At 39.1% G+C, this 57,106-nt stretch carries 64 protein-coding genes and 1 other annotated feature (1 of these 65 cut by a window edge); of the genes, 40 read left to right on the forward strand and 24 right to left on the reverse strand.

Annotation, left to right across the window (positions count from 1 at the left end):
- Positions 1-169: 169 nt before the first annotated feature.
- The 4 genes from ACFRAK_RS02380 to ACFRAK_RS02395 all read left to right on the forward strand — a co-directional run bounded on the left by ACFRAK_RS02380 (position 170) and on the right by ACFRAK_RS02395 (position 1,807).
- On the forward strand, positions 170-772 hold the full coding sequence (locus ACFRAK_RS02380; RefSeq protein WP_387600613.1) for a nitroreductase family protein: 603 nt from the start codon (positions 170-172) through the stop codon (positions 770-772).
- A 193-nt stretch (positions 773-965) separates the two neighbouring features.
- A complete protein-coding gene (locus tag ACFRAK_RS02385) occupies positions 966-1,577 on the forward strand; it encodes a flavodoxin domain-containing protein (RefSeq protein ID WP_387600615.1) in 612 nt (203 codons plus the stop codon).
- A complete protein-coding gene (locus ACFRAK_RS02390) occupies positions 1,498-1,665 on the forward strand; it encodes a Fur-regulated basic protein FbpA (protein WP_387600618.1) in 168 nt (55 codons plus the stop codon). Before ACFRAK_RS02385 ends, ACFRAK_RS02390 begins: the two co-directional genes overlap by 80 nt.
- Positions 1,658-1,807: an FbpB family small basic protein gene (locus ACFRAK_RS02395; RefSeq protein WP_394571236.1), complete on the forward strand. Its 150-nt coding sequence runs from the start codon at positions 1,658-1,660 to the stop codon at positions 1,805-1,807. Before ACFRAK_RS02390 ends, ACFRAK_RS02395 begins: the two co-directional genes overlap by 8 nt.
- 782 nt (positions 1,808-2,589) lie before the next feature.
- Here ACFRAK_RS02395 and ACFRAK_RS02400 read toward each other — a convergent pair.
- A complete protein-coding gene (locus ACFRAK_RS02400; protein ID WP_394571237.1) occupies positions 2,590-3,213 on the reverse strand; it encodes a DUF2238 domain-containing protein in 624 nt (207 codons plus the stop codon).
- 36 nt (positions 3,214-3,249) lie between these two features.
- A complete protein-coding gene (locus ACFRAK_RS02405) occupies positions 3,250-4,023 on the reverse strand; it encodes an alpha/beta fold hydrolase (protein WP_387706744.1) in 774 nt (257 codons plus the stop codon).
- A gap of 182 nt (positions 4,024-4,205) precedes the next feature.
- On the opposite strand from ACFRAK_RS02405, the gene ACFRAK_RS02410 reads away from it, so the two are divergent.
- From ACFRAK_RS02410 to ACFRAK_RS02440, 7 genes are all read left to right on the forward strand, one after another.
- The gene (locus tag ACFRAK_RS02410) at positions 4,206-4,379 is read left to right on the forward strand and encodes a hypothetical protein (protein ID WP_387706742.1); all 174 of its coding nucleotides are present in this window, start codon (positions 4,206-4,208) and stop codon (positions 4,377-4,379) included.
- 221 nt (positions 4,380-4,600) lie between these two features.
- Positions 4,601-5,149 (forward strand): peptidoglycan-binding domain-containing protein, encoded by a 549-nt coding sequence (locus tag ACFRAK_RS02415; protein ID WP_394571238.1) that lies wholly within the window; start codon positions 4,601-4,603, stop codon positions 5,147-5,149.
- 738 nt (positions 5,150-5,887) lie between these two features.
- The gene (locus ACFRAK_RS02420) at positions 5,888-7,510 is read left to right on the forward strand and encodes an ABC transporter substrate-binding protein (protein WP_394571240.1); all 1,623 of its coding nucleotides are present in this window, start codon (positions 5,888-5,890) and stop codon (positions 7,508-7,510) included.
- Between the two features lie 2 nt (positions 7,511-7,512).
- Positions 7,513-8,538: an ABC transporter permease gene (locus ACFRAK_RS02425; RefSeq protein WP_483878279.1), complete on the forward strand. Its 1,026-nt coding sequence runs from the start codon at positions 7,513-7,515 to the stop codon at positions 8,536-8,538.
- Positions 8,510-9,376, forward strand: coding sequence for an ABC transporter permease (locus ACFRAK_RS02430; RefSeq protein ID WP_387600636.1), 867 nt, complete (start codon positions 8,510-8,512; stop codon positions 9,374-9,376). The genes ACFRAK_RS02425 and ACFRAK_RS02430 overlap by 29 nt, the downstream gene beginning before the upstream one ends.
- Positions 9,377-9,416: 40 nt before the next feature.
- Entirely contained in the window at positions 9,417-10,337 is a 921-nt protein-coding gene (locus ACFRAK_RS02435) for an ABC transporter ATP-binding protein (protein WP_394571241.1), read from the forward strand.
- Positions 10,327-10,950, forward strand: coding sequence for an ABC transporter ATP-binding protein (locus ACFRAK_RS02440; protein ID WP_394571243.1), 624 nt, complete (start codon positions 10,327-10,329; stop codon positions 10,948-10,950). The genes ACFRAK_RS02435 and ACFRAK_RS02440 overlap by 11 nt, the downstream gene beginning before the upstream one ends.
- A 63-nt stretch (positions 10,951-11,013) precedes the next feature.
- Here ACFRAK_RS02440 and ACFRAK_RS02445 read toward each other — a convergent pair whose 3' ends face one another.
- The 10 genes from ACFRAK_RS02445 to ACFRAK_RS02490 all read right to left on the reverse strand — a co-directional run bounded on the left by ACFRAK_RS02445 (position 11,014) and on the right by ACFRAK_RS02490 (position 18,626).
- On the reverse strand, positions 11,014-11,493 hold the full coding sequence (locus ACFRAK_RS02445; protein WP_387600643.1) for a hypothetical protein: 480 nt from the start codon (positions 11,491-11,493) through the stop codon (positions 11,014-11,016).
- A 284-nt stretch (positions 11,494-11,777) separates the two neighbouring features.
- Entirely contained in the window at positions 11,778-12,602 is an 825-nt protein-coding gene (locus ACFRAK_RS02450; RefSeq protein ID WP_387600646.1) for an urease accessory protein UreD, read from the reverse strand.
- A 1-nt stretch (position 12,603) separates the two neighbouring features.
- A complete protein-coding gene (gene ureG / locus ACFRAK_RS02455; RefSeq protein WP_056524172.1) occupies positions 12,604-13,215 on the reverse strand; it encodes an urease accessory protein UreG in 612 nt (203 codons plus the stop codon).
- A 36-nt stretch (positions 13,216-13,251) separates the two neighbouring features.
- The gene (locus tag ACFRAK_RS02460; protein WP_387600649.1) at positions 13,252-13,938 is read right to left on the reverse strand and encodes an urease accessory protein UreF; all 687 of its coding nucleotides are present in this window, start codon (positions 13,936-13,938) and stop codon (positions 13,252-13,254) included.
- Entirely contained in the window at positions 13,931-14,386 is a 456-nt protein-coding gene (ureE, locus tag ACFRAK_RS02465) for an urease accessory protein UreE (protein WP_387600652.1), read from the reverse strand. Before ureE ends, ACFRAK_RS02460 begins: the two co-directional genes overlap by 8 nt.
- Positions 14,387-14,397: 11 nt before the next feature.
- Positions 14,398-16,113, reverse strand: coding sequence for an urease subunit alpha (gene ureC / locus ACFRAK_RS02470; protein ID WP_387600655.1), 1,716 nt, complete (start codon positions 16,111-16,113; stop codon positions 14,398-14,400).
- On the reverse strand, positions 16,110-16,433 hold the full coding sequence (locus tag ACFRAK_RS02475) for an urease subunit beta (RefSeq protein WP_342614392.1): 324 nt from the start codon (positions 16,431-16,433) through the stop codon (positions 16,110-16,112). Before ACFRAK_RS02475 ends, ureC begins: the two co-directional genes overlap by 4 nt.
- Before the next feature lie 17 nt (positions 16,434-16,450).
- Positions 16,451-16,753 (reverse strand): urease subunit gamma, encoded by a 303-nt coding sequence (locus ACFRAK_RS02480; RefSeq protein ID WP_260286687.1) that lies wholly within the window; start codon positions 16,751-16,753, stop codon positions 16,451-16,453.
- Positions 16,754-17,052: 299 nt separating this feature from the next.
- Entirely contained in the window at positions 17,053-17,373 is a 321-nt protein-coding gene (locus ACFRAK_RS02485) for a DUF3870 domain-containing protein (protein WP_394571245.1), read from the reverse strand.
- 806 nt (positions 17,374-18,179) lie between these two features.
- Positions 18,180-18,626 (reverse strand): hypothetical protein, encoded by a 447-nt coding sequence (locus ACFRAK_RS02490; protein WP_394571246.1) that lies wholly within the window; start codon positions 18,624-18,626, stop codon positions 18,180-18,182.
- Between the two features lie 202 nt (positions 18,627-18,828).
- Here ACFRAK_RS02490 and ACFRAK_RS02495 point away from each other — a divergent pair, with 202 nt between their 5' ends.
- Together ACFRAK_RS02495 and ACFRAK_RS02500 are read left to right on the forward strand one after the other, a co-directional pair.
- Positions 18,829-20,256, forward strand: a complete 1,428-nt coding sequence (locus ACFRAK_RS02495; protein ID WP_387600663.1) for a phospholipase D-like domain-containing protein — start codon at positions 18,829-18,831, stop codon at positions 20,254-20,256.
- 132 nt (positions 20,257-20,388) lie between these two features.
- The gene (locus tag ACFRAK_RS02500; protein ID WP_394571247.1) at positions 20,389-21,240 is read left to right on the forward strand and encodes an MBL fold metallo-hydrolase; all 852 of its coding nucleotides are present in this window, start codon (positions 20,389-20,391) and stop codon (positions 21,238-21,240) included.
- 520 nt (positions 21,241-21,760) lie between these two features.
- On the opposite strand, the gene ACFRAK_RS02505 is transcribed toward ACFRAK_RS02500, so the two are convergent.
- From ACFRAK_RS02505 to kynU, 5 genes are all read right to left on the reverse strand, one after another.
- Positions 21,761-22,393: a LysE family translocator gene (locus ACFRAK_RS02505; protein WP_394571248.1), complete on the reverse strand. Its 633-nt coding sequence runs from the start codon at positions 22,391-22,393 to the stop codon at positions 21,761-21,763.
- A 200-nt stretch (positions 22,394-22,593) separates the two neighbouring features.
- Positions 22,594-23,220, reverse strand: a complete 627-nt coding sequence (kynB, locus tag ACFRAK_RS02510) for an arylformamidase (protein ID WP_387707570.1) — start codon at positions 23,218-23,220, stop codon at positions 22,594-22,596.
- A 40-nt stretch (positions 23,221-23,260) separates the two neighbouring features.
- Entirely contained in the window at positions 23,261-24,106 is an 846-nt protein-coding gene (kynA, locus tag ACFRAK_RS02515; protein ID WP_387601026.1) for a tryptophan 2,3-dioxygenase, read from the reverse strand.
- A gap of 58 nt (positions 24,107-24,164) precedes the next feature.
- Complete coding sequence (locus ACFRAK_RS02520) at positions 24,165-25,586, reverse strand: amino acid permease (RefSeq protein ID WP_387707572.1); 1,422 nt, start codon at positions 25,584-25,586, stop codon at positions 24,165-24,167.
- 88 nt (positions 25,587-25,674) lie between these two features.
- Entirely contained in the window at positions 25,675-26,952 is a 1,278-nt protein-coding gene (gene kynU / locus ACFRAK_RS02525; RefSeq protein WP_394571249.1) for a kynureninase, read from the reverse strand.
- 173 nt (positions 26,953-27,125) lie between these two features.
- Here kynU and ACFRAK_RS02530 point away from each other — a divergent pair, with 173 nt between their 5' ends.
- A complete protein-coding gene (locus ACFRAK_RS02530; RefSeq protein ID WP_387600674.1) occupies positions 27,126-27,740 on the forward strand; it encodes a TetR/AcrR family transcriptional regulator in 615 nt (204 codons plus the stop codon).
- A gap of 265 nt (positions 27,741-28,005) precedes the next feature.
- On the opposite strand, the gene ACFRAK_RS02535 is transcribed toward ACFRAK_RS02530, so the two are convergent.
- Positions 28,006-28,194 carry a hypothetical protein gene (locus ACFRAK_RS02535; RefSeq protein ID WP_394571250.1) on the reverse strand — a complete coding sequence of 63 codons (189 nt, stop codon included), beginning with the start codon at positions 28,192-28,194 and terminating at the stop codon, positions 28,006-28,008.
- A 499-nt stretch (positions 28,195-28,693) separates the two neighbouring features.
- On the opposite strand from ACFRAK_RS02535, the gene ACFRAK_RS02540 reads away from it, so the two are divergent.
- The 6 genes from ACFRAK_RS02540 (at position 28,694) to ACFRAK_RS02565 (ending at position 32,689) form a co-directional block, all read left to right on the forward strand.
- On the forward strand, positions 28,694-29,041 hold the full coding sequence (locus ACFRAK_RS02540) for a lmo0954 family membrane protein (protein ID WP_063232490.1): 348 nt from the start codon (positions 28,694-28,696) through the stop codon (positions 29,039-29,041).
- 19 nt (positions 29,042-29,060) lie between these two features.
- Positions 29,061-29,696 carry a PspA/IM30 family protein gene (locus ACFRAK_RS02545; RefSeq protein WP_394571251.1) on the forward strand — a complete coding sequence of 212 codons (636 nt, stop codon included), beginning with the start codon at positions 29,061-29,063 and terminating at the stop codon, positions 29,694-29,696.
- A 148-nt stretch (positions 29,697-29,844) separates the two neighbouring features.
- Positions 29,845-30,591 carry a cell wall-active antibiotics response protein LiaF gene (gene liaF, locus ACFRAK_RS02550; RefSeq protein WP_387600679.1) on the forward strand — a complete coding sequence of 249 codons (747 nt, stop codon included), beginning with the start codon at positions 29,845-29,847 and terminating at the stop codon, positions 30,589-30,591.
- On the forward strand, positions 30,588-31,634 hold the full coding sequence (locus tag ACFRAK_RS02555; protein ID WP_387600682.1) for a sensor histidine kinase: 1,047 nt from the start codon (positions 30,588-30,590) through the stop codon (positions 31,632-31,634). Before liaF ends, ACFRAK_RS02555 begins: the two co-directional genes overlap by 4 nt.
- Positions 31,627-32,268: a response regulator transcription factor gene (locus tag ACFRAK_RS02560; RefSeq protein ID WP_394571364.1), complete on the forward strand. Its 642-nt coding sequence runs from the start codon at positions 31,627-31,629 to the stop codon at positions 32,266-32,268. Before ACFRAK_RS02555 ends, ACFRAK_RS02560 begins: the two co-directional genes overlap by 8 nt.
- A 97-nt stretch (positions 32,269-32,365) precedes the next feature.
- Entirely contained in the window at positions 32,366-32,689 is a 324-nt protein-coding gene (locus ACFRAK_RS02565) for a hypothetical protein (RefSeq protein WP_387600685.1), read from the forward strand.
- A gap of 60 nt (positions 32,690-32,749) precedes the next feature.
- Here ACFRAK_RS02565 and ACFRAK_RS02570 read toward each other — a convergent pair whose 3' ends face one another.
- Both ACFRAK_RS02570 and ACFRAK_RS02575 read right to left on the reverse strand, forming a co-directional pair.
- Positions 32,750-33,913, reverse strand: a complete 1,164-nt coding sequence (locus ACFRAK_RS02570) for an MFS transporter (RefSeq protein WP_387600688.1) — start codon at positions 33,911-33,913, stop codon at positions 32,750-32,752.
- 451 nt (positions 33,914-34,364) lie between these two features.
- The gene (locus ACFRAK_RS02575) at positions 34,365-35,270 is read right to left on the reverse strand and encodes a helix-turn-helix domain-containing protein (RefSeq protein ID WP_387707019.1); all 906 of its coding nucleotides are present in this window, start codon (positions 35,268-35,270) and stop codon (positions 34,365-34,367) included.
- Positions 35,271-35,438: 168 nt separating this feature from the next.
- Between ACFRAK_RS02575 and ACFRAK_RS02580 the strand changes: the two genes are divergently transcribed.
- The 12 genes from ACFRAK_RS02580 to ACFRAK_RS02635 all read left to right on the forward strand — a co-directional run bounded on the left by ACFRAK_RS02580 (position 35,439) and on the right by ACFRAK_RS02635 (position 44,952).
- Entirely contained in the window at positions 35,439-35,567 is a 129-nt protein-coding gene (locus ACFRAK_RS02580) for a hypothetical protein (RefSeq protein ID WP_387600693.1), read from the forward strand.
- An 89-nt stretch (positions 35,568-35,656) separates the two neighbouring features.
- Positions 35,657-37,048 (forward strand): MFS transporter, encoded by a 1,392-nt coding sequence (locus ACFRAK_RS02585; RefSeq protein WP_387707017.1) that lies wholly within the window; start codon positions 35,657-35,659, stop codon positions 37,046-37,048.
- Positions 37,049-37,119: 71 nt separating this feature from the next.
- Positions 37,120-37,254, forward strand: coding sequence for a hypothetical protein (locus ACFRAK_RS02590; RefSeq protein ID WP_260286708.1), 135 nt, complete (start codon positions 37,120-37,122; stop codon positions 37,252-37,254).
- 54 nt (positions 37,255-37,308) lie between these two features.
- Positions 37,309-37,443 carry a hypothetical protein gene (locus ACFRAK_RS02595; protein ID WP_260286709.1) on the forward strand — a complete coding sequence of 45 codons (135 nt, stop codon included), beginning with the start codon at positions 37,309-37,311 and terminating at the stop codon, positions 37,441-37,443.
- Positions 37,444-37,497: 54 nt separating this feature from the next.
- Positions 37,498-37,632 (forward strand): hypothetical protein, encoded by a 135-nt coding sequence (locus ACFRAK_RS02600; RefSeq protein WP_260286710.1) that lies wholly within the window; start codon positions 37,498-37,500, stop codon positions 37,630-37,632.
- 95 nt (positions 37,633-37,727) lie between these two features.
- Positions 37,728-39,614, forward strand: coding sequence for a B12-binding domain-containing radical SAM protein (locus ACFRAK_RS02605; protein ID WP_394571252.1), 1,887 nt, complete (start codon positions 37,728-37,730; stop codon positions 39,612-39,614).
- Positions 39,615-39,638: 24 nt separating this feature from the next.
- Complete coding sequence (locus ACFRAK_RS02610) at positions 39,639-40,604, forward strand: multinuclear nonheme iron-dependent oxidase (protein WP_260286712.1); 966 nt, start codon at positions 39,639-39,641, stop codon at positions 40,602-40,604.
- Positions 40,589-41,383 (forward strand): hypothetical protein, encoded by a 795-nt coding sequence (locus tag ACFRAK_RS02615; protein ID WP_394571253.1) that lies wholly within the window; start codon positions 40,589-40,591, stop codon positions 41,381-41,383. The genes ACFRAK_RS02610 and ACFRAK_RS02615 overlap by 16 nt, the downstream gene beginning before the upstream one ends.
- The gene (locus tag ACFRAK_RS02620; protein WP_394571254.1) at positions 41,373-42,617 is read left to right on the forward strand and encodes a peptide arginase family protein; all 1,245 of its coding nucleotides are present in this window, start codon (positions 41,373-41,375) and stop codon (positions 42,615-42,617) included. Before ACFRAK_RS02615 ends, ACFRAK_RS02620 begins: the two co-directional genes overlap by 11 nt.
- Complete coding sequence (locus ACFRAK_RS02625) at positions 42,607-43,683, forward strand: metallopeptidase TldD-related protein (RefSeq protein WP_394571255.1); 1,077 nt, start codon at positions 42,607-42,609, stop codon at positions 43,681-43,683. Before ACFRAK_RS02620 ends, ACFRAK_RS02625 begins: the two co-directional genes overlap by 11 nt.
- A gap of 13 nt (positions 43,684-43,696) precedes the next feature.
- Positions 43,697-44,392 carry a cupin-like domain-containing protein gene (locus ACFRAK_RS02630; protein WP_394571256.1) on the forward strand — a complete coding sequence of 232 codons (696 nt, stop codon included), beginning with the start codon at positions 43,697-43,699 and terminating at the stop codon, positions 44,390-44,392.
- A 326-nt stretch (positions 44,393-44,718) separates the two neighbouring features.
- A complete protein-coding gene (locus ACFRAK_RS02635; protein WP_387708010.1) occupies positions 44,719-44,952 on the forward strand; it encodes a hypothetical protein in 234 nt (77 codons plus the stop codon).
- A 417-nt stretch (positions 44,953-45,369) separates the two neighbouring features.
- Here ACFRAK_RS02635 and ACFRAK_RS02640 read toward each other — a convergent pair whose 3' ends face one another.
- The gene (locus ACFRAK_RS02640; protein WP_394571257.1) at positions 45,370-45,780 is read right to left on the reverse strand and encodes an HTH domain-containing protein; all 411 of its coding nucleotides are present in this window, start codon (positions 45,778-45,780) and stop codon (positions 45,370-45,372) included.
- 257 nt (positions 45,781-46,037) lie between these two features.
- Positions 46,038-46,274, forward strand: a binding site (T-box leader).
- Between the two features lie 59 nt (positions 46,275-46,333).
- Between ACFRAK_RS02640 and ACFRAK_RS02645 the strand changes: the two genes are divergently transcribed.
- The 4 genes from ACFRAK_RS02645 to ACFRAK_RS02660 all read left to right on the forward strand — a co-directional run bounded on the left by ACFRAK_RS02645 (position 46,334) and on the right by ACFRAK_RS02660 (position 50,716).
- A complete protein-coding gene (locus tag ACFRAK_RS02645) occupies positions 46,334-47,683 on the forward strand; it encodes an amino acid permease (protein WP_192206248.1) in 1,350 nt (449 codons plus the stop codon).
- Positions 47,684-47,907: 224 nt separating this feature from the next.
- A complete protein-coding gene (locus ACFRAK_RS02650; RefSeq protein WP_387600721.1) occupies positions 47,908-48,564 on the forward strand; it encodes a phosphatase PAP2 family protein in 657 nt (218 codons plus the stop codon).
- 149 nt (positions 48,565-48,713) lie between these two features.
- Positions 48,714-49,919 carry a hypothetical protein gene (locus tag ACFRAK_RS02655; protein ID WP_387600724.1) on the forward strand — a complete coding sequence of 402 codons (1,206 nt, stop codon included), beginning with the start codon at positions 48,714-48,716 and terminating at the stop codon, positions 49,917-49,919.
- Positions 49,920-49,954: 35 nt separating this feature from the next.
- Positions 49,955-50,716, forward strand: coding sequence for an HAAS domain-containing protein (locus ACFRAK_RS02660; protein WP_394571258.1), 762 nt, complete (start codon positions 49,955-49,957; stop codon positions 50,714-50,716).
- Positions 50,717-50,800: 84 nt separating this feature from the next.
- Here ACFRAK_RS02660 and ACFRAK_RS02665 read toward each other — a convergent pair whose 3' ends face one another.
- The 3 genes from ACFRAK_RS02665 to ACFRAK_RS02675 all read right to left on the reverse strand — a co-directional run bounded on the left by ACFRAK_RS02665 (position 50,801) and on the right by ACFRAK_RS02675 (position 54,124).
- Positions 50,801-52,189: an L-cystine transporter gene (locus ACFRAK_RS02665; protein ID WP_192206243.1), complete on the reverse strand. Its 1,389-nt coding sequence runs from the start codon at positions 52,187-52,189 to the stop codon at positions 50,801-50,803.
- Positions 52,190-52,421: 232 nt separating this feature from the next.
- Positions 52,422-53,561: a DUF4179 domain-containing protein gene (locus ACFRAK_RS02670; protein WP_387706223.1), complete on the reverse strand. Its 1,140-nt coding sequence runs from the start codon at positions 53,559-53,561 to the stop codon at positions 52,422-52,424.
- Complete coding sequence (locus tag ACFRAK_RS02675; RefSeq protein WP_260286723.1) at positions 53,558-54,124, reverse strand: sigma-70 family RNA polymerase sigma factor; 567 nt, start codon at positions 54,122-54,124, stop codon at positions 53,558-53,560. The genes ACFRAK_RS02670 and ACFRAK_RS02675 overlap by 4 nt, the downstream gene beginning before the upstream one ends.
- Positions 54,125-54,428: 304 nt before the next feature.
- Here ACFRAK_RS02675 and ACFRAK_RS02680 point away from each other — a divergent pair, with 304 nt between their 5' ends.
- From ACFRAK_RS02680 to ACFRAK_RS02695, 4 genes are all read left to right on the forward strand, one after another.
- Positions 54,429-54,938, forward strand: a complete 510-nt coding sequence (locus tag ACFRAK_RS02680) for a GNAT family N-acetyltransferase (protein ID WP_483878281.1) — start codon at positions 54,429-54,431, stop codon at positions 54,936-54,938.
- A gap of 123 nt (positions 54,939-55,061) precedes the next feature.
- Positions 55,062-55,541 carry a VOC family protein gene (locus tag ACFRAK_RS02685; RefSeq protein ID WP_394571260.1) on the forward strand — a complete coding sequence of 160 codons (480 nt, stop codon included), beginning with the start codon at positions 55,062-55,064 and terminating at the stop codon, positions 55,539-55,541.
- Positions 55,542-55,583: 42 nt separating this feature from the next.
- Positions 55,584-56,438 (forward strand): pentapeptide repeat-containing protein, encoded by an 855-nt coding sequence (locus ACFRAK_RS02690; RefSeq protein WP_394571261.1) that lies wholly within the window; start codon positions 55,584-55,586, stop codon positions 56,436-56,438.
- Between the two features lie 249 nt (positions 56,439-56,687).
- Positions 56,688-57,106, forward strand: the 5' portion of a protein-coding gene (locus ACFRAK_RS02695; protein ID WP_260286727.1) for a MerR family transcriptional regulator. The gene runs 319 nt beyond the window's last position; the window shows 419 of its 738 coding nt (coding positions 1-419); the start codon lies at positions 56,688-56,690; its stop codon lies beyond the right edge, outside the window.

Genomic DNA, 57,106 nt, shown 5'->3' on the forward strand with positions numbered 1-57,106 from the left:
CGGGACAGGTGAGACCCCACAGGCGTTTACGCCGAGGAGGCTCACCGCCCGCCCCGCGGAAAGCGAGCATCTGGAGGGGAAATCAACCACACCGCTTTACTTGGAAAATAGCAACAAAGTAAGCGAAAACAGCCAAAAATTAAAAACATCATAATTTGGAGGAATCAAAATGTCAGCAACCACAACAAATTTAAAAGAAGCCATTATCAATCGCCGTTCCATCCGTAAGGTGAAAAAGAATGAAAATATTACGAAAGAAAGGATGAATGAAGTATTAAAAACGGCTTTACATGCACCAACTTCATTTAATATGCAAAGTGGACGAGTGGTGGTAGTGATGGATCACGAGCATGAAAAGTTCTGGGATATTGTAAAAGAAACACTTCGTTCCCGTGTTCCAGAAGAGAACTTTGCGGCAACAGCAGAACGATTACAAGGATTTCGTGATGGAGCGGGTACTATTCTATTCTTTGAAAATCAAGAAACAATAGAACAAATGCAAGAAAAAGCACCCTCCTATAAAGAACAGTTTCCATATTGGTCCCATCAAGGAAATGCTATGCTTCAGTACGCAATATGGATGACTCTATCGGCGGAAGGTATAGGGGCATCTTTACAACATTATAATCCAATCATCGATGAAGAAGTGATGAAGACTTGGGATCTTCCAGGGAAATGGTCGTTGATAGCTCAAATGCCATTTGGTGAGCCGAATGAACAACCAGGAGAAAAAACGTTCCTGCCTTTCGAAGATATTGTGAAATTTTATTAATTCAAAGATTTAGGGTTGGGATACTAGATTAACCAAGAGCGCGTTTACTCTTAAAGAGTAAAACGCGCTTTTTTTTGAAGAAACGTTCCAGCGGCATTACATATATGGGGAACAAATAATTGAAATTGAGAATCATTTTCAATTATAGTAAACTGTGTAATGAAATTAATTCTTAATTAGGAAGGTGATATAGATGAAGGTATTCATTGGTTATGTCAGTTTATCCGGTAATACCGAGAAAATGGCTATAAACATAAAGAATAGAATGAAGGCTGTTGGCTGTGAGGTATATATGGAAAGATTGGATACTGTTGAAGTTGATGCTTTAAAGGATTTTGATTTGGCCTTTATTGGTTTATATACATGGAGTCTTGAAGATTTACCGTATGAAGCACACGAGTTTTATGAAGAAATTGACCAGGTGGACTTTGCTGGTTTGAAGGTCGCATTCTTTGGTGCCGGCGACTTGACCCATTCGAAACCGTGCGCCGCGATAGATATCCTTTCCGATAAAATGAAGCAATTCGGATTCGATGTATATGATCGAGTATTGAAAATACACCATGAAAGCAATACATACGATCAATTAAGGGAAAGTGAAGATTTTGCAGAGCATGCACTTATATGGGGAAGCAATAGGAAGAAGTGGAGATTCTGCATGTGGGATCGGATGCTAGGCAGCCCGAATTACCGAAAGTCAGAATTTTTGTTAAGGAGGGTCCTTGATGATTACCCAATTAAGTTCAAAGAGAGAAGCAAAAAAAGAGGAGCTTATACAAGAACTTCTGAAATTAGGGATTTTTAAAAAATATAATAAACAACTATACGAGCTTCCGATCGTTGTTTTACAAAAGGAATTCAATCACATGAGAGGTGAATTAAAAAATGTCTAGGAGAAGGAAATCTTATACTGAACTGCTAAAGGAAAACCGCGAACTTCTATTGCATGACAAAATGGAAGTGGAACGCATCTATATAAAAATCGATCAAAAAGCCATCAATGAAAAAAAGAGAAGTAAGCAAGTACAATCATGACTGGTTAGAAATTTGGTTCAGTCAACAAAATAAGGTTTGGATGTTTTTTTGGGGTTTGTAAAATGATTTCCACTACAGGCACTCGCTTTCCACGGGCGGTCCGGGAGCCTCCTCGGCGCCTTTGCGCCTGCGGGGTCTCCCTTGGACACGTTTTTCCCGCAGGAGTCTCGCACTTGCGCTCCAATCAACCTTAAATCGTTTAGTTTTTAAAAACAACAATCTTTACGAAAAGAGCCTAAATAAAAAACTGTAAGCAAACACGATTTATACAGTTTTTCATAGGTTAATGAAACCTTTTATTGGATTGAGGAAATATGCGATACTCCTGCCGAATAACTGGCTTGGCAGACAGTCGGCGGAAAGGGAGCGGATTTCTGATAACAGCTAGAACGTTGATTTCCACTACAGGCACTCGCTTTCCGCGGGCGGTCCGGGAGCCTCCTCGGCGCCTGCGGGGTCTCCCTTGGACACGTTTTTCCCGCAGGAGTCTCGTACCCTCCGTTCCAATCAACTGGATTGTTTTTTAAATAAAAAACTTCAGGCAAACTGACTTTCCTTCGAGTTTGTCTATAGTGGAACCGAAATCTTTTGTTGATTTCGGTTTTTTCTTTTGGGTCTGATATTGAATGCTGTTGATTTCCATAGAACATATGGAGCATCATATTAACGATCAAATTCTAATTTGATATTAAATGGCTTCGTGAAGATCCTGGTTGTAATTCCTTTAAGCCTTTACAGTTTTTGTTAGTAGGTCTGACCCAATATTTCATCTTTTTTTCTTCTTAATTTTTCACTTTTCGTAACAGCTTGTCATGAAGTTTGGACATGGTGAACAATACAAGGATAGAGCCTATTAATGTTAACGACATATCCCATTGTGCGTCCCAAATATCACCTTGTGTTCCTAAAAATTCTTTTGAAGCTTTTCCACCTTTTGAAACAATGGCAGTTATCCATTCGATGATTTCATATAAGGCACCAATGGCAAGCGCAAAACTTAATGTAACAGCAAATAACCACGGTCCTTTTGTTAGAGGGGTTTTACGTATTAATATTTCTCTAATCACAATCGCAAATAAACCTTTCAGGAAATGCCCAAACCGATCATAGTGGTTCCGGCTTAGATCGTAATGATCTTTTAGCCAATTAAATGCAGGGACTTTTGAGTACGTATAATGGCCACCGATGAACATGGTGATTGAAAGAACGGCAATAACGAAATAGGAAAATGTAGTGAGGCGGAATTTATTATATGTAGCAAGTAAATAAATCAGAAACACAACGGCAGGAAATACTTCCATTGTCCATATCAAGTATCCTGCAGGCTTAATGACTGACCAAATAAAAACGGCAGTGACTAGCAATAGAAATAATAAATGAATCAGTATGCTTTTATCTCTTCCCAATTTTTTTCACTCCATTAATTTTATCAGTTGATAGAATCAAACAGTTCGTGTATGGATAAAACGCTTAATGCTTTCATTTAAATCATTAGCCGCTTTTGTAGGGACCTGATGCTTCGTATGTTCAATGAATTTTAATTCCGTATATGGCAATTTTTCATGTAATAAATAAGCGTAATGATGCAATGGTTTATCTTTTTTACCATAGACCAGTAAAATGGGCATGTTGATTTTCTCTAGCTGGTGTGTACAGTTATAATGCAAACTATAATGGTAATACTGCTCGATATTTCGGGCATCTCCCTTCAGGGCGTCATTAAACATATCGTTGAACAACTTTCCTGTATTTGAATTGCTCCATGAAATGGAAAGCGCTAGGATTGGAACGGCGTCTTTATTTGCAAGGGATATTCCTAAAGAAATCTTTTGCTTTAAATATTTATCCCTCACTTCTGACATTCCACCTATTACAATGCCTCCTAGAGCCCTATCGCCACAAGTCAGCAAATATTCCAATACGATGGAGCCTCCGGTCGAATAACCGCATATGATAGCTTTTTTTATTTCCAAATGATCCAACAGATGTTTGATATCTTCTATAATCAGGGGATAAGTTACTGGCAGTCTTGAATACTGACTTCTTCCGTGACCCCTAATATCAAAAGTGATAACTTTGAACTCTTCGGATAATTCCTTCAGCTGGTATTGGAAATTCACACTTGTCAGTACTGGTGGATGAATAAAAACAATAGGAACACCATTTCCCTTAACAGAATAATACAAGCTAATACCGTCCACATCTAACATTGGCATATGAATATTCACCTCATTCTAAGAGTACTTGCATAATATCCCTCCTGAAAGAATTTTCCCTTTAAAACGTATTTTTATAACTAATAGTTTCGGTTACAATCATCTTGAATTTTTTGGGTTTTTTTGAACAAGATATAAGAGTTCAGGAAATGAACAAAAATATATAAAATAAGGTGATTAAGATGAAGGCTAACATGAATAAAGTTTTGCCAGTTGTCGCTTCGGTCGGAGTAGGTATTGCTACTTATCAAATGTTGAGTGGAAATGGCGGGAAAATGAAAAATATGGTGCCGCTTGCCACTAACATGATGGGCATGGGAACTGGGATGCAAGGGCAGAATCAACAACAGCCATAAAATCACTAAAACAAAATGATCCCCTTTAGGGGATCATTTTGTTTTAGCCAAGAAAAGGGACCTCCATCATATAAGCTTAATGCATACCATGGATACCATTTACCATTTTTTATAAATCAAATAATAAAACGCCAATAAAACTACTCCTTACGTTATAATGAATGGGCTCCAAGGAAAGTGCCAGAAACCTGCAGGAGTGATCAAATGAATGGAGGTTATATGTGTTGAAGAAAAAATTATTGGTCATCTTTCCAACTGTTGCCCTGATGTTGGCCCCACTAGGAACGGGAACTTCAATTACCCACGCAGCAACAAAGGAGAAAATCGAAACGAAGGCGGAAACGCGCCCGACCCTCAGGAAAGGCTCACGTTCAAGTTATGTAAGAGACTTACAGCAAAGCCTTAAAGATGTTAAATATAGTGTAGGCGTAGATGGGATTTTCGGTACCCAAACACAAAATGTGGTAAGGGAGTTTCAAGTGGATCATAACTTGAGTTCAGATGGTATCGTCGGTCCGCTGACATGGGCTGCTTTAGATGAGAATAAGGTGGAAAGAAAACAGTTCACGGAAAAAGACGCGATCGCGTTAGGGAAGAAGAAGCTGGGTAACAAGATCGTATTCAGCGGTGATGGCAGATTGCTGAAAGATGGCAAAGGAAAAGCCTATTACAACTATAAAGCAGCTAATAAGGATTGGATCGATCAAGGCGGCACAGGAACGATTGGGTGGTTCCACATTTATAAAGATGGCCGTGTAGTGGAACAATAAAGGATATACATGCAAAGAATGTTCTCACTTTATGTGGGATTTTTTTTTTGTAAGGCATGGATATAATAAGAAGGCTGACTGCATTTGTTTTTGGATATAAATAACAAATAAATATAGAAAAGCAATTTGGTTTATTGGGATGATCATATGAGCCTTAGTGTTCCATTATTGAGATTTGTTTAGTCCCCTATATTCTTTTTACGTCTGGAATCGACTGTTTAAAATCCCGCGTTTCCCTCTCAAAATCTCATTTCTGAACGGTCATTTATGCTAGAAACTATATCAAATTGATTTATTGTTACTAATAAAGTTGTTTAATAATCGAAATAATCGTATACTTGACAAAAAGTCGGTTCCCATTGTTGTTTGGAAATAGTTCTTTACTAATATCTTGCAAAGCGAGTCCTTCAGTAGAAAATCTAATATTAGATAAAGAATAGACGAGTAAGTTTCCTAATCATAATAGGGAATCTTCTCGTCTTATACTATTTTAATATAGTTTAGGCGCCAAAAAATCCGCATTCCTCTTCATTTTAGACAAAATTTTCTAATACCTCCTGTAACAACAACACCTGCTTAGTATGGACATTTGTTTCATATGTATCTTGAATAAAATGCTTTTTACCAAGTTGGTTGTTTACTTTAAATCGGGTGATATATACACCCATGTATTCTTCTTTATTTTATATTTTTGAAGTAGCGAACTTATTTAAGACTATAAATTTGAGGTGGGAACAAATGAGAAAAAGAATGTTTGGAATTATCGTATTAATTACTTTAGTTTCTTCTATTATATTAATGGGTTGCAATCAATTAGAATCCAATCAATCTGATGATTCAAATGGTGACGTTAATCAGAAGAAAAAGGATGAGCTTGTGATGGCATTTGGTTCAGAGCCTGAAGCAGGTTTTGATCCAACGGCCGGATGGGGACGTTATGGCTCACCGCTTTTCCAAAGTACTCTACTAAAAAGAGATAACAAGCTTAACATTGTAAATGATCTTGCAACAAGTTATAAAGTCAATGAAGATGGCAAGGTTTGGACAGTGAACATACGTAAGGATGTGAAATTTTCAGACGGCGAACCATTAACAGCCGACGATGTAGTCTTTACATTTGAAACAGCTACCAACAATGGGTCGGTCGTTGATCTTAATGGTATGGATAAAGTGGAGGCGATCAATGATTACACCGTAAAATTCACGTTAAAAGATCCTCAATCAACATTTGTTAATTCCTTAGTAGGAACAGGAATCGTTCCGAAACATGCTTATAGCGCTGACTATGCGGAAAATCCTATAGGGTCAGGACCTTATCAGCTCGTTCAATGGGACAAAGAGCAACAGCTCATTATAAAGGTTAATCCTGAATATTATGGCAAAAAGTCGTATTTTAAAAAGATTACCTTTCTATTTCTAAACGAGGATGCATCTTTTGCTGCTGCACAAGCAGGGAAGGTCGATCTTGCTTATATACCAGCTGCATTTAGTAACCAGGAAGTGCCTGGAATGAGGTTGGAATCGGTGAAAACAGTTGATAATCGAGGAATCGTCTTTCCATTTGTAAAATCAGGTGACTTTACTGAAGATGGCTTACCAATTGGTAACGATGTAACTGCTGATCCAGCGATTCGTCATGCGATTAATATTGCGGTAGACAGAAAAGCGTTAGTTGATGGAGTCTTAGAGGGGCGTGGTACACCAGCTTATACTTCAGTGGATGGCCTTCCTTGGTGGAACCCGGATACAACCATTAAGGATGCTGATTTTGACGGTGCGCAGAAACTTTTGAAAAAAGCCGGATGGAAGGATACAGATGGAGATGGGATTCTTGAGAAGGATTCTTTGAAAGCTGAGTTCACTCTTTATTACTTGGCGAGTGATGCAATCAGGCAATCTCTTGCAATTTCTGTGGCCGATATGATCAAGCCACTGGGAATCCAGATTAAAGTAGAAGGAGGAAGTTGGGATATTATTGAAAAGAAAATGTATTCAAATGCAGTCCTATTAGGTTGGGGTAGCCATGACCCTCATGAGATGTATAACATTTATAGTAGCAAATTTGCAGGGGTAGACTTTTATAATACCGGATATTATCAAAATAAAACGGTGGATGAATACTTTGATAAAGCCCTTCTTGCTACAAGTGAAACAGAAGCAATCGAGTATTGGAAAAAAGCACAATGGGATGGAACAACGGGCTTAAGTGCAAAGGGTGACGCTCCATGGGCCTGGTTAGTGAATATTGATCATTTGTACTTAGTGAAAGATGGACTTGATATCGGGGATCAAAGAATCCATGTACATGGGCATGGTTGGCCTGCAACAGATAACATAGTTGAATGGAAATGGTCCGACTAATTATGCGTAAACTTAGAGGTGGAAAGCTAGGATTATTTCTATTATTGAAAGGATTAAGAATGGTCACATTATTGATTGCCATTTGTTTAATTTCCTTTCTATTAATAAAAAACTCTCCGATTGATCCAATCCAAGCCTATATCGGAGCCGATATGTTGAAGGTGGGTCCTGAGCAAAGGGAGAAGATAGCCGAATATTGGGGAGTGGACCAACCAGTCATGGTGCAATTCTTGAATTGGGGATCTGCGGTACTTACAGGTGATTTAGGAACTTCAATGATATTTCGCCGCCCGGTAATGGACATTATCGGTGAACGATTCTTAAATTCCCTGGCACTCATGATATCAGCCTGGATATTATCAGGGATAATTGGGTTTTCCATGGGTGTTATAGCGGCCATGAAAAAAGGGACTTGGATCGATCGAATAATAAAATGGTACTGTTTCACTCTTGCTTCAACTCCTACCTTTTGGGTGGGGCTCCTTATCCTTATCGTTTTTGGCGTTTGGCTAAGATGGTTTCCGATTGGAATGGGAGTTCCAGCTGGGGTCCTTGCGGAAAATGTCACAATGATGGATCGAATCATGCACCTTATTCTTCCGGCAATCACGCTTAGTATAGTTGGGGTTGCTAATGTGGCCTTGCATACGCGCCAGAAGCTGATTGATGTTCTTTCTAGTGATTATGTCTTATTTGCTAGGGCGAGAGGTGAACAAGGATTTGTCTTGTTTTGGAGACATGGATTGCGTAATGTTGCTTTGCCGGCGATTACCTTACAATTCGCGGCTTTTAGTGAATTGTTTGGTGGAGCAGTGCTGGCTGAGCAAGTTTTTTCATATCCCGGTTTAGGACAAGCTACGGTAGAAGCTGGGCTTAGGGGAGACGTCCCCCTTTTATTGGGATTGGTTATATGTAGCACAATATTTGTTTTTGTAGGAAATTTACTTGCTGATTTTAGCTATCGTTTATTAGATCCCAGAATGAGGGAGGGGAGAAGTTATGATTCCAGGCCTCAAAAACAAAAATAATGATAATGTTAAACGATTTGCTCTAAATCGAAAGCAGCGGACACTTTATATGATCCTAATCCTACTTGCTTTTTTAGTACTTGTCATAGTAGGTGGTATCTTTATTGATGAGGGGAGAATCGAGACGAATCTTGATGAGCGAAATGATCCCCCATCATTAGCTCATCCCTTTGGTACGGATTGGTTGGGTAGAGATATGTTTACACGTACGGTAATGGGACTTTCCTTAAGTATGGGGGTTGGATTGATTGGAGCGATGGGAAGCGCGTCAATTGCTCTATTCTTGGGAATGGCAGCTGCAACAATGGGAAAAATGGCGGATCGTCTCATTTCATGGCTTATCGACCTATTTCTGAGTGTACCGCATCTCGTAACCCTTATTCTAATCGCTTTTACATTAGGGGGAGGATTTAAAGGGATTGTAATTGGTTTAACTTTAACTCATTGGCCAAGCCTTGCCCGAGTCATCCGGGCAGAGGTCATGCAAGTTCGTTCAGCAGAATATGTTCAGGTTTCTCAGAAAATGGGGAAATCTCGATGGTGGATCGCTTTCCATCATATTCTGCCCCATGTTTTCCCGCAGCTTTTAATTGGGTTCATGCTATTGTTTCCTCATGTTATTTTACATGAGGCAGCTGTTACATTTATAGGTTTGGGATTGTCTCCTCACGAGCCGGCAATTGGAATTATTCTATCAGAATCTATGAAGTATTTATCTTCAGGCATGTGGTGGCTTGCCTTTTTTCCAGGGCTATGTTTATTGATTATCGTGAGAACGTTTGATCAGATAGGAGAAAATATCCGGTTGCACTTGGATCCTAATAGGGCTCACGATTAGTCACCCATATGCTACTTTCGATTTTAAGAGGAGTTAACAAATGCCTATTCTTGAAGTAGAAAATTTATCAGTATCCTTTAAGCAATATAATGGATTTAAAAAGAAAAATCATAAAGTTATATCAAGTTTAAATGTCACTCTTGAGGCAGGTGAGGTTCTTGCCGTTGTAGGAGCAAGTGGATCGGGGAAAAGTCTGCTCGCACATGCCATTCTAGGGATATTGCCAAGAAATGCGAGTATAAGTGGACGGATTAAATATGCAGGAGAGGATCTCACCACTGCTCGGCAAACCGTATTAAGAGGTAAGGAAATTGCCCTTGTACCACAATCGGTAAACTTTCTCGATCCACTGATGCGCGTTGGAAATCAGGTCCGCACATCAGTAAAATCCGGTGATGCTGTATCGGTCCAACGAGAGGTCTTTGAGCGCTATCACCTACTGCCAGAGGTGGAGGATATGTATCCATTTCAACTTTCTGGAGGTATGGCGAGGAGGGCACTTCTATCAACTGCCATGGTAAGCGGGGCAAAGGTGATTATTGCGGATGAGCCTACTCCAGGGCTCGATCCCGATGTCATAATGGAAGCGTTAAATAATTTTAGAGAGGTTGCAGACAATGGTTGTGCAGTGATGCTGATCACTCATGATATTGAATCGACCCTAAATATTGCTGATAAAATTGCTGTATTTTATTCAGGAACTACAGTTGAGATAGCCCCGGCGGAGAACTTTACAGGACAGGGTGAGGAACTGCGTCATCCATATAGTAAGGCTTTGTGGAGAGCGTTACCTCAAAATGATTTTACTCCAATTCCGGGTGCTCAACCTCATCCAAGTTCATTGCCAGCAGGATGTTTATTTGCGCCGCGGTGCGAAATGGCGACCCCCGTATGCCGACAGGAACAACCTGAAATGCGAGGCCTTCGGGGCGGAATGGTGAGGTGTTTTCATGCAACTTGAAGCAAGAGATATCGGATTTCGATATGGAGATGGACCATGGTTGTTCCAAGGAGTCAATTTGACGCTAAAACCAGGGGAAGTCGTGGGTATCAAGGGCCCCAGTGGACAAGGGAAAACAACCTTTTGCCGGATATTGGCGGGTTTTGAAACACCTATTGAGGGAGAGGTACTCTTAAATGGAGCATCATTGCCACTGAACAGATATCATCCTGTTCAAATGGTCCTTCAGCATCCAGAGAAGGCAATCAATCCTAAATGGAAGATGCATAAGATTCTTAATGAAGGATATCAACCTGATAAAGCGTTGTTAGAATTACTGGGGATTGAGCAGGAATGGCTAGCACGCTGGCCTAACGAACTATCTGGAGGAGAGCTGCAACGATTTTGTGTTGCCCGTGCATTGGGGCCTGATACACGTTTTTTAATTGCAGATGAAATGACAACAATGCTTGACGCAATCACACAAGCCCAAATTTGGCAGGCACTCATTGAAATTGCTAAAAAGAGAGAGATGGGAATTATCGTTGTCACCCATGAAACGAGGTTAATGCAAAGACTTTGCCAGCGTGTGCTTGATTTTAATGATTTTAGTGGAGATAAGAATAAGAAATGAACTCTTGACATAGGAAAAGGAGGTCTCTTTGACAGAGACCTCCTTTTCCTATGTCATTTATTGCTAAATATTTTCTTTGTTTTCATTTACTTGTTTCGCTACTTTTTGATGGATTTCTGTTTCAATTGCCTCAATAAGATCTTCTTTAAGCTTTTGCTTTGGCTGAGGATGGAACCATTGGATTTCTCCTTCGTGAATAAAGCCTTTGAATTCCTTTCCCTGCACTTGCAAAGAAAATTGTTGGCGTTCATGTAACCGGTCTTCAAATGCTGGTTTTAATTCAAGGTCTGCAATCTCTTTTGAAATGCCATAGTGTCGCATTAATGAATGTATGGTAGATTCAATTGCTTCTACTTTACTTTCCCCAATCTTTTGTTTCGGATGTGGGTGGAGCCAATAGATCTCATCTTCATGAAAATGTCCCTTGAATTCATCGCCTTGGACCTTAAAAGTGAATCCGTGTCGCTCATGAACACGATTCTCAAACACTGTTTCCACTTCAAAATCTTCAAATTCGGGTTTTGCATTCTTATCTTCAGACATAATGTAACCCCTCTCATGAAAGTTTATAATTGGATTTTTTTCTGGATTTTCGAAAATGTTCTGGAGTTGCAAAATCGGTCCAAATCCTGAGTGGTAATTATCTATTAATTGTCTATTATATAGGTCTTTATTTAAGACTGTCCATATAATATGGAACAGTTCATGAAAAGTCGGTCTTTAATCGCATAATAGGACACTGCAAACTGTTAATGAAGGTACTCGGGATAATTCCATACTCGACATCTGTTCTTTGCCTTTTAAGGAATCAGCATCCAATGAATGTTTTAGTATTTCCGTAATGAGCCTGGTGTACGATTATTCCACTTCTCGCTGATGATCCTATGGCAATGATTCAATATTCGTTCAATGACCTGGGTAGAGTTCGCAAGGATTCGAATGCTAAGGCCGGGCACTGCCAACTTTGAAATTCCAAATTTAAAACTCGTTTCTTCCATTTGAATAGTTTCATACAATTCATCGAGAAGGGCATCGTTCGTATATTCGCTGATTGCGATCATTGACCCAAGATGGGTAAAGCCTTCCATGAAACCTAGACCCGATATCGATTGTTTTTCAGGTATTAATTTAATATGGTCAAACACACCAAGCGCTCCATCCAAAAAAACTTCGGTAATTAATTGAATAGTATTATAGCTGAACTTTTTGCCCCCCGGAGACCAGCCGGGAGTAAGAATATCCGTATAAATGAACGTTGCTCCGCTTTCCATATAAACCACATTTTTTTGCTTATAATGAGCATTTTCATAAGCGATCAGTGGATCTGGAAGGTATTCTAAATAACTACCTTTTTGTAAGGATATGTTGGTTTCCTGATAGGCATGGCTTTTTGGCGTTTTGTATACTTTTGTCGCCGATTGCGTGGTTAAAGTAACTCTGGATCCTTCATCAACTGATATCTCCATCTTGTATCGATCGCCATCTAAATAGCCGCCACCGGGATTTAGAAGGTAATAGCAAACCTGCCCTGAATCATCAAAGTAAATCGGCCGCATAACTTTGAGTGCACCCTGAAAGTACACCCTTTTCGCGACGGTTTTTCCTTTCCGATCTTCTAGTTCCAGAGATAAAGTGCCAGTCCAATCCGTCATATTAATCTAAACCTTTTAATAAAGCATGCTGCTTAATCCAGTCAATTACTTCAGGAAGGCCATCATCATTTTTTAAGTTTGTAAAAACGAATGGTTTGTCGCCACGGAATACTTTTGTATCTTTTGCCATTACTTCGAGACTTGCACCGACATAAGGAGCAAGGTCCGTTTTATTAATGATGAACAAATCTGATTTGATCATACCTTGTCCGCCTTTACGTGGGATTTTTTCCCCTTGTGCAACATCAATAATATAAATAGAGAAGTCCACCAGTTCGGGGCTGAAAGTAGCAGCAAGATTATCTCCGCCACTCTCAACAAAAATAAGTTCAACGTCTGGGTGGCGCTCGATTAATTCATCGATAGCGGCGAAGTTCATGGAAGCATCTTCTCGAATGGCAGTGTGGGGACAGCCGCCCGTTTCTACACCAATGATCCGATCTTCTGGAAGTACTCCATTTTGGATTAAAAATTTCGCGTCTTCTTTTGTGTAAATATCGTTTGTGACAACTGCCATTTTTATTTCATTTTCGAGATGGCGAGTCAACTTTTCTACAAGCATTGTTTTACCTGCTCCAACAGGTCCACCAACGCCGATTCTAATTGGTTCCATTAAAACACGTCCTTTACTACTGATTCTTTCAAAAATCTATGACATGAATATTCGAATGTTAACGCGCTCATGTTTCATTTGAGACAGCTCAATACCTGGTGAAACAATGCCAAAATCGTCTTTCGTCAGTTGCATGATTCTCACCGCTGCCTGTGTTATTTCAGGTATGAAATTGTGAGTGATCGTTTGGCCTGCTGTTTGTCCAAGAGGAATGGCTCGGACTGCATTTTGAACTTGGCTGGTTATGGCAGAATATAAATAATAGAGGAGGGTGTCTTGTTTTGTTACCCCAAGTCCATGAGCTACCATCGTAAATACAATGGCTGGATGGCCAAATGAACTCTTTTTCTTAATTTCCGCCCTGTAATGCGAGAGTATGGGCATATCATAAAGTGATTCAGTGAGTTTAAGCATTCGGTCCCCGATCATTTGCGTCCCTTCCCGTGTTTCCCTCGGCAAGTTCTGGACAGTTATCAGACGATCCAATTTCCAGATTTCTTGAATATCCTCTTTCATTAGGGCTTCATAAACGAGACTCGAGACAAGCCCATCTGTGTAGATGAGCTGCTCATGTAAATACACTTTCAGCCACTGGAAAAATGTCTCCTTGTCTACAACTTGATTTTCTTGTATATAGCTCTCCAAGCCGAAGGAATGACTGAAGGCGCCGGTAGGTAAATTAGAGTCACAAAGCTGAAACAAAGAGAGAATATGATTATTCATGACTATGGCCTATATGACGGAACGCTTGTTTCACTTTTCGTTCCTCCCGTTTAAAAGGAATTCCGAGTTCCAGAAGTAATTCCTCAACCAAGTAGTCATATTGGACCAGCATATCATCCTCTTCAAATTGAGCAGGGAGGTGACGGTTGCCAAGTTGATGGGCGATTGTACCCATTTCTTTTATACTTCGGGGACTGATAACTAGTAAGTCATCTGACAGCACATCTATGACGATCATATTTTTATCGTCCATGTATAATACATCCCCAGCCAAAAGATCTCGAGGCTCTTTTAACCGAATACCAAGTTCATTACCGTGATCCGTCTTGACCCTTTGGATGCGCTTCATTAAATGTGCACTTTCCAAGTATACTTTTTCTATGTGACGCTTTTTAATTTCATTAGTATCCATCTTTTCTAAATTAGTGACGATTTTTTCAATAATCAATACTCTTCACCTCAGAATAGGAAATATCGCTGACCCATCGGAACGGTATCAACCGGATCACATGTCAGGAGCTCACCATTTACTTTCACTTCATATGTTTGCGGATCAACAGTAATATCAGGTGTTTCCCCATTTAATTTCATATCTTTCTTAGTCAGGGTCCGAATTCCGCCAACAGGTAAAATCATTTTTTGTAATCCAAGTTTCTCATGAACACCAGCATCATAGGCAGCTTGAGAAATGAAAGTCACCGAACTTTTTGATAAGGCTTTCCCAAACTGGGCATACATTGGACGATGAATATAAGGTTGCGGAGTTGGGATGGAAGCATTTGCATCACCCATTAACCCGGTAACCGCTAAGCCGTTTTTAAGCACCATTTCTGGCTTCACTCCAAAAAACTTCGGAGACCAAAGGACTAAATCAGCCAATTTTCCAACTTCAATTGAACCTACATGCTCTGAAATCCCGTGTGTAATGGCTGGATTAATAGTGTATTTGGCAATATAGCGTTTAGCCCGGTTGTTGTCGGAATATTTGCTATCTCCTAGCATGGTGCCTCTTTGTTTTTTCATTTTGTCTGCAACTTGCCATGTGCGTAGGACGACTTCTCCTACACGGCCCATTGCTTGGGCATCTGAGCTTACCATGCTAAATACGCCCATATCGTGAAGAATATCTTCTGCTGCAATTGTTTCCCTTCTAATTCTAGAGTCTGCAAATGCAATGTCTTCCGGAACTGAAGGATTTAAATGATGGCAAACCATTACCATGTCAAGGTGTTCGTCGATAGTATTTACGGTATAAGGGAGGGTGGGGTTCGTTGATGATGGCAGAATGTTATGATAACCTGCCGATTTGATTAGATCAGGTGCATGGCCACCGCCTGCCCCTTCGGTGTGGTACATGTGAAGGACTCGGTCTTTTACTGCGGCCATGGTATTTTCCATGAATCCACTTTCATTCAATGTATCTGCGTGCAGGGCAACTTGAATATCATATTCATCTGCTACCCTTAGTGCATAGTCTAGAGAAGAACCTGTGGCTCCCCAGTCTTCATGAACTTTTAATCCGATAACTCCAGCTTTCACTTGCTCGGTTAAAGGTTCAATGGAAGCAGCATGACCTTTACCTGTAAAGCCAATGTTAATAGGGAGGCCTTCTGCAGCTTCAAGCATGCGATGAATATTCCACTCGCCGGGAGTAACCGTAGTAGCCTTGGATCCTGCTGCAGGACCAGTACCGCCGCCGATTAATGTTGTCGTTCCAGACGTCAGTGCGACCTGTACTTGTTCCGGATTGATAAAATGAACGTGGGTATCGATGGCTCCAGCAGTCACAATCAGGCCTTCACCGGCTATGATTTCAGTAGATGCGCCAATGATAATATCCACATTGTCCATAACGAGCGGGTTTCCACTTTTACCAATACCAAAAATTTTGCCATCCCGAATGGCTAGATCGGCTTTACAAATTCCTGTGTAATCCAAGATTACGACGTTTGTTATGATGGTATCTGCAACACCGTCGTCTTTGCGGGTGGCAAGGGGATGCTGGCCCATACCGTCACGAATGACTTTACCGCCACCAAACACCACTTCTTCTCCATATGTAGTGTAATCCTTTTCAATTTGAATAAACAAATCTGTGTCTGCAAGGCGGATAGAGTCCCCTGTAGTCGGTCCGTACATTTCAGCATATTGCTTTCGGGACATTCTAAAACTCATGATTCACCCTCACTTTCTAATTTGCCGTCTACTTTATTATTGAACCCATATACACGACGCTCTCCTGCAAAATTAATAAGTTGTATTTCTTTTTCATCTCCGGGTTCAAAACGAACAGCTGCTCCAGCAGGGACATTCAATCTCTTACCGTAAGCTTCTTTTCTATTAAAACGGAGTGCTTCATTTACTTCGTAAAAATGAAAGTGTGACCCGACTTGAACAGGGCGGTCTCCTGTATTTGTAACAGAAATGGAAAAAACAGCGCTTCCTTCATTACAAATAATCTCTTCTTCTTTTAAAATGTATTCTCCAGGCAGCATATAGTCATCTCTCCTTTTTATCTTATAGGGCTGTGGACAGTCACTAACTTCGTTCCATCTGGAAAAGTTGCTTCAACCTGAATATCATCAATCATTTCAGGTATTCCATCCATGACATCATCTTGCGTCAAAATGGTAGCCCCGTATTCCATAAGTTCAGCAACAGTTTTCCCGTCCCTTGCGCCTTCCAATACCTCATAAGTGATGAGCGCACAAGCTTCAGGGTGATTTAATTTCAATCCCCTATCTTTCCGGCGCCTTGCAAGGTCTGCTGCCACCACTATCATAAGCTTGTCAATTTCCCGCGGCAATAAATGCATAGTTGAATCCTCCTGTTGTATTTTCAAACAATAAAAAACTCCCATTCGGAGAAAGGAGAGAAAATAAATACCCTTATTCATTTTCTCCAAACTCCCTGTAGATAATCCCCACTAAAGGAGTTTAACATACAAAGTTTTTAAGATGAAGTTTAACGCAATGCGAAACGAACTAAATAAAGTAGGACTTCATAGAAGGTTTAAAGGTGGTAATGATTTCTTTCCAAAAGGAGAGTAATAAGGATACAGTCATTGACACATGTGGTTTTATTCCTGAGATACATCAAAAGGCAAGCAGTTCCTCATTGTTTAAGAAAGTCTCCATATCGTTGTTCGACAGCTTGCAAAGCCACAATAATAACTTGTCGGGATGGAGATTCATGATATTGACGAATTGTTTCAATTAATGGATTGACTCCTTGGGATAAATCATATCCTATCATTGATCTTTTAAAAAAGTCCCAAGGCAACTTTGCGATGAAAGTGACATCTGCATTTTCTATGATATGTGTTACTTCATTAATCTCAAGAACAATCCCTACACGTTTGTGAATGTCCAACATTGATAGTGCTTTAGGAACTTTGGCGTAGCCTGTAACTAAAATCGTTTTTGCATCATCCATTTCGTATCATCCTTTTTCACCAAAATTTCAGTTTGAATATCATTCCATTGACCTAAAGGCCTCTATACTAGGAGATGATCGTTTCAACTAACATTTAAGAATCCTATTTAAAGGGAATCTATTTTTATTAAAAAGGTTTAATGAAAATGCGTTATACATAGAGAACTGGCCTGCAGTGTGGTTTAGTGGGATATATGTTTTCTATGCTTACGGTGGGGTCGGGAGTATTGATAAATTCTTTGCAGGGGAAAAAAGGGTTACCGAAAGTTTATTCTGCAGTGTTCCACAAGTAGACGATCATACAAGAAAAGCTATGCTCCGTCAAATGAAAGACAAATTACTTTTGCATTTCTTAATAATAAGTCTCATAGAAAAGAAGTCTTTATTTCATGTTAAGTTCTTCTTATCTTGTTCTGGGGTTATTCACAGTAAAGCTTGTTCCCATTTCTCCTTTTATTTAACTAATTTGTTTAGTTGGTTTATATGTGAAAGCGGTCAAACCCCCATTTAGTTTTACGTCCGCATGTAGAAGTTAACTAAATGGGACAGATTATTAAATTACATGGTTGGTATAGTAATACAAGGTTTTTCGTAAATAAAATATACAAGAAATGTGCTACAAACAGCTCGGTACATAAAAAAAGTAACCCTTTTCTTCCATACCATCCGGCCAGATGTATGTAGGAAAAGGGTTACTTTCATGATTGAGTAGCTACTGACTTACACAACAAAAAAACATGGAAAGAGCACCGATTGGTTTCTTTGATCATTTCCAGAGTTTCATGAAACGAAGCTTTGGTAAATAATTAGATTTTCGTTAATTTCCCGCCGGCTTCCAGTTTGAATAATCTCATTCCTTTATAAGATACAATCGAAGGGATCATACAAAGCAAGGCCATAGGTAAACAATAAAGAAGATAGAAATGCCCGCCGTTTTCAAGCAAGGGAATAAAGGCTAAAGCTACAAAAAGTAAAGTGAAAAAAATGATCGTGAAAATCCCGAAAGATTGATGATAGAATGCATGAATTTCGCTTCTTCGTTCCTCTTGGTTGGGTAAGGTCCTTACTGCTTTGTGCGTTCGAAGGAATAGGTACAAGGAGAACATTAGAAATAAAGCGGAAAATGGTAAAGCGATCGCAAATAATGAAACGTCAAGAATGGAAAGATAAAAGCTGGATAAAAAGAATACTTCTGATACCCCTAATGCAAAACAATAATTGAAGATACTTATTTTACCAGGTTGTTTAAGCATGAAATCCCTCCTTCTATATCATATTATGCAACGGCTTTCATGTTCACCACTTTGTCACATTTAAAAAGAAAAAAAGTCCACCTAGAAATCAAGCAAAGTGGGTTAGTGGCATCGCTCGATAACATCAAGCATGCAGATGGTGAATAGAGTCTTCGCATATTACAAATAATAATAAAATATCGCTTGAAGGGGGGAGTGCTCAATGACTGTAAAAACGGCAATAATAGGATTTCTGATCGTTCTTCTATTATATTTCCTTTATGTAGTGGTTACTGCAGTGGTTCTTTTCCCCAAAGCAGAAAAAAAGGAAAATAGGCCGATTAAACATGTGAGTGCATATATGGGTGAGAAGGAATCCACCGTGGATCGTGTCCTGCTTCTCGAAGACGGCTATGAGTCGGGACTCGCTCGGATGCGAATGATCCAGGAAGCCCAGCATTCAATCAATATTGCCTACTATGCTTTTGGAAAAGGCAAATCAACCGAACTTATTATTGGAGCCTTGATCGAAGCGGCTGACAGAGGTGTCAAAGTCCGAATTCTTTTGGATGGAATATCTCATGGACTCAGAGGTCAATTAAGCAGTGCCCGTTATGCCTTGGCCTCGCACGAAAACATTGAATTAAGATATTACGAAACAGTTAAGCCATTTAAGCCGTGGACCTGGCATAATCGCCTTCATGACAAAATCATCATTGTAGATGGGAAGTTGGGCATCATCGGTGGGAGAAATATCGCCGATAAGTATTTAGCCAGCAAGCCGCCGAGGAATTTTGTCTATGACAGGGATGTACTCATTTTCAATGCTAAAGAGGAAAAAGATAGTGTAATCGTTGAAATGAAGGTCTATATGAACGAATTATGGAACCATCCGTATACGAGCGATGTCTTTTCAAACCTTTCGAAAAGGCAAACGGAAAAAGGGAAACGTGAAAGAGATGCATTGGTGAAACAATACAGCGCAGCTTTGCAAACTGAAGCCGATTTCGTTCATCCATCCGTCGATTGGAGCAAGGCTACAACACCTACTAAAAAAGTGTCCTTCATTCATAATCCAATCGAACGTTTCAATAAATACCCTTTTGTGTGGAGATCTTTATTGGATATTGCGGCGAATGCCAATCAATCGGTAATTATTCAAAGTCCCTATATTGTTCCCGCGGATGCCTTGAAGGAATATGTACCGAAGAAGCTGGATTCAAAGGCTGATTGGACGATACTTACCAACTCTACGGCATCAACCCCGAATGCGATCGCTTTTTCCGGATACTTGGCGCGTAGGGATAGTATCGTTGAAACGGGGGCAAGGCTTTATGAATATTCAAAGCCTTATTCTTTGCATGGTAAATCGGTTGTCTATGATCAACGATTAAGTGCAGTGGGTTCCTACAATTTGGATTCTCGATCTGCCTTTTTAAATACAGAATCGATGGTGATCATCGATAGTGAAGCATTTGCAGCGCAGCTGACAGGGGCCATCGAGTCGAAAATGTCGAATAGTACACTCATTGCGGACAATAAAAAATATATAGAACTGCCTGAAGATCAGAAAAAGGAAGAGTCTTTTTTTAAAGCCACCTTTTTAAATGCCCTCTCGAAAATTACGGTATATTTGAATAGGTTCATTTAAATGATGACGAAAAGACAGCAATCTGAGTGATTGTTGTCTTTTTAACCTTTCGCGGAGTTTATCTTATGAATGCATATGTAATTTGCTATACTTGAGCAAGCTAATCACAACTATCGTAAGGAGAACAGAAACATGCAAACATTACAGCACCTATCGAAACATATTGCCTATCTGACGCCTGTTCAGGAAACCGATCGCCCGGTACTTGCCGCCGTTACGGGAAACAAGAAAACGCTCATCATCGATGCCGGTAACTCTGTCCGGCATGCACAGCACTTTAAGGACGAATTGCTTCGGCATGATATAAGCGGGAATTTCCTCGTTCTAACCCATTCACACTGGGACCATGTATTCGGGCTGGAGAATATCAAGATTCCGGTGATTTGTCAGGAAAAAACATACACGAACATGAAAGATATGCAGCAGCTTTCATGGGAAGACCAAGCCCTTGATCAACGGGTCGAAGAAGGGACGGAGATTCCCTTTTGTGCAGATGCAATCAAATTGGAACATGGGACGAATAGAGAGATTACCTTCCCGCTGCCTGATATCATCTTTGAAAAAACGATGACGATCGATCTCGGCAATATAACCTGTATCATTGAACATGTTGGCGGCGACCATGCCAAAGATTCCTGCATCATTTATGTACAAGAAGAAAAAACACTATTTCTGGGAGATTGCCTTTATGCCAATCTTTATGCTGAAAAGTGGAATTATACGGCTGAACAGGCTTCGCTTCTCATTAAGAAAATTGAAGCCTATGATGCCGAAACATATATCCTCTCCCATCATGCTCGGCCTTGCTCGAGACAGGAGATGGAGGCGGAGTTAAATCTAATGAAAGAATGTGCCAGAACCGTGGTCAAGCATCGGGGAAACCGAGATTTAATGGAGCAGGAATTGGCTAAAGAATTAAAGCGGGATTTAACCGAGGACGAGCTCGAAACGGTTAGATTTTTCGTGAATGGCTATGTTGAGTGATGTAAGGAATAAAAAACACAACAAGATAAACACTTTAATAAAGGTTTGGGTGGGGTATGGGTTCGGTATTATGGGGCTCATACCCTTTAATTTGCCCTTACAAAAAATCGATAATAATCATTAACAGTACTGTAACAATAAGAATGGATAGGAAACCTGAGATAATTGTCCCTGCCTTTGCTCCTCTATCATCGGGATGAATATGACCAATGATAAAGGAGGGGATGAAAAATATATAGCCGAATAGAACATTGTATAATGAATGCCTGAATCTCCATTTGACAAGAAGCTATGTCCGATAGTAATAAAATACTATCTCCAAAACAAGGCTTATCACTAATTTGAAAGGTAAACAATACTCCGATTAAACATAGCGCAAAAGAAAGTGAACCAAAACCGATATCCTTTGTTTTCCGAACTTCATTAGTTGGCATGCCATTTTCTCCTTGTAGTATCATAACTCATAAAAACTGCACCTCCAATTGTTAGATGTTGGCTAACGATTAGGGTGCAGTTCAAATTAATTATGAGCTTTTTCCAAGGCTAGCTTTATCCCGAAACCGATCAAGACCGTCCCGGTTATACCCTCGAAAATCGCTTGGGTTCTAGGCTTTTTCATAAAAGCACTGATCTGGTTCAACAGATAGATATAAAAAACAAACCACAACGCAGTTAACACGGTATACGTTATGCCCATGATCAGGAACGGTAAAAACGTATCATTTCCCGGATTCACGAACTGAGGCAGAAACGTTAAAAAGAAGACAGCCACTTTAGGGTTCAGCAGGTTGGTAAGGAACCCTTGCTTAAAGCAGGACTGGTTTCCGTACTTACTTTTGACGGGCGTTTCCGCTGCTGCGGCCACTTGCTTATTCCTTAATCCCCATAGGGTCTTGAAGCCTAGATATACCAAGTAAACGGCACCGACATATTTGAAGATGGAAAATAGTAAAGCGGATTTCACAATGATTGCTGAAAGTCCGAACACGGCAGCTGATGTATGGATAAGCAGGGCACAGCATGTGCCGAACATCGTTTTAAAACCTCCCGACGTCCCCACGGTAACGGTATTCCTTGTGGCTATTGCTGTATCTGGACCAGGTAAGATGATGAGAAGGATGCACATGATGATGAACAAATAAAAGTTTTCCATATTCGGACCTCCACTCTTAGTGATGAATTCTGAAAATTATAACATAGATGTACTTGGTTTAGGGGAAAAATTTGATGGTCATGATTATCCCAGGATAATGGATGAGAGGGGAAAGCGCCTTGAAATAAATACGGTGTTTAATGAAACAAAAAACAAGCCAGATCATTTATTGATCTGGCTGTTTTTTTTGAAAAATTTTGTTAAGGTAACTTTTTCAACACAGCACGTACCGGACTTCCATCTGCTTCAACTAATGGAAGAGGGAGGGCAGCCAACTCATAATTACCCGTTCCTATACCGTCTAGTACAAGACCTTCCAAAATGTGAATTCCATGACCGGCAAGTTCATGATGTGCAGATAGTTCTTTACTATCCAAAGGATCTACTGATGGTAAATCAAGGCCAATAAGACGAACGCCGCGTTCTGAAAGATATGCCGCTAATTCTGGTTGGATATGAGGAATGGTTTGTGGAAACACACTCCGATTCTTCCAAGCGTCCGTCCGAATTAATAGACGGGTGACGCCTTGCAGGTCTATACTGGATAATTCATTGACACCGATGCTTGTTTTGTTAGGTAAATGGATAACCCGGGCACTTCCCATATATAAATCGAGATCCAAATCAATTACTCTTTTTCCATCGTCATCAAAATGAAAAGGAGCATCAATATGGGTACCGGTGTGGATACTCATATTGATTTGACCTACATTGACAGATCCACTTTCTTCTTTACTCCAATTGACTTTGTATGAAAAAGGTGTATCTCCAGGCCAAACTGCAACGTTTTCATCCAGACGTTGTGAAATATCAATCCATGTCCCCATGTACCTTACCTCCATCTCTTCTGGCTGTATCTTGAATATCCTATAGCTTCGTTCTTAGACTCCATAGTTCCGGGAAGAAGTGTTGATCGAGCGCTCTTTTTAAATACGTTACACCTGATGATCCGCCAGTACCTTGTTTATTACCAATAATTCTTTCCACTGTGGTCATATGATTAAAACGCCATAATTGCTGTTGATGGCCAATGTCCACTAACTTCTCGCCCAGCTCATATAAGTCCCAATATTGCTCAACATCGCGGTAAACTGTCAGCCACGCCTCTTCTACACTGGCATTTGGTTCATATCTTTGTGACCAATCCCTGCTGGTGGCTTCTTGATCAATAGGTAATCCGCGCGCCACAAGTGCATTGATCGCCGCGTCATAAATACTTGGTTCATGAAGGGCCTGCTGCATTTGTTCGTATAAATCTGTTTGGTGCTGATAGACTGATAGTGTATGGACATTTTTGTTCCCTAATGCAAATTCAATCAAACGATTCTGATAAGATTGGAATCCGGAAGATTGTCCCAGTTTATCCCTGAACTCCATGTATTCAGCCGGCGTCAAAGTTGAAAGGACATTCCAGGACTGGATCAATTGCTGCTGGATCCTCGAAACGCGCGAAAGCATTTTAAACGAAGGTTCCAACTTGTTTTGACGGATGGACTCAGTTGCTGCTGTCAACTCATGCAATATGAGCTTCATCCATAGCTCACTCGCTTGATGGATAATGATGAATAGCATTTCATCATGATGATCGGAACATCTATGTTGACTAGTTAAAATCTTATCAAGATGGAGATAATCTCCGTAAGACATCGCTTTTTGAAAATCGGTTTGAATTTCTTTCTCTAGACCAGTTATTGTTTGTTCATTGTTATCCATATTCTTCATTCCGCAATCTCCTCACTTTTCCAAATGCAAAACTATTTATTCCGTCATTCTATTCTATCTTCTTTTTCAGAGGTTCTTCCATTACATTATGGTTAATATTTCTTCTTTTTGAAACAAAATAAGCAACAGTTAAAAATAGTAACCAAGGTATCCCGAATTGAAGCATGATCTTGAAATCTGTAAACCATGTTGTAATTATTAAGCTGAATAGAAGAACGGCGCCCAGTATCGTTAAATAGGGAAAACCGATCATCCTTACCGGTAATTTGCGTCCGCCGGTTTTCTCCCATTTAACCCTGAAAAACAAATGGGAAATGAAGATCATGAGCCATGTGAACATGGCACCGAACATGGAGATCCCCATCATGAATGCATAGGATGAACCAGGAAGTAACGCATGAACGCCTGCCGCAATGAAAATCCCTGTTGTAGAGACAGCAAGTGCTTTTCCCGGAACGCCCCTTTTGTTTAGCTTTCCTAAAAAGCTAGGTGCATGTTTTCCGCGAGCCAATGAAAACATCATACGTGTTGAAGCATAGAGCTGGGCATTCATGGCAGATACGGCAGCCGTTAAAATAATAAAGTTCATGATCCCGGATGCACCAGGAATGTTCAAGATTTCCATTACTTTGACGAATGGACTTTCCTCGATCCCGGCCGTTTTCCACGGTACGATCATCAACATGATGCCGATTGTCAGCACATAGAAGGTGGATAAACGGAACACGGTCGCTTTTAAGGCTTTTGGAACCGCTGCATCCGGATCTTTTGCTTCTCCTGATGTAACCGCTATCATTTCGGTTCCAAGAAAGCTGAATAAAGAAATAAATACGGCTACCCACATTCCCCAACCGCCAAATGGGAAAAAACCGCCTTCATTTACAAAGTTCTCAGGTCCTATATGCGGCTGATCGGAAGAACCGAATAGTACATACGATCCAAGAAGGATAAAACCAACAATGGCACTTATTTTAATGAAGGAGAACCAATACTCAAATGTAGCGAATGTATTCACGCTAGTAGCATTTACATAAATCAGGGCACCTGCAAACACCAAAATCCATACGATTCCCGGAACGGTCGGAAACCAATACTTCATATACACGCTGACTGCACTTACCTCAACCCCAACAGCCAAAACATTGGCAATCCAATAAGAATAGCGGACAAGATAGCCAGCCATAGGAGTCATGTACTTTTCAGCAATGGCCCCAAAAGATCCGGAAGTGGGATGGGCAACCGTCATTTCGGCTAAACAGCCCATCAACAGTAAAACAATGAACGCCCCGAGAGCATAGCTGAGCAATACACTTGGCCCTGCCGCTTGAATGGCAAGCCCGCTGCCAAGGAATAACCCTGTCCCGATGGCACAGCCCATAGCGATCATGGAAAGCTGATTTGTTTCCAGCTCACGTTTTAATCCTTTTTCTGGCTCATCTTTAAAGTTCAATTGAGTATTTTTGTTCTCCATAGTTCATCCCCTATTTATCAAAAAGATTTTATCCTGCCCACATTAACTGACCATTTGAGGGATGGGCCCCATCTGTCGGAATTCCATGTTATGCGACCACTTCACGCTCATTCTTGAATTTTTCATATTGTTTTTCTGACATGATTTTCTTGAGTATTTGTACAACTTCCCAAACTTCTGCGTAGGAAGTATATAGTGCAACCGGAGCGAGACGAATGATGTTAGGTGCTCGGAAATCGGGAATGACACCGTTCTCTTTCAATGCCTTGCATATCCGTGCAGCTTCTTTATGCTCAAGGCTTACATGGCCTCCGCGGCGCTTATCTTCTCTAGGAGTTCCAATGAAAAATCCCATGTCTGCCAATTCGGATTGTACTAAATCCATTAAATATTGATTGATTTTCAGGGATTTTTCGCGAATATTCTCGATTCCCGCTTCAATAAAAATGTCCAAAGACCCAATCAAAGGTGCACAACTTAACACATGAGGGGTGCCGATTTGATACGCGCCTGCTGATTCAGCTGGTGTTAACGTATGCTCCATATCGAATTGTTTATCTTTTTTGGAGCTGAACCATCCAGCCAATCCAGGCATCGTTCCAAAATGTTTTCGATTTACATATAAACCGCCGACACCGCCAGGGCCGCCATTTAAATGTTTATAATTGCACCAATACGCAAAATCCACATCCCATTCGCTGAATGAATGCGGAATCGCACCGATAGAATGACATCCGTCAAATCCGATTACTATTCCTCTTTTATGAGCTTCAGCAGTTAATCGTTTCATATCCAATATTTGACCGCTGCGATACAGGACTGTAGGCAAGATGATCAAAGCGATGTCATCGGTCATTGCTTCGATGATGTCATCCTCTTCAAGAAATCTGCCATCCGAGCTTTTGACGCGGATGAGATCTGTTTCCGGATCGTATCCATGTGTACGCAGCTGACTTTGAAGGGCATAAATATCAGTCGGAAAGGTTAATTCATCTGCCAAAATTTTTATGCGCGTACCTTCAGGCTTATAAAAAGTGGCAACAAGCTGATGCAGATTTACAGTTGTGGAGCCGGTTACGATAACTTCTTCTGGAGAAGCCCCGACCAATGGGGCCATCTTCGCGCCCAATTTCTCAGCCATGAAAAACCAAGGGTGATTTCCTTGCGTCCATCCATCGATCCCATGTTCCTTCCAATCTTCCAAAGATTCCAAAAGAGTGCGCTCAGCCCTTTTCGAAAGAAGCCCCAATGAATTTCCATCCATGTAGATGGAACCCGGCTTTAAATAAAACTCTTCTCGAAATCCTTTAAGAGTATCTTTCTCATCCATTTGTTTAGCGTGATCCAATGTGTATTCAGAAACCATAATCATCCTCCTATATTAGTATTCTAAATAATTCTAGGAGAATCGTACCAAAGAATATGACACGGTGTCAATAAGTTAATTCAGAAAATTATAAACATTAAATCGATCTTTCCAACAAATGTTTTTTATTTTATGGAAATCCTTTATGCTAGAAGATAAGGGGAGGAATAAGCATGGAGAATGGCAAAGTAGGGGATAAGCGGCATTTACGCTCGATCATGACACGGCAAAAGTTATTAGAAGCTGCAAAGGAAACATTTCTTGAAGAAGGTTATCAAGCTGCGCTTATTTCCCAAATGATCAAAAGGGCAAACATCGGATACGGAACGGCCTATGTTCATTTTAAAGGGAAAGAGGATCTGTTGATTGTATTAATGGAAAATGTAATGGAGCAATTTTATGAAATTGCCGAGACCTCTTTCTTTCCAAAATCAAAAGACGAAGCAAAACATATCATAAACAGACAAGCTAATGCTTTTTTGAAAATGGCAGAAGCTGAACGCAATATGATGCAAGTTTTCGAACAGGCCATTGGGTTCTCAACCATTATTTCAGATAAATGGAAAGCGATCCGCATGAAGTTCATTCAGCGAATTTCAAAGGACGTCGCATATGCACAGCAAAATGGGCTGGCAAGAACTGAACTAAACCATGAGCTTGTGGCAAGAGGATGGTTTTTCACGAATGAAATGTATCTGTGGGAAATCGTCCGAAACGAACATCAAAGTTCTGTCGACGAAATTGCTCAAACCATCACCTCAGTATACGTCGAAGGCTTGTATTTGTAATGATAATAGCAGTTCACCAATCTTCCGGTTATATCGGAAGATTTTTTTATTCAAGGCTTTACAGCATAAAGCATTTATAGCGAGTAAAGCGGCGGAATTCACGAGTAAAACAGCAAAACTCACGAGTAAAACAGCAAAACTCACGAGTAAAACGGCGGAATTCACGAGTAAAACAGCAAAACTCACGAGTAAACTGCCCAAACTCACGAGTAAACGCCAAATTCACGAGTAAAACAGCAGAATTCACGAGTAAAACAGCCCAAACTCACGAGTAAACGCCAAATTCACGAGTAAACGCCAAATTCACGAGTAAAACGGCGGAATTCACGAGTAAAACAGCAAAACTCACGAGTAAAGCGGCGGAACTCACGAGTAAAACAGCAAAATTCACGAGTAAAACCGCAGAATCCACGAGTAAAACAGCCAAACTCACGAGTAAAACAGCAAAACTCACGAGTAAACGCCAAACTCACGAGTAAACGCCAAACTCACGAGTAAACTGTCCAAACTCACGAGTAAAACAGCAAAACTCACGAGTAAACGCCAAACTCATGAGTAAAACCGCAGAATTCACGAGTAAACGCCAAACTCATGAGTAAAACCGCAGAATTCACGAGTAAAACAGCAAAACTTACGAGTAAAGCCGCAGAACTCACGAGTAAACTGCCCAAACTCACGAGTAAAACCGCAGAATTCACGAGTAAACGCCAAATCCACGAGTAAAACCGCAGAACTCACGAGTAAACGCCAAACTCACGAGTAAATCAGCCAAACTTACGAGTAAACTGCCCAAATTCACGTGTAAACCGCCAAAACACACTAATTAAACACCCTCATTAGCATCGGACTTACGGCGTCTACGCCTTAAGTCTTACTAGAAAATATAGCTAAGGCTCATTATACGAACTTGTAAAAGCAGATAAGATATAAACATAGAAAGGAGGACGAAAACAATGAAGAAATTTGGTTTGTTTATTGTAGGACTGATCGCGCTTTTCCTGTTACTGGCGAACGTTGGTCCACTGATCAGCCTGGCGATTTGCTTGGCGATCCTATACTTTGGATTCAAGCAGTTCATGAAGTCCGAATCGACAGGGGCGAAGATTGCGTGGGGATCAGTCTCCATTATCGTGCTGATCGTTTCTATTTCCCATATCCCGGCAATATTGGGACTGGTGGCAGCTTATGTTCTTTACCTGGTTTATAAAAAATGGAATGAAAATGATGAAAGTGCATCATCTAAAGAAAATGACCCATTCTCAAATTTTGAAAGAGAGTGGAAAGAGTTGAATAAGAACTAATAGAAGGGATGTAATTGGTATGGGTAATTTATTTTCAAGAATGAAACAAACGATTTCAGCGGATTTTCACGACTTGTTGGATAAAAAGGAGCAAAAAAATCCAATCGGAATGTTAAATCAATATTTGCGTCAATGTGAGCAGGAGACAGAAAAGGTCGGTAAGCTGCTTGAACGTCAATATCTTCTGAAAGAAGAGTTTGTGCGTGAATATAATCAAGCGCAAAATCTGGCTGAAAAACGTAAGCATCAGGCTGAGATTGCCAAGCAGTCGGGAGAAACGGATTTAATGGAGTTTGCTGTAAAGGAAAGCCTGCACTATGATGAGCGAGCGCTAAGCTTGAAGGAGGCGCATAAAAGTGCAGAGGTTCAGTTGGCTGAACTGGAGCGGAAATATGAAGAAATGAAGCATAAGCTGAAGGATATGCATCTAAAGCGTCTGGAGCTCATGGGCAGGGAAAATATTGCCCGGGCAAACAACCGGATCAATCGGGTTTTGGATGGGGGCAGATCCGAAGCCAAACCGGTGGCGATGTTTGAAGAAATGGAGCATTATATCGATCGCATCGAGGACCAGGTCCATGCTGATTATAATCGGCATACGATTGATTCCAGGATTGCCCAGCTTGAAAAAGAATTGGAACAAAAAGAAGCGTAAAGGTTTTTTATGGCATCGCTGTTACCCCCTGACCTTTTGGAATGGAGGGCGGGGGAAAACAGGCTGTCAGAACATGATAATTTCATGGTATTCTTAAAAGGCACGGGTTCCTGTGCCTTTTAAGAATATCATGAGGGGAGGCGAACCGATGCTGAACAAGATGAAGACGGATTATATGGGATGGATACTTCTCATCGGAGTCGTCCTGATTTTTTTAGAGATTGCATTTACGGGTGGAGGTCTCCTTTTTTCCCTCGCTTTTTCAATAGGATGCATCTATGTAGGCAGGAAATTCACAAAACGGACCATCGGGAAAGTCCTATTTTTTATAGGGGTGATTTCCCTTATAATCAATGTCTTGAATATGTTCGTCTTTAAATTCTTCCTGATGGCGATCCTCATTTATTTTTTGTTTTTATATTATCAGTCCAAAAAGAATCCTGATTGGGTCAGTCCCATTTTAACCAATGACGATTCAGACGAAGAAAAGATCAATAAGGAACGATTGCTAAAAACCGATTACCTGTTTAAAAATAAGTTTTTCGGTCATCAACAGACGGCCGAGCATGTATATGAATGGAATTCCGTGAATGTTCAGGGCGGGGTCGGTGATACGGTTATCGATTTAAGCAAAACGATTTTACCGAAAGGCGACGCTGTCATTTCCATCAGGAATATCATTGGCAATATCACTGTTCTCGTCCCATATGGCATCGAAATCAGGGTCCATCATTCTGTCATTGCAGGCAGGGCGCGGATTTTTGAAAATAAGCCTGAATCCAGGGTCTTTAATCAAATTTATTCCTACCAAACGGAAGGGTTCAATGAAACGGATCACAAGGTCCATATCATCACTTCAATCTTAGTTGGGGATTTAGAGGTGAAGCGGATATGAGTATACTGACACGGCAGATATTGACCGCCCTTGGTGTTGCTTTCGTTCTGTCCCTTGCCTTGCCGGCTGCGGTTTTCTTCATCTTTCCTTTATCAGACTGGAGCTTATTGTGGGGGAAAGTGGTCATGGGCTTACCCTTCGTCATATTCCTGCCAAGTCTGGTCATGACGGTAGGGCTGATATATGGAGCCGTTTCGGGAATGTTTTGGAAGAGGCAGCTCGAAAGGGTGGATGAAGGGCTGCATTTACTTGAACAGGGCCGCTTACCTTCGCAAGAGGAGACGTATCCGGTCCAAGAGATGGCTAAAATGGCGGAACGGATGCAACTGATCCATAAGCAAATCAATGAGCAGACAAAATTATCACAAAAAATGGCCAATGAAAAGGCCATAGATCAGGAGAAACAGATCCAGGAAATCGTTTCCCAGGAACGAAACCGTTTAGCGCGGGAACTGCATGATTCGGTGAGCCAGCAATTGTTTGCCGCTTCGATGTTCATGTCGGCGATCACCGAGTCACAATCAGATATGGAAAAAGCGGAAATGAAACAATTCAAGGTAGTGGAAGAAATGATCCATCAATCCCAGCTTGAGATGAGGGCGTTATTGCTTCACTTGAGGCCTGTTGCATTAAAGGGGAAATCTTTACATGAAGGAATGAAGGAGCTTCTTTTGGAATTGGCCCAAAAAGTGACGATGGATATAAATTGGAAGATGGAGCCTGTCACTCTGGATAAGGGGATTGAGGACCATCTGTTTCGGATTTTACAAGAATCGATTTCCAATACACTGAGGCATGCAAAAGCGAACTCGCTTGAAGTGCTTTTGATCGTTCGTGATGGGATGATCATTTTACGGATAACGGATGACGGCATCGGTTTTAATGTCGAGGATTCGAAAACGGGATCATATGGTCTGCAAAACATGCATGAACGGGCTGTTGAATTAGGCGGAACGATGCAACTTGTAAGCGTTCCGAATAAAGGAACGAAACTTGAAGTGAAAATCCCATTATTAAATGCTGGAGGTGATCATGATGATTAAAGTATTATTTGTCGATGACCATGAAATGGTAAGGATAGGGGTATCGGCTTATTTATCTGCACAGTCGGATATCGAAGTGATCGGGGAAGCGGACAATGGCTTGAAAGCTGTCGAACTGGCAATGGAATTGCGTCCGGATATCATTTTGATGGATTTGGTGATGCCGGAAATGGACGGCATAGAAGCGACGAAACGAATTATTGAAAAATGGCCTGAAGCAAAGATCATCATTGTGACAAGCTTCCTGGATGATGAAAAAGTGTACCCGGCATTGGAAGCCGGAGCGACGAGCTATATGTTGAAAACATCAAAGGCCAGCGAGATTGCGAGAGCCGTCCGTTCCACTTTCGAGGGACAAAGCGTACTTGAACCTGAAGTGACGGGAAAAATGATGGAGAAGCTGCGTCGCCCAAAGAATACCGAGCTTCATGATCAATTGACAAACCGTGAAATGGAAATCTTGCTGCTGATGACACAAGGGAAAACGAATCAGGAAATTGCGGATGAACTTTACATAGCCCTGAAAACAGCCAAAGTGCATGTCAGCAATATATTAAGTAAGCTTGCCGTACAGGACCGCACGCAAGCAGTGATTTACGCATTTAAACATTCGCTCGTTCAAGAAGAGCAGTAAAGAGGGTCTATTAACCAATAGAGGAAAGTTTGTTATATTTAGGGAACTATCCCATCCTGTAAAGTTTTTTCAAGGTTGCTGATGCGGCCTTTTTTTTATGGATAACGGGAAAAAGGCAGGTGAAATGATGTTAAGCGTGATCTTAGAATTATTTCGTATAATCACCATCATTTTCGTTATTGGAATGATAATGGGGTTCATCATTCATTCAATCTATGCGATTTTTGGTATAACCGTAGAGAATACCACGGGAGGATGGGTTGTTGCTTTGGCAATTTTACCATTACTTTATGTATTCTATAAAAACCGGCTTCAATTGTTCTATAAAAATGACGGACAAGTAAAACTCTCAAACAGGACAACCACTATACTGCTTTGCTTCTCTGTGCTAATGTTAACGGTTGCCCCATTATTTCGCTAACGGAATGCAAAAAGAGCATGTTTTGATCAAAACATGCTCTTTTTTATACGATTTTTTTGATTATATAGCTTCATCTGCGGTATCGAGCCTCTTGCCGTAGATCCGATAAAGAACCAAAGCGAATACCATTCCAATAAAGGAGATGGAGGAGATGAACAGGTAAAGGGTCTTGCCGCCGTAAGCCCCATATATGGCTCCGCCTATATAAGAAGCAATGATTCCCGAAACCCCGAAGAATAGCAGCGCCAGTACGGTCTGGCCTGTGGCACGCCATTCCACCGGAACGATCCGATACAGATATTGGATGGCCGCCGAGTAGAAAATCGGGAAAGTCAATAGCTGCATGACTTGCAAATAAGCTAATAGATGTGGATCGGTAATCCACGCAGAGACGAAATAACGGATAAAGAAAAACGCTGCTGCAAACGAAATGATGATGATTTCCTTACCCTTGCGAAGCCACCAGAAGCTTAGGGCGAACACAACGATTTCACTTCCCGCCGCTAAGAACCAGGTCAAGCCTACAAGCTTGGCGCTTCCTCCAAGTTCCCGGATATACACCCCGAGGAAAGTATCGTTCATCCTTGCTGGAACAGCACAAATAAAGACCAATAACAGAAAGAGAAGCGTCTCTTTATTGCCGAAAAAATGCTTAAGGCTGCTAAAGGTGACAGGTTTCCCTGAAACGGGTGCATCAGGCATCATCCAGCTGATAATGAAACTGATCAAACCAATGCCTGCAAAAAGGAAGGCAAGGCTGTTCGCCCCGAAATATGACATAACATAGCCGGTGATCAGCGATATGACCGCATAACCCAATGCACCATATGTCCGGATGGAGCCGTAGCTGATCCCGGATTTCTCTGCCATCGTAAAATTGAGGCTTTCCGTCAAGGGATCGATCGGCATCAAAAAGAAATATAGCAGCATGGCAAACAGGATGAGCTGAAGATAACTGCTTGAATCATAGAGGAAATAACCGATTATGCTCGAGAAAAAGATGAGTAACAACAGGACTTTTCGTATCGTCCTTGTTTTGTCGCTGATCATTCCCCATAAAGGCTGGGTGATGAGGGTGACAAAACCTCCTGTACCGACGATGAATCCGATTTGGGCAGGACGCAAACCTTGATCAGCCAGATAGACTGGGAGAAACGGAATGAAAATGGCAAGCAGTCCAAAATATAAAAAGTTAAAACCCTTTAATAATCGTATTGCTTTCATAAAAAATATGATACCTCACGTGTTCTATAGATTGATTTCAACCTTGTTATTGTAACATTGATGACAGAATTTGAAAAAATAGTTTTAATTTTAAAGATGAAAATAGAATGATAGAGTGGGTTTCAAAGAGATTCTTGACCCATGAGGGTAGATGCCTTTCAAAATTCATGACATCGAGGAATATAGATAGGGACCCCTTATGCTATCCCTTGCTTTCCAGCTTGAATAAGCTAGGTTTCTTTTATTAGTCTATTCATGACACCGATTTTGGAAAAGGTAGTGATTGGGGTTTTTTTATTACGGGTTAATTATTTTTGTGTACTGATTGAAAATATAAATAACCGTCTTCCTTAACTCTCGTGCTTAATTAAATCCAAGACGAACACATTCCCTAACGAAATTGATTTGAATGCAACCAAAAAAGTACAGCATGTTTTGCTAAGTGAATTCTTCAATCTTTATACACTTTAAGTGATTTCTTTATCTCATACAGTCTTTCCTGAACGACTTTCTCAAATTCGTAATTCTGCTGCAATAAGAATATATTCCTTGCCTCTTCATACCCCTTTGTGGCACTTTCCATGTTGTTCAGTGACTGCAAGGATAAGGCGCGCTGATATAAAACTTCTCCCAACAGGTACATGGATTCTTCCCGGATTAAAATTTGAATAGCATCAGAGCAAATTTTTATGGATTCATAATATTGTGCGTCCTTATGTAAGGATTTTGTCAATCCGTATTGAATCCGGACTTTAATTCTATAATTCATTGAGGTTTTTGGAAGTTGTTGAAGTTGCTTAAGGGCATCTTCATAAGAGGCAATAGACTGTTTATATTCAGTAATTTCGTTATAAATAATGGCTTTGCTATTCAATATTTCTATTTTTTGAGCAGAAAAAATATGAAAATGAGTAGATAAGTCTAGTGCTTGATCTAAAAAGTCCAGGGATTTCAATATATCATTATCACAATAATATGCTACGATCCCCAAATGCCAGAGGATGAATTGTTTATTGATAGGTGACTGGAAATCTGCATGGTATTGTTCTGCTTCGAGAATCCGTTTTACCTGCCGATACTCTCTATTTCTAATAGAAACCCTCACTTGAGATTTCACTTCCTCACTATATTCCATTCGGTCTGAATAAGTTTCTAAAAGTATATCCTCAATGCTGATACCTAAACGTAATGAGAGCTCATATAAAGTAGTCGCTAATGGAATGACTTTCCCCTTCTCTATGTTGCTTAGCTGTGCTTGAGTAATGATTCCCTCTGCCATGACTTTTTGTGTTATGCCTGACCTTTTTCTTAAAGTGTAGAGTACATTTCCGAGCTTAAAAGGAATATTTGAATCCATTTTATCAACTCCTAAAAATATAAATACTTTTATATTTTTTTATGTATTTCATTGGAAATACATAAAAAATATCGAAAAAAATACTCTGTAGCAGCCATACAAGAAAAATGTACCATATTTGGATGGTTTATACTAGTTGTATCGATCAATATCAGGAGGTTAGGGGATATGAAAAAATTATTAGTATCTGGGTTCTCCATTCTATTTACGATAGCGATGGTTGTACAATTCGATTCAAGCGTCAATTTAGCTGTAGATGATCGGCCTATAATAAATGATCTGCCGAATCAGCATTAAGGTTTAAATACCAATATCAAACGATATTAAAAAGGGAAGATACCCCAAAGGCGAATTTAAATAAAATAAATAAAAAAAGGATCATTTATATGAAAATAAATAAAGATCAATTATTGATTATAACCATTTCTTCATGTGTTATAGCTAGTGTGATGTCTACGTCCATGTTGACGATTGCGTTCCCTAATCTTGTAGATTTTTTTAATATTTCTTATTCCACACTTCAAATTAGAAATATTCTATTCTTTTCTTTTTTCGCATTTCTCATTCCGCTTTTTGGTAAAGTGGCGGATATATTAGGGGCAAGAAAATTGTTGATATTTGGCCTATCGCTATTTATCGCATCTACCATACTTAGTGGAACCACAAACAATTGGAATTTGTTTTTGGTCTATCAGACGCTACAGGCAATTGCAGATGCAATGGTAGTACCTGCACAGGTGTTATTGATTAGGCAAAGTTTTAAGGATAATAAATTAGGTTGGGCTTTTGGCTGGTTTTCCGGAGTTTTAGCGGCTGCCTCACTTATTGGACCAGCTGCTGGAGGTTTGGTAATAAAATATTTCTCTTGGCAAATGATATTTGGAGTATTGATTATCATAAGTTGCATATCCTTAATTCTTGTATTAATGGTAACTCCCAAATCAAAAAAAAGAATCACGGCAAACCTTCATTTACCTTTAAAAAACAGTTTGGCCTTACTAGTTATGGTAATCAGTTTTCAATTCATTTTCAACGATGGAATTAGTATAGTGGGACGGTCACTTTCTATTGCGGTTACGATATTGAGTTTGATTTTATTTATATTTTATGAACGGGCAAACTACGGAAATACTTCTCTGCTTCCAAGAAAGGCAATAAAAAACACCATTTTTATCTCTTCAATTATTAGAATATTCGTTCTTTTTACCATCACAAATGTAATTGTGCTTTACATACCAAGTTACATGAGGGATATACACAATATTCAACCAGATATTGTTGGCTATATTATTATGGCAGATTCGATACTGGCCGTTTTGTTATCTGGGTATGCAGGTAAACTTGCAGATTTAAAAGACAATAGAAACCTTTTACTTCTATCTATTTCGATTTCCATAATTGGAATGGTAAACCTTACTATGACAATGTTTAATGGCAGCTTAATTTTCTTTATATTTGCATTTCTCCTTTTTGGATTGGCAGGTGTCATTTCCATGCCCACGCAAAATAAAATTGCTATGATGTCCGTTCCTGAGGAAGAAACAGGGGTTTATATGGGTTTGTTCCAGATGGTACAGTTTGGAACTGGGGCTTTCGCGGCGGGAGTATTCAACACTTTATTGGATTATGGCACTGACCAAGGTGACTTTTCCAAAGTTGGTTTTTCATACGTGTTATTCATTTGTATAGGATTATATTTGGTGGCTATTGGAACAGTCATTTATGATAAAAGGCTTCTAAAGAGCAATATAAAATTGTCTTTGAAAGAAGAAATATGATTCCCGTTTAGCTGATAGTGAAATATACCAAGAAGAGACAGCTTTGAATTGATTTAAAGGAGGTGAAACATATGACTAAGCAAGTGGAAAATACACAAGCGGAAAAGCTAGTGGAAAACCTTGAAGTAATCGAAGCTAAAGAGCTGGAAGTGGGTAGTGCATTTCATGCATTCCGTTTCAATGCAGTGACGGACGCAGAAAAATAGATTAGAGCCAAGAGTTACAGGCAATCCATTGCAAATGTTAAGGAGGTGAAACATATGACTAAGCAAGTGGAAAATACACAGGCGGAAAAGCTAGTGGAAAACCTTGAAGTAATCGAAGCTAAAGAGCTGGAAGTGGGCAGTGCATTTCATGCATTCCGTTTCAGTACAGTGTCGGACGCAGAAAAATAGATTAGAGCAGAGTTACAGGCACAATCCATTGCAAATGGTAAGGAGGTGGAACATATGACTAAGCAAGTGGAAAATACACAAGCGGAAAAGCTAGTGGAAAACCTTGAAGTAATCGAAGCTAAAGAGCTGGAAGTGGGTAGTGCGTTTCATGCATTCCGTTTCAGTGCAGTGACGGACGCAGAAAAATAAGTTAGATCCTAAATCCATAATGGTGATTCAAAGAGAGTGTTAGCTTTTAAAAAACTAGCACTCTCTTTGAATAAATTAAAGGAGAATTTCTTTAAATGGAAAATTCAGATGCAATGATAGTTTTTCCTCCTCTAACTGAAGCCAGGCTCTTTCCATATCTAAGTTTACCTATGATTACTAGTTTTTTGAGGAACAAGGGAATGAGTGTAAGTCAAATTGATTTAAATATTGAATTATGCCATACCCTCTTTAGTGAAGATTGTTTAGCTGAATATGTGAGCATCAATGAAAACGGAAGTAAAGACTTAAAATTGATCTATAAAGTCGAAATGGCTAAATACTTATACAAAGAACAAAAGCAACTTTACAATAATGTATTCATTGAGAAAAGATCTTCTGATTCATTGAAGTATGACGTTCGGTTGGTGAGACAAGGCATAGAACTATTACTATTAAATTCGTTTTTAAAACTTGAGATTACCTCATTGGAGGAAATCCTTGAATTGGTAAGGAATTTTAGTTGGAAAAAAAGTGATATTGCAACAAAGGTTTTATACGAAAATATCAAAGAAAAAATTCTTAACGATAAGCCCAAAATCTTCGCGATTTCTATTGCATATTATAGCCAAATATTACCTTCCCTTTTAATATGCAAGTGGATTAGAGAACTTTCCCCTAATACTCACATTATTCTGGGTGGACAACAAATCATGATTCGTCAATCATCTTTCTTAAGCCTAAATGGATTAAATCAATTTGTGGATTCATTAGGAATATCAGCAGGTGAAGAAACATTATTCATGTTAGACAGATATTTGAAAAACGATTGCCAAATCGGGAAGGTGCCGGATATTGTTTGGCTTAATGAGAAAAATGGTGAAAATATTCCATCTAAGTCTGCATATAGGATCACCGACGCCTTACCACCTGACTTTTCTGATTTACCGTACAAAAACTATTTAGATGAAGAAGTGCATATGTCTTTGATTACATGTGTAGGGTGTTACTGGGGACGATGTACTTTTTGTTCATATGGTAATAGATCCAGAAAAGAAAAAAGTTATCAGCAAAAAACGGCAAGGCAAGTAGCAAACGAGTGCGAGGATATCATTTACAAATACGGGGTTAATAGAATTAATTTCATAGATGAGAATACTAATTTGAGGCTTGTCGTCAATGCAGTCAAAATACTTAAATCCAGAGGATATGAAATTAATTTCAGTACACGAAACCGTCTTGAGAATGTGTTGTTAGACGCTGAATTTTGTTTTGAGCTAAGTAATTTAGGTTGTATTTTAATGTCTGTTGGCTATGAAACCAATTCTCAAAGGATTTTAGATTCCTTGGATAAGGGAGTGCAATCTAGTAATTATCAACAGATAATAGATAACTTACATAATGCCAATATTACGCTGCGAATGTCCATAATTGGTGGCTTACCTGGTGAAACCGAGGATGAAATTAAATGTTCTGAGGAATTTTTACTTAAAAATCAAGATAAGATTGGCATCGACGTCATGCAAATGCTCGTTTTAGAACCAGGTACCTATATTTATGAAGATACAAATAATCCTGATATCCATATTCAATCAAGCAAGAATCTAAGAGGAAACAAATTACTCAATTATGGGATGGGTAGAATGGGAGCTACATTTCAATACTCTGACGGAAAAACGTTTGAAGAAAAGCTGAATAGATTCTTGCAATTGCACAAAAATGTCAACCCCCAAAAGAATGATGAGCTACCTCCTGATAAATACAAAACGGTAGGACAGGATATCACTTCAAATACCTTATTGATAAACCCATGGACTAAAATCATTAAGTTAGATAGGACGTATATCATGGATTTTGTATGGCAAAGAGTCTTCTTAGTGCCAGAATCCATAGAAGTATTCGGAAACACACTGATAATTAGCAAGGCTGACGATAAAAAGTACCTTGAGTATTTTGTCGAAAAAGGTGTGATTAAGCTTAAATAAAATAACTTATGGGAGGAATGACAAATGAGCACAGTCTATCAGAAAATAAAATTTCCAAATGTAAAGGAAAAACTGGGGCTTGGTTTAGGCATGGATTTACCTTGGGGGGAAGATATAGGTTTTTCCAGCAAAGGGGACCATGACGACATCACGCCTAAGATGAAAGGTTTTTTTCAGAATTATAAAGACGAGTTTAATTATATTTTCTTTGCTTTTCAACCGAAAAATAGAAGTGTTTTAAAAGCCGAGGACTACTTTGATGCCTATGATAGATTATTTGAAGCCAATCCACATCTAAAGGCGAGAGCATTCCATCAAACGATTTTAAATATGGGGGCTACCGAGTATTACAAAAAAACAGAAATCATAGAATTCACAAATAAGATTATAGAAAGATATGACATAAGATGGATCGTAGAGGATCTTGGCCTGTGGTCAATAAAAGGGAAAACCGTCCCTTTCCCTTTACCACCATATATGACACCAGCAGGATTGGAAGCTTGTATTAAGAACATCAACGAATACCAATCTGAACTGGCTGTTCCAGTTTCAGTTGAATTTCCTGGATTCACTGAAGGTACTAACTTCTTTATTGGGGAAATAAATGGATTTGATTATTTCAGAACATTGGTCGAAGAGACAAACTCCCCTATCACTATAGATATTGGTCATATCCTTAGTTATCAATGGCTGTTAGGGAATACAAATGAAAAGATGTTCAATGGTTTAGAAAAATTGCCTTTTGAGAACTGTTTTGAATTGCATCTTTCAGGTTGCCAAATTATTAAAGGGAAATTCAGAGATTTGCATCATGGAGTTTTAATGGATGAACAAATTCAGCTTTTAGATTATTTGCTTCCTTTATGCCCTAATTTAAAAGCCATTACATATGAAGACCCTAAATATACAGATGAAGGAATATTAATTCCGAAGTCACAGAAAAATTATCAAAGAATGAAGGAGGCAGTTGAAAAATGGCAAATGATTTAAAACCAAAGAATTATTCACTAGACGAGTTACTGTACAATTTATTATATGATTACCAATATAGAAATAACTTTTTAAATGATGAGTTTAATGAATTGAATTTATCAGCTGATAATTTAAATCACATAAAAACAATAGATAAAGAAGAGCTTGTAGCAACGGCTACAACGATTGTAAGAAATTTAATGAGTGGAAATATTGAACATAAAGGTGGCTTAAGAACTTCTTTTCCCGGTGTTTTTCAGGCTTTAGAAATCCTTGAAACCGATATAACGCTGTTAATGCATAAGTTCCTGGCGTCCAAACATTTCGAGTGCTACATGGAATTGCCCTATGCAGGGGAGGGTACTTGTATCGAGGAAGCGTTTTACAATTATTTGTCTGAAAACGAAGAATTTATCCTTGCGGCTGATAATAATCATTTACTATTAAAACACGAATTTTTAAATGCCATTTTATCTATACTAACAGTCAATAAACACCCATTTTTCAGAATAGATAGTGACCTGGTTAAAAATAATGGCCATATTTACTATGCGTACCAAACATACTCCAAAGAAATATCCGAGGCACTAAGTGGAAAAAAAGTAGCTAGTGATTCCGAAAAGGTTATATGGCTATATGCAGCGACCGAAAAAAATTTAATTAGGGGTCCTATTCATCCAAGTGTATTAGAAATGGTAGAAATAGGAGATACAAGGGAAATAAACCGCCAACAAAAGTTCAATCAGGACCAAATAGACTGGATTCTAAACTTAGGGCTAATCAAGAATGATGGATAAAATATATGTATATGAGGAACATAGTGAAGTATTTTCATATTGGGTCAATGAAATTCCTAGGAATAGTACCTTGGTTTATTTTGATCAACACTTAGATTTAAAGTTCATAGAAAATTCAAAAATGAAAAGAATCAGTCAGTTCATTAAAGAGGGTCTATGTATTGATGAATTGAAAAAAGATATTCCTTGTAGGGAAGATGGAAGATATTCTTATGGGATCGATGACTTTTTGTACGCCGCAATCCAAGAGGGCCTTTTTCGGAAAATAATATGGGTATATCCTCGTATGTTAGGAGAAAAAGGGTTTAGTGAATTACTTTGGGAGCTATTATCCCTTGTACCCAACCATGGAAAAGAATTCATATCAAGCTTTAGAAACGGAAAAAATTCTGCTTCTGTACAATTAAATAATATCGAGTTACATGTCACAACTATTGAATATCTAGGCGAATTCATAATTAATGAACAGGTTATTGTAGATATCGATTTGGATTATTTTTATGATCCCAAGACTAATGATTTATCGAATGATATAGACGAAACCTTACATGTATTGAACAATCTTGGCCTCTTTAATCAAGTGAAGACAATGTCCTATTCTATCAAAAGTGGGTTTCTACCTGAAAGTTTCAGGTGGATAGGGAAATATATAGCAGGACAAATGGGGAGGGAGATTGCATATTCCAAGGAAGATAAGTTTTCTCCGAAGGTAACGATGGAGAAAATTTCATCGAATAAAAAGTTGAGTCTAGCAGAAATAGACGAATTAAACTTTGAATTGAGGCCATTAGGAGCAATAGGTTGGAAATTGAAATCGATTCTCTATACCCAGTCTGGTGAAATTGAACGTGCTAAGAATTGCTATCAAAAAGCGATTGAAAAAGGTGATGATTCATATTGGGCTGCCTATGTTTTAGGCATTCACTTTTTCAAGGATAGGAATTATGAAGAGGCTTTAAATTGGTTTGATAAAACTGGAAATATAGTCGATACCATCGAGGCACATGGCCTAATATTAAGTTTAATTTGTTGCCTTCGTTTGGAGCTGTATCAAAAAGGATATGATTTATCCAAAGAGTGCATCGAATTATTACCTATGAGAATAGAGGGGTATATATTGGGTGAAGTATTCGCAGCAAAACTAGGAATGAAATTAATGGATTTTGATGGCAAGATCCATGACGATCCTTCGCAATTAGTAATTAGTCGGGCTGATACGAAACATGAACAATGAATATGTAATATCATATGATTCAACCGTTGAAGGGGTTGTTTCACCAAGGTGCGATGATAATGAAAAGAATAAGTTTCTTCAAGAAGAATTAAATCATTGTTTAAAATTCATTGAACGTGATAGCTATGATCACTTAAGACATTGGAAGTCTTTTAAACTCCGTATTGGATTAAGCAGTTATGAATTAAAGTATTCCATCCTTATAAGGATCTTAATAGAGACTTCAACATCTATTATTCCAGTATTATGGCAAACAAGAACTAATAATTCACCATCTACTGAATTAATGGATCATTTTGATGTTATTTTAGCGGAAGTAGAGGCTGCTTTATATGGTCAGCAACTTGAACGCAAGATTGAAACACAAATTGTGCTTGAGCCATGGACTGGATCTCATTATGTACACGAATGTTTTGGTCATACTTTAGAAGCAGATAATTACCTAGAGTATTTAAAGCCAAATGGAATAACGATGGGATACAAATGGTCAGAATATAAAATCAACGTATTCGATGACCCGACCATTCCTGGGCAAAATGGCAGTTATTTATTGGATGCGGAACAGAATGAAACATTTAGGACTCACTTAATAAAGGATGGGATAACCGTAGGTTTGATGCATAATGCAGAAACCTGTAAGCTCCTAGGCTTACAATCTTCATGTAATGCAAGAAGCGTTGGCATATCTTCACTTGCGATGCCCAGAATGTCAACAACTTATTTGGATTCTGGCAATATGGAAGTACAGGAGATCATTTCAGGAATCGACAACGGTGTATATTGCAGGGGTTCCTGGGGTGGGGGATCACTTGGTTTGAATTTTGTAATCCGGCCATCATATGGTTTGGTCATTAAAAATGGGAAAATAACTAATAAAATACTTAGAAGATTTGATATTAAAGGAAACAAACTTGATTCAGCTAAAGCTATTAAGTCCCTTAGCAATAAACTGCATTTCTTTAATCCGGTTTTCGGGTGTAATAAGAATGGTGAAAATAATCTTAGCGTCACCCAAGGTTCACCCCATATTCATTTTGAAAATCTAACACTTTATCCCGTACTTTGAAAGGATGAGCGAATTGATAGATAAGATACACTATAAACAATTATCACTAACGGATTTCGAAGAAAATTATGCGGGTAAAAAGCCACTGATAATAACTGGATTAGTAGATTTATGGCCTTCTAGGGACTGGGATACAGACTATCTACAGTCTACTTATGGAGAAAGGGAAATCATCATAAGGAAATCAGGATACGATAAAGAAAAAAAATTTTACAAATCAAAACTTGGTAAATTCATCGGTATTTTAAATGATAACCCCGAAAAATTGTATTGTGACTGGCCCTTTTCCATCATGGGCAATGATGATTTAGAGAGTTATTTTGAAACTCCATCTCTATTCGACCATAATACAATCAGGACCAAAAATAACAAGAAATTAAAATGGATTTTCCTGGGTTCGGTTGGAACAGGAACCCCAATACACCAGGATTTTGAGAAATCACATAATTGGAATGCAGTAGTATTTGGCCAAAAAAAATGGATTTTTTTCAGTCCTGATGATACTGAGTATGTGAAAGAATTTAAGCATGATGTATTCGATTTGGATTTAAAGGAGGATCCAAATTTCAAATATTCCAAGCCCTACATTGTGGAACAGTTTTCTGGAGAATTAATGTACACACCTAAAAATTGGTGGCATGCCGTGCGAAATATCGAAACCTCTTTCTCAGTTAGTGAGAATTTTTGGTATAAAGATGAAAAGGAATAAACCTTTATTCCTTTTAGTGTACAGGTTAAAAACTCGTATTGACTAAATTTAGCGGCTTACAAACATTCTGTAGATTTTAGTGATGCCGCCATATCTAATGAAATCGGGAAATCAGCCATAGGGCTGTTTTTCTTTTTACCTTCTGAATCCTTGTTGCCCTTAGTAAGCCTTCGCCCTCTTTGCTTCAAAAAACCTCCATACGAATTTATCAATTCCGTCATTACTTAAGAAAGGACGTTTGCCAGAGAATAGTCAATCTCACTTTAAAAAGATGGATGTAAATGATAGAATTAACACTTATTGTTAATTGAAGAGGGTGGTATTTCATGGATCAAGACACAAAAGTGATTCAAGAATTGCAGGAATTGAAGCAAAAAGTCGGTCATCTTGAAGACTTATTAACGCAGCAACAGAATAAAAAGGAAAAAGCAGGACCATTTCGAATCTTTCTGGACGCAGTAGTCTCATTGTTATTTGGATTAATTATTGTAGGACCGGTTATAGTGATTGTCGTTGGGGTCCTGATGGTGGCGGCATCATGGTTAGGGATGGAGTTTTAAACGTTTAGGAGAGCCTGGGCTTTTATGAATAGATAGTGGGGATTATTGATGACGGATTGGAAGAAGGCCACGGTTTTGCTCTAATTATAGATAGGGAAGGTATTAAGCTTAATTATGGCCATCCTGTCTGCGTTCGCCAAGAAACGGAAAAAGAACCACTCATCCCCACAAGACAGTAGTGGTTCTTCTTCTGACCAAGATGAAATCGTTTAGAAAAATGATTGCTTACTCTTGCAGTTATCACCCTCATGTATCGAGCAAGGGGTCTTATTGGTTTATGTCAGGATAATTACCTGAATATTCAGACACCGAAAAGGAAAGTTGAAGAATGGTTGCTGAAACGTTCTGTTATCCCTGGAAATGCTCCGTTGCATAAATTAAAGTCAGACCCGGGTAAGTGTTTCATAAATAAAATAATCATCTTTTAAAGATATAATGCAAAAAAAGGACTGTTACTGCAAGGTTGTATCTTTTTTCAATGGACAGAGAATCATTTTCTTTCATGAATTCTTCGATATCTTCACACTCAAGAGTAGAGAATAAGGAAATCGTCTCTATTGGTATACCAAATTCTTTGTTCAGTGCTTGAGTTATAGCAGAGACCCTTTCATTTGCATCGGATGAAGGCACGCCTATGACTAATAGGCCCACTAAATCTATTAGGTCCATCATTTCTGTTTGAGTTACCGTGGATTGAATATTTTCACCATTTGCAAAATCTAGAATGACTTGCTCAGATATTCCTGTAATTTTACTTAATGATGCCGCAGGCATTTTATAATCATTTAGAAGAGTTCTTAATAACTCTTTAGGTTCATGACCAATCATCTTGAATAACCCTCTTTCACTTTTAACTCTATTATACTTTTAAGAAACAGAATCATTAAACCGTGAAACAGCAATTTCCCTGTAGAGCATCAACTTTATTTCAAATAGTATTCTACTGATTTCATAGTACTGGCTCAAAGCGATATCCCATGATTTGCTTCTTTGAAAATATTATCCTGAGAAAGTTATTGACAAATTTACTTTGAGTCAGTATAGTATTGGATATTATTAAAAATATTCAGATATAATTTAATTTTTAAAACGCAATGATCAGGAGTAGTAAAAGCACATTATTCGGTAAAGAGAGCTGCGGGTTGGTGCAACGCAGTCCAATGATACTTTGAACTTGCCTGGGAGTGGTAAAGTGAAAGATAGGAATGATTCCATTCTTTTGTTTTAACGATTGACCTTCGTTACAAGGTTTTAAAGCAGGGTTCTAGAAAAGAGCCAATAAGAGTGGTACCGCGGTAAGCATAAGGCATATCGTCTCTTTCTTCATTTGATCATGAAGGAAGAGACGATATGCTTTTTTTGATTTTTGGGAGGTAAGGATATGGAAACGGACAAACGGAATTTACAGAGGACAATGACTTCAAGGCATATTACGATGATGGCATTAGGCGGTGCCATCGGGGCAGGTTTATTTAAAGGAAGCAGTTCAGCCATTGATATGGCCGGCCCTTCCGTAATCATTGCGTACTTGATAGGTGGGATCATCCTATTATTCATCATGCAAGGTTTAGCTGAAATGGCGGTCCGCAATAGCGGTGCACGCACATTCAGGGATTTGGTCCAATCGATTTTAGGAAAGTATCCTGCCTATTTCCTGGATTGGATCTATTGGAAAATGTGGGTATTGAATATCGCGGCTGAATCAGTGGTTGCGGCGATCTTCCTTCAATATTGGCTGCCTGGATACCCAATCTGGATACTGGCATTAGCTGTTTCGGTTTTAGTTACTGCGGTTAACTTACTTTCGGTAAAGGTTTTTGCGGAAACGGAGTACTGGCTTGCTTTAATTAAAATAACTGTAATCATTGTGTTCATCATGGCTGGATTATTGTTGCTGCTCGTTACTTTTGGTGATCATACAGCCGTCGGTTTTTCTAACTTGACTGAACATGGCGGTTTCTTTCCGAATGGATCGACAGGCTTGATCACGGCGATGCTGGTAGTCATCTATTCATATGGCGGTACGGAAATCATCGGGGTCACATTAGCTGAAACGAAAAATCCTGAAAAAGTGGTACCAAAAGCCGTTCGCAGTACATTAATCAGGATCATTTCCTTCTATATCATTCCTTTTTTCATCATCGTTAGCTTAATTCCTTGGAACGAAGTAAACGGGGTGCAGGAAAGTCCGTTTGTTATGGTCTTTCAAATGATTGGGATTCCTGGTGCCGACCATATTATGAACGCCGTTGTTCTATTAGCGATCATTTCCTCGATGAACTCCGGGTTATATGGTTCATCCCGCGTTCTATATACACAAGCCGTGGATGGTCGCATTCCGAAAATCTTTTCCCGGTTATCCAAGAAGAAAGTACCTGTTCCCGCAATCTTAATGTGTACTTCCGCTTTATATGGAGGTGTACTGATTTCCTTATTTGCTGGAAGCAAGACATTCGAGTTCCTAATGGGTTCGCTGGGATATACCGTATTATTCATCTGGTTGATCATTGCTTTCGCCCATTTGAAATCACGTAAACAACAGTCCGGAAAAACAAGTGCCTATTCGGTAAAATGGTTCCCGTACACGACTTGGGCTGCGATCATCGCGTTAATAACGATCCTGATCGGAATCATTTTCACGACATCCATAATCGTTACGATCATTACACTTTGCATCTACATCTTCATTTCCTTGACGTTTGTATGGAAAAAACGCCATAACAAAATTTAGAGAAAGCGGGGATATCGCTTTTGCCTTCTCGCATATAAGTTTCAAGCCATGGTAGCATGCCATGGCTTTCGTTATGTATTCTTGGTCACATCTAAAAGTAAGAGATATCCATTTTACTAGTTCATGGGAATCATTAACTTGAGCAATTAAAGAGTTAATCTAGTGAAAAATGTTGTATAATAATCTTTGGAAAAAAACCAATTTATTGAAAGCCGGAGCGAGCAATGAAAAACAATTCCATTCTATCATTTCACCCGTTATATTATCTATTACTTTTGGTGATCACTAGTTCCATCTATTCAATCATCAACCAATCTTCAGGTCATGCTGTCGATGTTACGACTATAATAGATGGGGAGATTCCCTTTATTAAAGAATTTGTCGTGCCTTATTTACTTTGGTATCCGTATATTTATGGATTGCTGATTTACTACTGTTTTGTTGACCGAAAGCACTATTTCGTAGGATTAGGCAGTTTAATATCGGGGAAACTTCTCTGTTTTCTTGTATATTGCCTTTGGCAATCGACAGTCCCGCGTCCAGAAGTAGTGGGGAACGATGTCTTTGCCCATTTAATGAGGATCGTCTATAGTCATGATCAACCTGTCAACTGTCTTCCCAGCATTCATGTACTGACTACATTCATCATGATGATCGTCGCCCATAAGCGGAAAGAACAGCATAAATGGGAGTATGCCAGTGTCACTGCATTCGGAACATTGATAATCCTCTCGACGCTATTTACGAAACAGCATGCTGTATTGGATGTACTCGCAGGGATACTTCTTGCATGCGGGGTATATGCAGCCGTCCAGTATATGTTCCAAGCACTAGCGGCTTATCAGGCCAATCATTTCGCAGCGAGGCAAATTAAAAAATGACCACAGGAAATAGCCACTGTAAGAATATTAGCTCCCATGAGCTGATATGTTACAGTGGCTTTTTGTGTATTAAAAAATTGGATATTTATGTTAAATTATATATGATATGATGTTTTTAATCGAATTGAAACAATGGAGGGAGGAAAAGAATGCCTCATTATCTTAATCGAATGGCTGAAGACTTGGTTAAAGTGAAGTTGGAAAATTATTGGCCGGGTTTTGAACTTGCTGCTTATGCATTATATGATAAGAGAAATGTTTATCTATTCAATCATCCCAAATTCAGTAACGATCCACAATGTACATATCATACTTTAAAGTGGGATGTACGGTTAACTGGCGACACAATTATTTTGTATGAAGAATATCCCACTGCAATTGTTAATATGGATTCGTATGAGCATTATGAAGATTTGTATTCAATAGTGGTTCACGAATTATTTCACGGCTATCAATATATTAAAGATGAAAAACGGTTTCCTGATGAAATGATGGGAATCACATATCCGTTGTCAAAAGAAAATGTGGAATTGCGAAATCGGGAAAGAGCAAATCTTTATCATGCGTTGTTGGAAAATAACGTAATGAAGAAGAAACAATACCTTGCTGCTTTCATTGCCCTAAGGGAAAAAAGAGCCGCCAGTATTGAAGAGTACTTAATGTATGAAAATTTGATTGAAACCATCGAGGGACCTGCGTGGTATGTCGAATTAAGGGCTTACTACGAAAAAAGCCCGCTTGATTACGATTCAGTTTTAAAAAAGTATGCACAACCACTAATTAACAAATTTGAATCTACTTCTAGTATTAGAAAAAGTTGTTATAGTTCCGGTTTGTTTATGTGTTTGTTACTTGAGGAGCTTTCACCAGGCTGGATGGAAAGTTTTTTTGATAGAGAAGAAACATTATATGACCTATTAAAACAGCATACCGGTGACTATATCGAAGATTCAATAGGTGTTGTTAAGGTAAGTACTGAAACGGAGGAAGCAGTTAATTTTGCTTTAGAAAAGAGAAAAAGTGAATTTGAAGAATTTTATCAACATGCAGGAATTCATCTATATATTGAAGGGGAAATAACTGCCAAAACCTTTGATCCTATGAATATCATTGCCTTTGAAGATAGACTTTTACATAAAAGCTTTTTAAAAGTAAGAATCAACAATCAAGACTTTCTTTTTCAACAGCCTGTAATTGCCCATGTTGGTAATGGAATTAAAAACATAAATAAATTACATCTGATATTAGGGAAAAGCCCCATTGAAAACAGTGATTCGCTTACAATTGATGGTGTTGGAGAAATAAAGGGAAGGTATAAGAAACAAGAAAATATCTGGCATTTACTTATTGATTAAAATGGACATTAAAAAATAAGTAGGGGAATGTAAAGGTGCTTGATGTAAACAAAGCGTTATCCAGGGAAAGTCAACTCTTTTTAGAAGACCTCAGATTATATCTTTTTTCAAGTGGAAAGAAAACGGCTGAAATCGAGGATATCATCGAAGAGTTGGAGGTCCATCTTTTCGAAGCGGAGAGGAATGAAAAAAGTGTAGGACATATCATAGGCAGAAGTCCAAAAGGGTATATGAAACTTCTTTCTGATGAAATGCCAGTTGATTTTAAGGGATGGCTGAAATATATAGTGATGATTTTAATCGGGGCATTTTCCTATTGGATTATTGCAAAAGCTATAAATGGTGGGATTGAATTTTCATTGTGGGAAATCCTTGGTTATCCTTTGGCGGGAATCCTTTCAATATTCGTTTATATGTTATCTTTTAGGTATATGGCTAGTCATAAATTATCCAAGGTCAAGCAAGGTGCACTCCTATATGGACTAGGCATAATCTCGATTGCGTTATTTGCCAGTTTAATTTTGTTTAGTGAGATTTATGGCACAACGTTTATTGAATTTGAAAACACAGGTAATATTATTGCTGTAATTCTAGCCATTTCAATATTCATCCTCATATCCTTATGGAGCAAATCCTGGGTTTCCATCATCATTCCGATCCTCCTTTTTGCACCTGAAGTTTTATTGAAACAGACCCATTACCAAGGGGATGTTAATTTGATACTGAGCAGTTTAATAACGATGCTGGGTATCCTCCTTTATTGTGGGTATACGATCAGGAAAACCAAAAGCAATTGAAGTGTTTTACCTGCAGGTTCCAATGTACAGGCAAATAAAAAAGCACCATACTTCCCATGACAGGAAGTCCGATGCTTTTTTATTTTACATTTCAGCTTCTATTTTCAAAGATGATTCTTCGCTGAACTGTTCCTTATCCAGGTCGCCCGTTATTTTACTGGTCAGAATACCGGAAGTCATGCTTCCGCTGACATTCACGGCCGTTCTTCCCATATCGATCAATGGTTCGACGGAAATCAACAGTCCGGCCAAGGCGATTGGCAAGTTCATTGCAGATAATACCAGGATGGCTGCGAAGGTTGCTCCTCCGCCTACACCTGCAACCCCGAAAGAGCTAATGGCCACGATGGCAATCAACATGGCTATAAATGAAGGGTCCAGTGGGTTGATTCCAACCGTTGGAGCGATCATGACCGCTAACATGGCTGGATAGATTCCGGCACAGCCGTTTTGACCGATCGACAAGCCGAAGGATCCGGCAAAGTTGGCAATACCTTCCGACACCCCTAGCTGTTTCTGTGTTTGGATGTTCAATGGAAGAGCTCCTGCACTTGTTCTTGAAGTGAAGGCAAACGATAATACCGGGAAAGCTTTTCTTAAATATACGATTGGGTTCAATCCTGCAAGCATCAGCAATAGCAAATGGATGAGGAACATGACGATCAGGGCGACATAAGAGGCTCCCACGAATTTCCCCAATTTCAGGATGGCATCCAAATCACTCGTAGCTACCGTCTTCGTCATGATCGCCAAGATTCCGTAAGGCGTTAATCGCAGGATCAATGTTACGACACGCATGATGATGCTGTGCAATGTATCTACTATTTTAGCAAAAAATTCAGCATGTTCAGGCTGCTTGCGTTTGACTCCTAAATAGGCAATCCCAAGGAATGCAGCAAAAATTACAACGGAAATGGTTGATGTCGGACGTGCTCCCGTTAAATCAAGGAACGGATTGGACGGAATCAATTCAAGGATTTGCTGTGGCATCGTTTTATCCTGAATCGTACCGTAAGTTTCCGAGATTTGATCCCCGCGGCTTAACTCCGCTTCCCCTTGCTCAATTTGAACGGCTTCCAAATTGAATACAGTTGCCGAGGTGATCCCAACAGCTGCTGCAATCGCCGTCGTTCCAAGCAGGATTCCGATGATCAGCACACTGATCTTTCCTATATTGCTAGTCAATTTCAATCTTGTGAATGCGGATAAGATCGAAATGAAGACAAGCGGCATGACGATCATTTGCAGGAACTTGACATAGCCCGAACCTACAATGTTAAACCAATCGACCGATTTAACGATCGCTTCTGACTGGGGTTCATAGAAATACTGCAAAAGAAGTCCGAATACAATCCCTAAACCAAGTCCAGTAAAGACCCTTTTTGTAAAGGAAACATGCTTCTTATTCATGTAAAATAAAACGCCTAAAAGAACGAGCATTATGGCAAGATTTAAAAACACATAACCAATCATATATATTCCTCCTAATTCCGATTAACCAAATAAGAATAATAAATATCTGAAGACTATGATACATCATCCGTTGATTTTTTACCAGAAGAAAATAATTTATTTTTGACTTTTCAACTAATTCATGTATCTATCCTTATTCATGGACTGAATAAGGAGTCACAAAAAAGAGGTATACATGAACCTTTCCCAATCTGGGATCAAGGGTTCAGTATACCTCTTGTAGGTGAAATTGTTATTTTTTCAAATCAATCACGATATCATCCAATACCAACTCTTTGGGAGCAATTCCCGGTTTTGTTGGGAAGGATGACACCTTTTCTTCACCATCTTCCGTTATGGTTACTTCTCCGTGGTTCTCTGAAGTGTAATTACGTAATGTTATATGTGGTGTTGCAATCAATTGCGTAGCATCCGGAACGATTTTTTCGAATGTTTTGCTGAAGTTCAAATTATAAGAATCGATACCGCTTCCTCCGTTTTCTTGACCATCGTATACATTCCCTAAGTCATCTTTAATGGTCAACTCCACATAGGCATCATCCCACTTGTTTTTGATTGATTCGGACACTTCTTGATGATAATCAACCACAAAGGACATTGGCGAGATCGATAGTTTTTCGACGGATACTTTTACTCCATGTTGATTCACACTTTTATTGATGACCTTCTCGTTGCTTTCTGTTGCCTTTAGAGAGAAAGCGAAGTTCCAATTTCCTTTTATCTCTTTATCCATGTCGGTAATACTGATGCTGTTTATATCCCAATCTATATTTACCTTATCTTCTTTAAGATTTTCTAAGTCACTAACTGTCAATAAGCCTACATATTTTTTATCAGCCACTTTTGAAATTCCATCCGATCCCCCTTGGGCTTTCATTTCCTTTATATTCGGGCTGGGAATGAAGAATGATCCGTCACCCAAATCTTCTTCGCTTTCAATAGTGTAAGTGATGGTTACTGTTTTTCCGTCATAAATGGCGTCATTTATCGTGAAAGTAAGGCCATTGCTTTCTTCGGTAAAGCCAATTTTGTTAGAGTAGGCCTTATAATCACTATAAAGACCCTTTCCATTATTCTTGATATTATCGGGGAGACCTGAGTTTTCATTACTAAAATAGCTGAAAATATCTCCTATCAAAGGAATGCTTTTAGCAGAAGCGGTAAACGAGAATCCAATCGTTGCGGTGGATAACCCGAATATAATGGAAGCAGCCAGAACATTCTTTTGCCAACGTTTCATTTTTTTCTTCTTGTGTATTGATTTTTTTAGGGTTCTTTTGACTTTAGCTTTTTCTAGTTCAGTGACTTCCATTTCCTTAAATTCAGTTTCGTCTATGTCTATATCATTCAATAATTCATAAATATCCTTCATACGACACTGCCTCCTAACTTAAGATTCATAGCTTTTTGATTTAGCTTCTTTTTTCCCCTATAAATTCGATTATCAATTGATGCTTTGGTCAACCCGAGTTTTATCGATATATCCTCATTTTTTAAACCAAGAAAGTACTTCATGATAAAAATATCCCGATCTACAGGTTCTAAAAGGTCAATTAACTGAAGTAGTTCTTTTCTGTCTTCGAGTATAATCAGTTCGTCTTCAGCGGATTTTTCTGGATCTGCTTCTGTGTAACCTGATGTAAGCTCCATTTTCTTCAGGGCTTTTCGGTAATAATCAATCGCCTTAAACTTAGCGATCGCACAGATCCATTTTCTGAAATCTGTTGTATCCCCATGGAACTTTTTTGAATTGTGCCAGATAGAAAGAAAAATATCATTAATGCATTCTTCCATGACACCGTCGTTCCCAAGAGGTGAGAGAACCTTATAGGTGACCCCCTTGATTAGTGGTAAATAGGTATCCACTATAAATTCCAATGCGTCTTCTTCTTGGCGTTGCAACCGCTCGATAAAATTTATATCAGTAGACTTCATGACATGATTCCCCTTGTTTTTTTGTAAAAGCTTTTACACTTAATACAACGTGAGTAAATAGATTTATTCTCAACTATTTTGAATTTTTATTGTCAGTATGCGACAGTGTTGTCCATATAAACGGCTTGTTGGCGAAATCGAACGATAAAAATAGATTCTTTAACTAAAACACTTGATTGCTGCTAAAGACTGTTAAATGAAAAAATATTCGATATATATTTATGATGAAGGATAATCCCTTGGTTTTCTTGAATGATATATTAGGTCGCGTATGCATGGCTTTTTTTGAAAGGATGAAGGAATGATGGATATATACATTCACAGGCTAAATGAACAGGATGCACAAGCGTTATTTGCATTTGAATGCAATAATAGAAGATTTTTCGAGCAAACGGTGCCCGGCCGGGGAGACGACTATTATAGTTTTGGAACGTTTGAGATCAGGCACAAGGAATTATTAAAAGAACAAGAAGATGCCATCTCCTCTTTTTATTTAATTAAGGATGGTTCAGGTATAATCGTCGGCCGGATTAACCTTGTGGATATCGATCCCATTAAGGGTACGGCTCATGTCGGTTACAGAATCGGTGAAGCGTTTACGCAAATGGGGATAGCGAATGAAGCTTTAAAGCTTTTGGTTAATCTGGCGCCGGAATTGAATGTGACTCAAATACAAGCCAAAACGACAAGCGACAACATTGCCTCCCAAAAGGTTTTAGTGAAAAACGGTTTTGAACGGATCTCGATTAATGAGGAAATTAGTGCGGATTCCGGTCAAAAGCTAATATTCTACCATTATGGTAGAAACCTTTAGATCCATTTTCTTCTATATAATAGACCGTATAAATTGTAAAGGATATAAGAGATGAAGAAATAATCCCGAGATATTTTCGCTGCAAAAGATTTCATTATTTAAAAAGAGAAAGGATAATATAATATGATAGAAGGTTTATATGAAGCCCATCTACCCGTCAAGGACCTGGCCATCTCTATGGATTTTTATAAGAAAATAGGCTTGAAACTAGCCTGGAGGGATGAAGAAACTGCCTTCTTTTGGATAGAGGAAAACAAAAGCTGGGTCGGATTATGGGAAGGGAAAGAATATCAAACTCCATACCACCCTTCACTAAGGCATATCGCATTTCGGGTATCCTATGATAATATGAAAAATGCATTAACCTGGCTCCAATCCCTGAAAATTGAAGTCGTCCCTTTTGGAAAAAGGAAGTCGATTGAACCTTTTGTGCGCCCGCACCAAGGTAACGCTTCCGTCTATTTCAATGATCCGGATGGAAATAGCCTCGAACTCATGTGTTCGATAAAAGTCCCTGATGCATATAAGCATATGACCGAAAAACTTTCACTTGAAGAATGGGAAGAACTAAATTCTATAGAAGAAAACAAAAAAATCAACTAGCATGAAACGATTGGTTTTATTTAATAGAAGGAAGTGTAAGGATTGTTTAATCAATTAACGAATCACGATAGTATTCTTAACCAATTACGTGCAGACTGTGAGAATTGTTTTGGTTTGTGCTGTGTAGCTTTGCCTTATGCAAAATCTGCTGATTTTGCATTTGATAAAGATGGAGGTACACCATGTTCAAACCTTCAATCGGATTATCGTTGCGGCATCCATGAAAATCTCAGAGCAAAAGGATTTAGGGGCTGTACGGTATATGAATGCTTCGGTGCGGGGCAAAAGGTATCTCAACTCACATATGCTGGAAACGATTGGAGAGACAACCCAGCGTCAGCAAAGGAAATGTTCGATGTGTTTCCTATTATGCAACAACTTCATGAAATGCTTTGTTACTTAAATGAAGCACTGAGTTTAGAAGATGCGAAACCTCTTTATCAAGATTTGCAGGCTGCTTTTGAAGAAACGGAATATCTCACTAAGCAAAGTCCAAAGTTTATCATGGACCTGAATGTACCAGCTCATAGAGCGATCGTTAATGATTTGCTTCTGCGCACAAGTGAACTCGTACGTGCAAAGTCATCATTTAATAAAAATAAAAATCAGAAAAAACAGAACAAAATAGGTAGGGGAAGTGACCTTATCGGTGCAAAGTTGAGAGGCGCTGACCTTAGGGGAGCGAACTTAAGAGGAGCTTTACTTATCGCATCCGACCTCAGAGAAGCTGACATGAGAGTGACGGATCTTATCGGTGCAGACTTTAGGGACGCTGATTTAAGCGGTGCCGATCTCACTGGGAGTTTCTTCATCACACAAGCACAGATTAACTCGGCTAAAGGCGATACAAAGACAAAATTGCCGCGCACATTAAGCATTCCCGATCATTGGAGATAGAAGGAAAGCCAAGATCAGAGCTAACATTCATGCAGAGTATACGCCCCATGAATGAAAATTGTTTAATTCACGAGTAATGGGAAAATTTTATACATAGATTTAGCTTTAATCCTAAAATTCTACTAACATGCGATTCTTCATTAGGAAGGATCGTCTTTTGTAATTGGGCGGAAAATTTTCATTTTTCCATTTGACTCTGACGTTGCGTAATACCTTAAAGTAAATGATATCGAAGGGAGGTAAGAAGCAGTGGCAATGAAAGTGAAAAAGCTGGCCGATTTAGTTGGCATTAGTGTGCGGACACTGCATTATTATGATGAAATCGGGTTATTATCGCCGGAGGAAATAACCGAATCAGGTTATCGCCTATATTCGAACGATAATCTTGAGATGTTGCAGCAAATCCTGTTCTTCAGGGAACTTGGCATGCCGTTAAAGGAAATAAAACAAATGATAAGCAGCTCTTCGTTTGATAAACAAGATGCGTTAATGCAACATCAAAAAATGTTACTGGAGAAACGCAGTCAGCTCGATAAATTAATTAAGACGGTTGAAAAATCGATTAAGCATATGAAAGGGGAAATTCAAATGACGAATAAAGAAAAATTTGAAGGTTTTGATTTCAGTCAGAATCCATATGAAGAAGAAGCCCGCAAGCTTTGGGGGGA

The sequence above is a fragment of the Peribacillus sp. NPDC056705 genome (assembly GCF_043656335.1).

Bases quoted from the DNA above. Each gene is read 5' to 3' on its own strand.
- ACFRAK_RS02650 (WP_387600721.1), top strand. From the start codon at position 47,908: ATGAAAAACAATTCCATTCTATCATTTCACCCGTTATATTATCTATTA.
- ACFRAK_RS02435 (WP_394571241.1), top strand. From the start codon at position 9,417: ATGCCTATTCTTGAAGTAGAAAATTTATCAGTATCCTTTAAGCAATAT.
- kynU (WP_394571249.1), bottom strand. From the start codon at position 26,952: ATGGTTTCTGAATACACATTGGATCACGCTAAACAAATGGATGAGAAA.
- ACFRAK_RS02685 (WP_394571260.1), top strand. From the start codon at position 55,062: ATGATAGAAGGTTTATATGAAGCCCATCTACCCGTCAAGGACCTGGCC.
- ACFRAK_RS02640 (WP_394571257.1), bottom strand. From the start codon at position 45,780: ATGATTGGTCATGAACCTAAAGAGTTATTAAGAACTCTTCTAAATGAT.
- ACFRAK_RS02675 (WP_260286723.1), bottom strand. From the start codon at position 54,124: ATGAAGTCTACTGATATAAATTTTATCGAGCGGTTGCAACGCCAAGAA.
- ACFRAK_RS02595 (WP_260286709.1), top strand. From the start codon at position 37,309: ATGACTAAGCAAGTGGAAAATACACAGGCGGAAAAGCTAGTGGAAAAC.
- ACFRAK_RS02380 (WP_387600613.1), top strand. From the start codon at position 170: ATGTCAGCAACCACAACAAATTTAAAAGAAGCCATTATCAATCGCCGT.
- ACFRAK_RS02610 (WP_260286712.1), top strand. From the start codon at position 39,639: ATGAGCACAGTCTATCAGAAAATAAAATTTCCAAATGTAAAGGAAAAA.
- ACFRAK_RS02600 (WP_260286710.1), top strand. From the start codon at position 37,498: ATGACTAAGCAAGTGGAAAATACACAAGCGGAAAAGCTAGTGGAAAAC.
- ACFRAK_RS02425 (WP_483878279.1), top strand. From the start codon at position 7,513: ATGCGTAAACTTAGAGGTGGAAAGCTAGGATTATTTCTATTATTGAAA.
- ACFRAK_RS02625 (WP_394571255.1), top strand. From the start codon at position 42,607: ATGAACAATGAATATGTAATATCATATGATTCAACCGTTGAAGGGGTT.
- ACFRAK_RS02530 (WP_387600674.1), top strand. From the start codon at position 27,126: ATGGAGAATGGCAAAGTAGGGGATAAGCGGCATTTACGCTCGATCATG.
- ACFRAK_RS02390 (WP_387600618.1), top strand. From the start codon at position 1,498: ATGATTACCCAATTAAGTTCAAAGAGAGAAGCAAAAAAAGAGGAGCTT.
- ACFRAK_RS02490 (WP_394571246.1), bottom strand. From the start codon at position 18,626: ATGCTTAAACAACCTGGTAAAATAAGTATCTTCAATTATTGTTTTGCA.
- ACFRAK_RS02615 (WP_394571253.1), top strand. From the start codon at position 40,589: ATGGCAAATGATTTAAAACCAAAGAATTATTCACTAGACGAGTTACTG.
- ACFRAK_RS02495 (WP_387600663.1), top strand. From the start codon at position 18,829: ATGACTGTAAAAACGGCAATAATAGGATTTCTGATCGTTCTTCTATTA.
- kynA (WP_387601026.1), bottom strand. From the start codon at position 24,106: ATGGATAACAATGAACAAACAATAACTGGTCTAGAGAAAGAAATTCAA.
- ACFRAK_RS02585 (WP_387707017.1), top strand. From the start codon at position 35,657: ATGAAAATAAATAAAGATCAATTATTGATTATAACCATTTCTTCATGT.
- ACFRAK_RS02545 (WP_394571251.1), top strand. From the start codon at position 29,061: ATGGGTAATTTATTTTCAAGAATGAAACAAACGATTTCAGCGGATTTT.
- ureG (WP_056524172.1), bottom strand. From the start codon at position 13,215: ATGGAACCAATTAGAATCGGCGTTGGTGGACCTGTTGGAGCAGGTAAA.
- ACFRAK_RS02540 (WP_063232490.1), top strand. From the start codon at position 28,694: ATGAAGAAATTTGGTTTGTTTATTGTAGGACTGATCGCGCTTTTCCTG.
- ACFRAK_RS02620 (WP_394571254.1), top strand. From the start codon at position 41,373: ATGATGGATAAAATATATGTATATGAGGAACATAGTGAAGTATTTTCA.
- ACFRAK_RS02440 (WP_394571243.1), top strand. From the start codon at position 10,327: ATGCAACTTGAAGCAAGAGATATCGGATTTCGATATGGAGATGGACCA.
- ACFRAK_RS02430 (WP_387600636.1), top strand. From the start codon at position 8,510: ATGATTCCAGGCCTCAAAAACAAAAATAATGATAATGTTAAACGATTT.
- ACFRAK_RS02565 (WP_387600685.1), top strand. From the start codon at position 32,366: ATGGATAACGGGAAAAAGGCAGGTGAAATGATGTTAAGCGTGATCTTA.
- ACFRAK_RS02580 (WP_387600693.1), top strand. From the start codon at position 35,439: ATGAAAAAATTATTAGTATCTGGGTTCTCCATTCTATTTACGATAGCG.
- ACFRAK_RS02445 (WP_387600643.1), bottom strand. From the start codon at position 11,493: ATGTCTGAAGATAAGAATGCAAAACCCGAATTTGAAGATTTTGAAGTG.
- ACFRAK_RS02485 (WP_394571245.1), bottom strand. From the start codon at position 17,373: ATGGATGATGCAAAAACGATTTTAGTTACAGGCTACGCCAAAGTTCCT.
- ACFRAK_RS02420 (WP_394571240.1), top strand. From the start codon at position 5,888: ATGAGAAAAAGAATGTTTGGAATTATCGTATTAATTACTTTAGTTTCT.
- ACFRAK_RS02500 (WP_394571247.1), top strand. From the start codon at position 20,389: ATGCAAACATTACAGCACCTATCGAAACATATTGCCTATCTGACGCCT.
- ACFRAK_RS02505 (WP_394571248.1), bottom strand. From the start codon at position 22,393: ATGGAAAACTTTTATTTGTTCATCATCATGTGCATCCTTCTCATCATC.
- ACFRAK_RS02560 (WP_394571364.1), top strand. From the start codon at position 31,627: ATGATTAAAGTATTATTTGTCGATGACCATGAAATGGTAAGGATAGGG.
- ACFRAK_RS02450 (WP_387600646.1), bottom strand. From the start codon at position 12,602: ATGACGGATTGGACTGGCACTTTATCTCTGGAACTAGAAGATCGGAAA.
- ACFRAK_RS02555 (WP_387600682.1), top strand. From the start codon at position 30,588: ATGAGTATACTGACACGGCAGATATTGACCGCCCTTGGTGTTGCTTTC.
- ACFRAK_RS02670 (WP_387706223.1), bottom strand. From the start codon at position 53,561: ATGAAGGATATTTATGAATTATTGAATGATATAGACATAGACGAAACT.
- ACFRAK_RS02635 (WP_387708010.1), top strand. From the start codon at position 44,719: ATGGATCAAGACACAAAAGTGATTCAAGAATTGCAGGAATTGAAGCAA.
- ACFRAK_RS02575 (WP_387707019.1), bottom strand. From the start codon at position 35,270: ATGGATTCAAATATTCCTTTTAAGCTCGGAAATGTACTCTACACTTTA.
- ACFRAK_RS02665 (WP_192206243.1), bottom strand. From the start codon at position 52,189: ATGATTGGTTATGTGTTTTTAAATCTTGCCATAATGCTCGTTCTTTTA.
- ACFRAK_RS02385 (WP_387600615.1), top strand. From the start codon at position 966: ATGAAGGTATTCATTGGTTATGTCAGTTTATCCGGTAATACCGAGAAA.
- ACFRAK_RS02480 (WP_260286687.1), bottom strand. From the start codon at position 16,753: ATGCATTTATTGCCGCGGGAAATTGACAAGCTTATGATAGTGGTGGCA.
- kynB (WP_387707570.1), bottom strand. From the start codon at position 23,220: ATGGGGACATGGATTGATATTTCACAACGTCTGGATGAAAACGTTGCA.
- ACFRAK_RS02460 (WP_387600649.1), bottom strand. From the start codon at position 13,938: ATGAATAATCATATTCTCTCTTTGTTTCAGCTTTGTGACTCTAATTTA.
- ACFRAK_RS02410 (WP_387706742.1), top strand. From the start codon at position 4,206: ATGAAGGCTAACATGAATAAAGTTTTGCCAGTTGTCGCTTCGGTCGGA.
- ACFRAK_RS02520 (WP_387707572.1), bottom strand. From the start codon at position 25,586: ATGGAGAACAAAAATACTCAATTGAACTTTAAAGATGAGCCAGAAAAA.
- ACFRAK_RS02405 (WP_387706744.1), bottom strand. From the start codon at position 4,023: ATGCCAATGTTAGATGTGGACGGTATTAGCTTGTATTATTCTGTTAAG.
- liaF (WP_387600679.1), top strand. From the start codon at position 29,845: ATGCTGAACAAGATGAAGACGGATTATATGGGATGGATACTTCTCATC.
- ACFRAK_RS02605 (WP_394571252.1), top strand. From the start codon at position 37,728: ATGGAAAATTCAGATGCAATGATAGTTTTTCCTCCTCTAACTGAAGCC.
- ACFRAK_RS02475 (WP_342614392.1), bottom strand. From the start codon at position 16,433: ATGCTGCCTGGAGAATACATTTTAAAAGAAGAAGAGATTATTTGTAAT.
- ACFRAK_RS02655 (WP_387600724.1), top strand. From the start codon at position 48,714: ATGCCTCATTATCTTAATCGAATGGCTGAAGACTTGGTTAAAGTGAAG.
- ACFRAK_RS02570 (WP_387600688.1), bottom strand. From the start codon at position 33,913: ATGAAAGCAATACGATTATTAAAGGGTTTTAACTTTTTATATTTTGGA.
- ACFRAK_RS02645 (WP_192206248.1), top strand. From the start codon at position 46,334: ATGGAAACGGACAAACGGAATTTACAGAGGACAATGACTTCAAGGCAT.
- ureC (WP_387600655.1), bottom strand. From the start codon at position 16,113: ATGAGTTTTAGAATGTCCCGAAAGCAATATGCTGAAATGTACGGACCG.
- ACFRAK_RS02590 (WP_260286708.1), top strand. From the start codon at position 37,120: ATGACTAAGCAAGTGGAAAATACACAAGCGGAAAAGCTAGTGGAAAAC.
- ACFRAK_RS02395 (WP_394571236.1), top strand. From the start codon at position 1,658: ATGTCTAGGAGAAGGAAATCTTATACTGAACTGCTAAAGGAAAACCGC.
- ACFRAK_RS02680 (WP_483878281.1), top strand. From the start codon at position 54,429: ATGGATATATACATTCACAGGCTAAATGAACAGGATGCACAAGCGTTA.